32 protein-coding genes (1 of these 32 only partly in view) are annotated in these 42,449 nt (G+C 45.6%); 14 read left to right on the plus strand and 18 right to left on the minus strand.

Going from position 1 to position 42,449, the window contains the following annotated elements:
• The 3 genes in view from ACYQ2M_RS13755 to ACYQ2M_RS13765 are tightly spaced (at most 12 nt apart) and all read left to right on the plus strand, a layout consistent with a single transcriptional unit that may run on beyond the window.
• Positions 1-245, plus strand: the 3' end of a protein-coding gene (locus tag ACYQ2M_RS13755; protein WP_459916930.1) for a hypothetical protein. 289 nt of this gene lie to the left of the window's left edge; 245 of the gene's 534 nt are visible here — the last part of the coding sequence; its start codon lies beyond the left edge, outside the window; the stop codon is at positions 243-245.
• Complete coding sequence (locus tag ACYQ2M_RS13760; protein WP_459916931.1) at positions 242-418, plus strand: BON domain-containing protein; 177 nt, start codon at positions 242-244, stop codon at positions 416-418. Before ACYQ2M_RS13755 ends, ACYQ2M_RS13760 begins: the two co-directional genes overlap by 4 nt.
• A 12-nt stretch (positions 419-430) precedes the next feature.
• Positions 431-835, plus strand: a complete 405-nt coding sequence (locus tag ACYQ2M_RS13765; RefSeq protein ID WP_459916932.1) for a GFA family protein — start codon at positions 431-433, stop codon at positions 833-835.
• Between the two features lie 239 nt (positions 836-1,074).
• Here ACYQ2M_RS13765 and ACYQ2M_RS13770 read toward each other — a convergent pair whose 3' ends face one another.
• The 9 genes from ACYQ2M_RS13770 to ACYQ2M_RS13810 form a co-directional block, all read right to left on the minus strand.
• Positions 1,075-1,989 carry a DMT family transporter gene (locus tag ACYQ2M_RS13770; protein WP_459916933.1) on the minus strand — a complete coding sequence of 305 codons (915 nt, stop codon included), beginning with the start codon at positions 1,987-1,989 and terminating at the stop codon, positions 1,075-1,077.
• A 95-nt stretch (positions 1,990-2,084) separates the two neighbouring features.
• Complete coding sequence (locus tag ACYQ2M_RS13775; protein WP_459916934.1) at positions 2,085-2,906, minus strand: AraC family transcriptional regulator; 822 nt, start codon at positions 2,904-2,906, stop codon at positions 2,085-2,087.
• Between the two features lie 432 nt (positions 2,907-3,338).
• Positions 3,339-4,049 carry an ABC transporter ATP-binding protein gene (locus ACYQ2M_RS13780; protein ID WP_459916935.1) on the minus strand — a complete coding sequence of 237 codons (711 nt, stop codon included), beginning with the start codon at positions 4,047-4,049 and terminating at the stop codon, positions 3,339-3,341.
• Positions 4,036-4,761 (minus strand): ABC transporter ATP-binding protein, encoded by a 726-nt coding sequence (locus tag ACYQ2M_RS13785; protein ID WP_459916936.1) that lies wholly within the window; start codon positions 4,759-4,761, stop codon positions 4,036-4,038. The genes ACYQ2M_RS13780 and ACYQ2M_RS13785 overlap by 14 nt, the downstream gene beginning before the upstream one ends.
• Positions 4,758-5,870 (minus strand): branched-chain amino acid ABC transporter permease, encoded by a 1,113-nt coding sequence (locus ACYQ2M_RS13790; protein WP_459916937.1) that lies wholly within the window; start codon positions 5,868-5,870, stop codon positions 4,758-4,760. The genes ACYQ2M_RS13785 and ACYQ2M_RS13790 overlap by 4 nt, the downstream gene beginning before the upstream one ends.
• Positions 5,860-6,747 carry a branched-chain amino acid ABC transporter permease gene (locus tag ACYQ2M_RS13795; protein ID WP_459916938.1) on the minus strand — a complete coding sequence of 296 codons (888 nt, stop codon included), beginning with the start codon at positions 6,745-6,747 and terminating at the stop codon, positions 5,860-5,862. The genes ACYQ2M_RS13790 and ACYQ2M_RS13795 overlap by 11 nt, the downstream gene beginning before the upstream one ends.
• 279 nt (positions 6,748-7,026) lie before the next feature.
• Positions 7,027-8,277, minus strand: coding sequence for an ABC transporter substrate-binding protein (locus ACYQ2M_RS13800; RefSeq protein WP_459916939.1), 1,251 nt, complete (start codon positions 8,275-8,277; stop codon positions 7,027-7,029).
• An 813-nt stretch (positions 8,278-9,090) separates the two neighbouring features.
• On the minus strand, positions 9,091-10,530 hold the full coding sequence (locus ACYQ2M_RS13805) for a sigma-54-dependent transcriptional regulator (protein ID WP_459916940.1): 1,440 nt from the start codon (positions 10,528-10,530) through the stop codon (positions 9,091-9,093).
• 25 nt (positions 10,531-10,555) lie between these two features.
• Positions 10,556-12,697, minus strand: a complete 2,142-nt coding sequence (locus ACYQ2M_RS13810; protein WP_459916941.1) for a cache domain-containing protein — start codon at positions 12,695-12,697, stop codon at positions 10,556-10,558.
• Between the two features lie 299 nt (positions 12,698-12,996).
• On the opposite strand from ACYQ2M_RS13810, the gene ACYQ2M_RS13815 reads away from it, so the two are divergent.
• The 3 genes from ACYQ2M_RS13815 (at position 12,997) to ACYQ2M_RS13825 (ending at position 15,806) form a co-directional block, all read left to right on the plus strand.
• Positions 12,997-14,283: an Hsp70 family protein gene (locus ACYQ2M_RS13815; protein ID WP_459916942.1), complete on the plus strand. Its 1,287-nt coding sequence runs from the start codon at positions 12,997-12,999 to the stop codon at positions 14,281-14,283.
• Positions 14,284-14,801: 518 nt separating this feature from the next.
• Entirely contained in the window at positions 14,802-15,422 is a 621-nt protein-coding gene (locus tag ACYQ2M_RS13820) for a DUF134 domain-containing protein (protein ID WP_459916943.1), read from the plus strand.
• Positions 15,423-15,476: 54 nt separating this feature from the next.
• A complete protein-coding gene (locus ACYQ2M_RS13825) occupies positions 15,477-15,806 on the plus strand; it encodes a DUF5320 domain-containing protein (protein ID WP_459916944.1) in 330 nt (109 codons plus the stop codon).
• Positions 15,807-15,918: 112 nt separating this feature from the next.
• On the opposite strand, the gene ACYQ2M_RS13830 is transcribed toward ACYQ2M_RS13825, so the two are convergent.
• The 3 genes from ACYQ2M_RS13830 to ACYQ2M_RS13840 are packed head-to-tail and all read right to left on the minus strand — an operon-like array spanning position 15,919 to position 23,281.
• A complete protein-coding gene (locus tag ACYQ2M_RS13830) occupies positions 15,919-19,422 on the minus strand; it encodes an AAA family ATPase (RefSeq protein ID WP_459916945.1) in 3,504 nt (1,167 codons plus the stop codon).
• The gene (locus ACYQ2M_RS13835) at positions 19,419-20,690 is read right to left on the minus strand and encodes a metallophosphoesterase family protein (RefSeq protein WP_459916946.1); all 1,272 of its coding nucleotides are present in this window, start codon (positions 20,688-20,690) and stop codon (positions 19,419-19,421) included. Before ACYQ2M_RS13835 ends, ACYQ2M_RS13830 begins: the two co-directional genes overlap by 4 nt.
• Positions 20,687-23,281, minus strand: a complete 2,595-nt coding sequence (locus ACYQ2M_RS13840) for an ATP-binding protein (protein ID WP_459916947.1) — start codon at positions 23,279-23,281, stop codon at positions 20,687-20,689. The genes ACYQ2M_RS13835 and ACYQ2M_RS13840 overlap by 4 nt, the downstream gene beginning before the upstream one ends.
• 303 nt (positions 23,282-23,584) lie before the next feature.
• Here ACYQ2M_RS13840 and glgC point away from each other — a divergent pair, with 303 nt between their 5' ends.
• From glgC to ACYQ2M_RS13865, 5 genes are all read left to right on the plus strand, one after another.
• Positions 23,585-24,817: a glucose-1-phosphate adenylyltransferase gene (gene glgC, locus ACYQ2M_RS13845; RefSeq protein ID WP_459916948.1), complete on the plus strand. Its 1,233-nt coding sequence runs from the start codon at positions 23,585-23,587 to the stop codon at positions 24,815-24,817.
• Between the two features lie 46 nt (positions 24,818-24,863).
• On the plus strand, positions 24,864-26,537 hold the full coding sequence (locus tag ACYQ2M_RS13850) for a glycogen synthase (RefSeq protein WP_459916949.1): 1,674 nt from the start codon (positions 24,864-24,866) through the stop codon (positions 26,535-26,537).
• Between the two features lie 337 nt (positions 26,538-26,874).
• Positions 26,875-27,168: a nucleotidyltransferase family protein gene (locus ACYQ2M_RS13855; protein ID WP_459916950.1), complete on the plus strand. Its 294-nt coding sequence runs from the start codon at positions 26,875-26,877 to the stop codon at positions 27,166-27,168.
• Positions 27,161-27,547: a HepT-like ribonuclease domain-containing protein gene (locus ACYQ2M_RS13860; RefSeq protein WP_459916951.1), complete on the plus strand. Its 387-nt coding sequence runs from the start codon at positions 27,161-27,163 to the stop codon at positions 27,545-27,547. The genes ACYQ2M_RS13855 and ACYQ2M_RS13860 overlap by 8 nt, the downstream gene beginning before the upstream one ends.
• A gap of 512 nt (positions 27,548-28,059) precedes the next feature.
• Entirely contained in the window at positions 28,060-28,605 is a 546-nt protein-coding gene (locus ACYQ2M_RS13865) for a hypothetical protein (RefSeq protein ID WP_459916952.1), read from the plus strand.
• Between the two features lie 60 nt (positions 28,606-28,665).
• Here ACYQ2M_RS13865 and fliD read toward each other — a convergent pair whose 3' ends face one another.
• Entirely contained in the window at positions 28,666-30,096 is a 1,431-nt protein-coding gene (gene fliD, locus ACYQ2M_RS13870) for a flagellar filament capping protein FliD (RefSeq protein WP_459916953.1), read from the minus strand.
• Positions 30,097-30,847: 751 nt separating this feature from the next.
• Here fliD and ACYQ2M_RS13875 point away from each other — a divergent pair.
• Positions 30,848-33,721: a 6-hydroxymethylpterin diphosphokinase MptE-like protein gene (locus tag ACYQ2M_RS13875; protein WP_459916954.1), complete on the plus strand. Its 2,874-nt coding sequence runs from the start codon at positions 30,848-30,850 to the stop codon at positions 33,719-33,721.
• 210 nt (positions 33,722-33,931) lie between these two features.
• On the opposite strand, the gene ACYQ2M_RS13880 is transcribed toward ACYQ2M_RS13875, so the two are convergent.
• Together ACYQ2M_RS13880 and ACYQ2M_RS13885 are read right to left on the minus strand one after the other, a co-directional pair.
• Positions 33,932-35,407, minus strand: a complete 1,476-nt coding sequence (locus ACYQ2M_RS13880; RefSeq protein ID WP_459916955.1) for a flagellin — start codon at positions 35,405-35,407, stop codon at positions 33,932-33,934.
• Between the two features lie 183 nt (positions 35,408-35,590).
• The gene (locus tag ACYQ2M_RS13885; RefSeq protein WP_459916956.1) at positions 35,591-36,640 is read right to left on the minus strand and encodes a putative sugar O-methyltransferase; all 1,050 of its coding nucleotides are present in this window, start codon (positions 36,638-36,640) and stop codon (positions 35,591-35,593) included.
• Positions 36,641-36,956: 316 nt separating this feature from the next.
• Here ACYQ2M_RS13885 and pseB point away from each other — a divergent pair, with 316 nt between their 5' ends.
• Entirely contained in the window at positions 36,957-37,952 is a 996-nt protein-coding gene (gene pseB, locus ACYQ2M_RS13890; protein ID WP_459916957.1) for a UDP-N-acetylglucosamine 4,6-dehydratase (inverting), read from the plus strand.
• On the opposite strand, the gene ACYQ2M_RS13895 is transcribed toward pseB, so the two are convergent.
• On the minus strand, positions 37,949-39,841 hold the full coding sequence (locus ACYQ2M_RS13895; protein ID WP_459916958.1) for a hypothetical protein: 1,893 nt from the start codon (positions 39,839-39,841) through the stop codon (positions 37,949-37,951). The two genes, pseB and ACYQ2M_RS13895, sit on opposite strands and share 4 nt — an antisense overlap.
• Here ACYQ2M_RS13895 and ACYQ2M_RS13900 point away from each other — a divergent pair.
• Positions 39,821-40,072, plus strand: coding sequence for a hypothetical protein (locus ACYQ2M_RS13900; protein ID WP_459916959.1), 252 nt, complete (start codon positions 39,821-39,823; stop codon positions 40,070-40,072). The genes ACYQ2M_RS13895 and ACYQ2M_RS13900 overlap by 21 nt on opposite strands.
• A 387-nt stretch (positions 40,073-40,459) precedes the next feature.
• Here the strand turns inward: ACYQ2M_RS13900 and ACYQ2M_RS13905 are convergent, their stop codons facing one another.
• A complete protein-coding gene (locus tag ACYQ2M_RS13905) occupies positions 40,460-41,533 on the minus strand; it encodes an IS5 family transposase (protein ID WP_459916960.1) in 1,074 nt (357 codons plus the stop codon).
• A gap of 331 nt (positions 41,534-41,864) precedes the next feature.
• Positions 41,865-42,449: NAD-dependent epimerase/dehydratase family protein (locus ACYQ2M_RS13910; RefSeq protein WP_459916961.1), on the minus strand; the 585-nt coding region annotated here is incomplete at its 5' end.

Below are 42,449 nucleotides of genomic sequence, written 5' to 3' on the forward strand. Positions count from 1 at the left end.
CGCCGGGCCTTGTCAAGAAAGGCAACCGCTGCATCCCCTACGGTCATGCAAAAAAATGGAGCAAAGGCCGACCGCTTCCCAGGGAAGTCATTTTCTATACGCTTCCGCAAAGCATTCTTGTGGAATTGGGGCCGCCACCGCCAAGGCATCGTTTCGTGCGCGTGGCCCAGGATATCCTGTTAATTTCCATTGGAACCGGAATGGTCGTGGATGCCTTTGAAGATATTGGCAGGCAGCTTGATTGATAAGGACTGCCTGTGCCGGAAACCATCATAAAGAAAGCACCGGAGAATATCTTGATGATTCTGTCATCACCACCAAGGTGAAGGCACAAATATTTAATGACCCGATGCTCAAGGTGCTACAAATCAATGTTGAAACCTTCAAGGGAGAAGTGCAGTTAAAATCACAATCATGAGGAATTTAATCTATGAGTATAAAGCCAGGATCATGCCTTTGTGGTGAGGTCACTTTCGAAATAGAAGGTGATTTTGATAATTTTTACCTTTGCCATTGTAGTCGGTGTCGAAAAGATACAGGCTCAGCTCATGGAGCCAATCTTTTTTCTTCTACTGCCAAATTGAAATGGTTGTCAGGAGACGATAAAATCACACATTTTACATTAGCTTCAACTCAACACAACAAATCATTTTGCTCAATTTGTGGATCAGCACTTCCAAATATTCAAATGGGAGGTGAACTTCTGGTGGTCCCTGCTGGAAGCCTTGATTGTGATATCACCATCACTCCAACAGCTCACATTTTCATTTCCAGCAAAGCAAATTGGGACAAAGATCTCCATAAGTTCCCTATGATAGAGACTTTACCGTTATAGGCATAAACCACATAATCGGGTAGCCGGGGGGTTTTAATCCCCCAGCCCCCACAACACCCTGCATGCGGGTCCGCCCAGGGCGTTTAATCAAGGAATGTTTTTCCCATCATGCGCCTGTACACTACTTTGCCTGGGGAAAATACATCCGGATTCAAAGATAGCGTATTTACGTATTATTGAATCGTTGGCTGTTCAAGGCGCTGAGGCCTTAATTCTTTGATGTACTGAAGGCACTGTTTTCATCTTCGCTGGCTGATAAAAACGCCGAATCCCACTAGCAGGGCACCTGCGATTTGCCCCGGGGACAGGGTTTCTCCCAGCAGTGTCCATCCCAGCAACACCGCCACCGCAGGAACCAGATTGATGAATACCGAGGCCCGGGAAGCCGGAATCCGGCTCATGGACCAGTTGTACAGGCCGAATGCCCCGACAGAGGCAAATACGCCCAGAAGGAACAACGTGGCAATCAGGTCCATGCGGAGCAGGATGCCGGGTTCTGCAACAATGTACCGGATACCGGGGGAAAAGAAGATCAAGCCTGCCAGAAACTGCATCCCGGTGAGGCTCCAGGGGTTGTACCTGCGGCTAAGCACCTTGACCAGCAACATGTTACCCGAAGCACAGGCCATAGCTGCGAATTCAAAGCAGTTGCCGAGTATGGGATTGTCGCCGGTCTGTTCCGGCCTACCTGCAAGGGTCAGGATGACCACACCCACAACCGAGACAAGCAGGCCCAGGATAATCTTGGCATTCATCCTTTCACTTAAAAAAAGCCAGGCACCCAGGGCCACCAAAATGGGGACCGAGGCGGAGATAACACCGGCCTGGGAGGAAGTGGTCAGGGTCAAGGCGTTGGATTCAAGCAAAAAGTAGAGGCAGGGCTGGAGCAGAACCATGGGAATGATCAGCTTCAGATCCTTGCCCGTAAGAAGCAGGGGGGTGAGCTGTCTTGCAAAAGGGGCCATGATCAGGCAGGCAACCACCATGCGGCAGAACATCACCGCCTGGGGATGAAGCAGGCTGACCGCTACACGGGTGGCCGGAAAGGATGCCCCCCAGAAGATGACCGTGGCAGTCAGAGCTACATAGGGCAGCAAGGGTGAATCAATAAAAGACCCATATCCCAGAACTTTTTTTGCACTTGCGTTTTCCATTTGGTTCTCCTTGGATTTTAGATGCTTGATCATCGAAATACATATTCCAGGGGAGCCTATACCATTCAGAAAAAAGCGTATTGCAGAAAAATGCTCTATTTATTTATAAGGTATTGTTTCGGGGTGGCACCCACATAACGCCGGAAGGTATTAGAAAAATGGCTCTGGTCGGAAAAACCGGTCTCCAGGGCCACTTGGGATGGGGGCATCCCCCTTGCCAGAAGGGGTTTTGCAGCTTCCACTCGTTTAAGTGTTCGGTAAAGATGGGGAGAGAGGCCGGTCTCTTTTTTAAAGGTGCGCAGAAAATGGTACCGGCTCAGGCCCACGCTTTTGGCCACCTTTTCAAGACCAAGTTTCTGGTCCAGTGATTCGGACAGCATTTGTCTGGCCCTGATCACGGAATGGTGGTGCAGGAAGCGGCCATGCCCCCGTTTTTCTTTAAGGCTGTACCTTGAGAGGATAAAATGGACGGCAGAAACCATCAGTGCCTCTTTTTCAAGGCAGTCCTGGCTGGTCATCATGGTCTTGAACAGGTGAGCCAGCAATTTGGAGGCCAGGGGATCCTTGACAAGGGCTGCGGTGAATTCTACTTCGGAGTGGCCATCGGCTTCATGGGCCAGATCGGCCATGGCCTCCAGGGAAAAGTGGCAGACGGCATAATCCAGACGACTGTTGTCGGCCGGGGCGCCGGTGTGAATCTGGCCGGGATTGAGCAGCGTCACGGTCCCCGGGCCGGAGACCTGGTCCTGGCGGCCTTTTCCCAGGCAGTAGCAGTGCCCGGACAGAATAAGGCTGACAATGTACAGATCGTCGTGGAAATGTTCTGGGAAGTGGTGGCGGCTTTGAGCCACCCGGCAGATATCTATGCCGGGCAGGCCAGGGTCCCTGTAATATATGACATCTGTCTTGGCTTTCATCTTTCTTATTATAAAGGATTTTCAGCCAAAGTATTGTAAAAAATTGCGGCACCGTAGAAAAAATTCCAGAACGGGGTAGAAGCCAGGGATCAAGTTTGTTTGCATCTGTTGCCGCCTGCTTTCGAAAAAACGTTCTGCAGTCGATAATTTTCGATGACATTTTTGTTGTTTCTATTGTGAATCTTGAGCAAAAGCCCCGGGGAGGCAGTAAAGGTTGTTGTCAGTACGCCTGCACAAAGCGATCCGTACGCAGCTCCGGCTGCCTTTCAGGTTATCGCCGATGACAAGAAAATAAAAAACCGGGCCTTATGCAAAGCTGCGTAAAACCCGGCAGACGGGATGTAAACCAGGGGGGATGGTCATAGCATCGACGACTCTGGGGATACCCGCGCAGTGTAACGTGAGGGCTTGGTCACAACATGATGAATGGGTTCAAATGCCAAGGTAAGCCTCTTTGATATGAGGATCGCCCAGAAGTTCTTTGGCCGGGCCCTCCATGGCTATACGGCCATGCTCCAACACATATCCCCGATCACTCAGGCTTAATGAATGATTTACATCCTGTTCCACCATTAAAACCGTGGTGCCCTGATCGGCAATCTCCCGCACGGTTTCAAAAATTTCCTTAATCAATACCGGTGCCAGCCCCAGGGAGGGTTCATCGAGCATCAATATCCTGGGCATTCCCATTAACCCCCTGCCAATGGCCACCATCTGCTGCTCACCCCCGGACAAGGTCATGGCAATCTGGGAAGAACGCTCTTTCAGGCGGGGCAGAAGATCGTAAACATAGTCAAGGGTTTTGGCCTCATGCTGGCGGGCCCTGGGGTTATAAGCCCCCACAATAAGGTTATCCTTGATGTTCATCAATGAGAACAATCGCCTGCCCTCGGGCACGTGAATGATGCCGTGGTTGACAATTTCCTCCGGCGGCAGGGCATGCACCGGATGACCGTCAAAGGTGATGCTTCCCTTTGCTGGCTGGAGCAACCCGGAAATGGTTCTTAATAGCGTGGATTTACCGGCACCATTACCGCCGATGATGCTGACCACTTCGCCTTCGTTGATCTTGAGGGAAAGATCAAAAACAACCTGCACATCCCCATAGAACACATCAATATCATTGATTTCAAGCAGTGCCATACTCTTCTCCTAAGTACGCTTTGATAACATTTTCATTGGAAGCGATTTCGCCGGGGGTGCCTTCGGCTATTTTTTTACCAAACTGAATAACAACGATTCTGTCCGAAAGAGCCATGATAGCCCGCATGATATGCTCAATCACAAAAATGGTGACACCAGACTTTCGAAGACCCTGGATGATCTCTACCAGTTCATCCACCTCCCCCGGTCGAAGCCCGGCCATTACCTCGTCGAGCAAAAGCAGTTTGGGGTTTGTGGCCAGGGCCCGGGCAATCTCCAATCGTTTTCGATCGGCAATGGTCAGGGCACCGGATCTCAAATCCTTTTTATTTTCAAAATGAAGGGACTCCAGTACGGCAATGGCTTTTTCCTCTGCCTCGGCTCTTTTATCCGTGGTGGCAAAGGCTCCCACCGTGACATTGTAAAGCACACTTTTGGATGCAAAGGGTTTAACAATCTGAAAGGTCCTGGCAAGCCCTTTTTTGCAAAGATCCCAGGGCCTCTGGTTATTGGTGACTTCCCCGTTGAATTTAATGGTTCCTTCCGTGGGAGGGTGAACCCCGGCAATGCAGTTGAATGCCGTGGATTTTCCGGCACCATTGGGACCTATAAGACCCAGGATTTCGCCGTCTTCAATGCTTAAATCCAGGGAATCCACAGCGGTAAGTCCCCCGAAACGCATCACCATTTTTTCCACTTCCAGTATCTTCATGCCCCCTCCTTTGTCTGGTCTTTTTTCGTTAACCGATCAAGCATCCTGTAATAAAAACGGGTCAGCGGTTCCTGAATGCCTCTTGGTTGATAAATCATAACCAGAATCAGAATAACGCCAAAAATAACCAGATGAAGTCCGGGAAACACATCTCCAAAATAAATGCGTGAAAAATCACTCACCGGGCGAAGCAAAAGCGCTCCTAACAGTGGACCAGCAATGGAACCCCGGCCACCAATGAGGGCAATAAAGGCGATTTCAAAGGAAAGATCCAGGGATATGATACTCTTGGGATGGATAAAAAGGGAAAACTGGGCATAAAAGGTACCGGCAAGGGCCGTTAAAAAAGAACTCATGGCCATGGCAATCAGCTTGGCCCGGGCTACGTTCACCCCCAGAGCCATGGCGGCTTCGGGTTCTTCACCACCGGCATTGAGGTAATATCCCAGCTTGGATCGGGAAATAATCCAGGTAAGGCCAAGCACCCCGATGAGCATGATCAAAATAATATAATAGTACGGCTCCTTTCCCCTGAACATGAAATTAACAAAACCAAAATCCAAGGGGGGAATCTGAAGTCCCCGGGGACCATTGAGATTAAAGGGACCCAGGTAGTCAAGGTTTTCCACCATCACTCTCATGCCTTCGGCAAAGGCAATGGTGGCAAGGGCAAAATAGGCCCCCCGCATTTTAAAGGTGGGAAGACCAATGAGCACCCCGATACCCATGGAAAGTACACCGCCCACAAGCATCCCGATCCAGGGAGAAATCCCATACTGCAAAGATAAAATGGTGGAAGTATAAGCACCGGTACCGATGAAAACAGCATGTCCCAGGGGTAATACCCCTGCAAACCCGCCCACCATGTTCCAGGAACTGGTTAAATATGCATAAAAATAAATCAGAATCACAATGTGAAGGTAGGTGGGACTTGTCACGACCAGGGGCAGTCCAAAGGCAATGAGCAACACAGCCAGAAGGGACAGCCCTTCAATTTTTTTTTGTGGGGTAAACCCCTGGTCTGCCATTTTACTGCCCGGCAGGCTTGAAGGCCCGGCAGTACCGCCGGAGGGGTTATCCGAAGGGGCAAGGGTTTCATTACCAGTCATTTTTTTCTCCAAACAGTCCTGAGGGTTTAACAAACAGTACGAGCAGAAACAGTCCGTAAACAATGGCCTCTGTCCAGGTGGCCGTCATGAACTGCGGACCCACCGACTCAATCAGCCCCACAATTATGCCCCCGACAATGGCACCACCAATGCTGCCAAGCCCTCCCAGAACCACAATGATGAATCCTTTGATATCAAAGGAGACCCCCACCGTGGGAAAGGTGTTATAAAAGGGAATCAATGTAATGGCAGCAATACCGGAAACCGCCGTACCGATACCAAAGGCAATGTTATAGATTTTGTATTGATTGATGCCGGCAAGGCTTGCGGCATCCCTGTCCAGACTGGTGGCACGTATGGCCCGGCCCAGACGGGTATATTGAAAAAAATAATACACAGCGGCTGCAGTAGCAACGGCAATGACAAATCCCCAAAACTTGGGTGCGGAAATCAGCATTTCACCCAGTTCAAACATTTTACCCCGCAAGGGATTGTCCTGAATTGTGCGATACTGAGGACCAAAAACAAGAAGAGCAAGGTTGTCCAGGATATACCAGATTCCAGTGGTGACGATGATCACAGTCACCGGTTCCCGCACATCTTTCTCTGCTTTGAAAATGGGTTTGATAACGATATCTTGAAGCAGATACCCGAACAGAAACATGGCAGGAATGACAATCACCAGGGCCAGGTACGGATGCATTCCAGATAGTGTTACCGCCCAGTAAGCCACATACATCCCCACCATCAACAATGATCCATGGGCAAAATTGATCACTTTCAGTACACCAAAAATAATGGTCAGTCCCAGGGCCGTCAATCCATAGATGGACCCCATGAGAATGCCGTTGATGGTGTCTTCAATAAAATAGAGCATTTAAAAGCCTCCAGACATGCATTAAAGAGATGCATCAGGAATATGCTTCATGCACATATCCCTGATAAGAAATAATGGGCTTGGCCACAACCTGGGCCTATTTGGGGTGGGTAAGGCTTGCGTTATTGACATTATGGTTGGTGTTTTTCTCTAAATATAGAGTCTTGTCCAAAGTACAATAACACAAGCCTGATCCCGTTGGCCCGCCAACTGTGACGGGTGGCCCATGTTGTGAGCAAGCCCGAAATAATATCAGTCAACAATCATTGAAACAAAATATCAGGGCTTGGGGAATACAGGGGTATATCCGGCACGACGGGCGGATTTGGGCCATACGCTGATGCGCTCAAGGCCCTTACCCACATCGTTTATCTGAACCATGACAAGAGAGGCTTCTTTGTTCTGACCTTTTTCGTCAAAGGCCACCTTGTCGTAACCCACGATCATCCCGGGGCCATCGGTCAACTGAGTGGTTGCAAGAGCCTGTCTGATTTTTTCAGGGTCCAGGCTGGCGGCCCGTTCCAGGGCATCTTTAATGATGTACATGGCAAGATAGGCATCCACTGCCTCACCGGTGAGATTCTGTCCATATTGTTTTTTGTACTTTTCGTTGGCTTCTTTGGCACCTGGTTTATTCACATCTGTTTCCCACTCAACAATGTCAAATAAATACTGGGCGCTTTTGCCGGTGGCATTGATAAAAGAAGGATCTGCATGGCCACCGCCGGAGGAGATAATGGCTTTTAACTTCACCCGGTACTCTGCCAGGGTATTGGTGATCAAAATGGCATCGGCGGCATTGGAAACCAGCATAAGCACGTCTGGCCGTGCACGTTTTATTTTCTGAACAACCGGGCTTAAATCCGTTGTGGTGGATGGATAGGGTTCATTTAACACAACTTCGTATCCGGCTTCCTTGGCAAGCTTTACCCAGTTACCGGCAATGCCCTGCCCCCAGTCACCATTTTCATACACAAAGGCAAGTTTTTTAATTTCCGTATTAAACTCAGCGGACATGTCCTTGAGAAAGGAAAATTGATCTCTTGTCCACCATGAATCCTTAGCAGCAATGCGAAACACATTTTTAAAACCCTGCTCGGTGATTTTGTCGGCAACGGAAACCGGCACCAGAAAGGGAACGCCATACCGTTCCGCCACGGCGGAGGTGGGATAGGTAACCGAAGAATTCCAGCATCCGGTTAACACGTTTACTTTTTCTGTGTTGATCAGACGTTCTGCTTCTCCCACACCTTTTTCCGGTTTGGATTCTGAATCCGCATAAATTAATTCCAATTTTGCCCCGCCAAGGGAGGCAATTCCGCCTGCAGCATTGATTTCTGCCACCGCCATCTCCCTTGCATTTTTGCCTTGGGCACCCACCGTGGCAGACGGGCCGGACAAAGGAATGATATTACCTATTTTAACAACTTGATCAGCTGCAAAAGCCGACGGCCCGGAAGTTAAACATATCATGCCAACGGCCAGCGCCATCGTACCCACACATCTCTTCCAAAACATTTTTCTGTCCATGAATCTTTTCTCCATTTGAGTAAAAGTTTTTCTGGATCTGGTTGCAGCTTCATCTGCCCGGAAATTAACCAGACCCGTTTCCTGACACCGGATGTACCTGGGGAAATACAAGAAAACCATGGAATCCAAGCTTAACAATGAATTCCACAGGCACGGTGCCATACCAGAAAGTCCTTCGCTACGATCAATGTTCATTGAATGCCATGATTCAGGGAGAGTAAAAGCAAATTTCGTACCAAACGACCGACAGGGGAAAAGGGGGTGGGTTTTAACAGCACCTATTTTTTTAATTATTCGCTGTGGCTGGTGCTTAGAGCCAGAAGGGTTATGTGAAGATAGCGACAGCAGCGCCCCCAAGGGGCACCCCATCCGGCCCATTCGGACCCAAGGAAAAATGGACCGACGGTCCGGGGACGGATGGGATGCCCCTTGGGGGCGGTATATTGCCATTTTCAATCTTCGTTGTATCATGTCAATTATATAAAACTCCGCCCCAAAGTGCCGCATGCAAGAGTGGGTAATTTTATTATAAGGAAGTCCCGAATACTACAGCGACGTTTTTCTTGTTTCACGAACAATCGATTGTCGAAAGGTTAGAAAACACGCTTTAGAATCCCTTTCAGACAAGGGGGATCATGAAAATGTTGCGGTAGTGCTAAGATCTGTTTTTACAGGCAAAGTCAATGCATGGAGTCAACTTTAATTGACCATATCTCCTTTTATTGACCATGGACAGGCGAATTTTTCAGAAAATGGGGGAAATGAACAGAACATGGAATCTGGGGAGGGGACAGAACTTTGAGGTCGGTACAATTACTCCATTGATGCAGATACACGATTTTTTCGTTTTTGAAGACGTTTGCTCAACGCCTGTTTGGAAATCCCAAGTAAAACTGCAGCTTTACTCTGATTATAGTTGGCGCTTTCAAGGGCACTGTCAATGGCATATTCTGTTAATTCAGCCAGGGTGGGAAAATGGCCAAAAAACGAGGCCAGGGTAAATCCATCACTGCTGGCTGAAAAGGATGCTGCAATCTCCCCTCTTTCACTTGAAATCCGATCTTTCACCGTATCTTCGGACAATTGCCCGGTGTGACACTGGGCAACGGCATCGTATACGTAGGTTTTCAATTCCCTTACATTGCCGGGAAAGGGATGATTTTCAAGCAGGGTCAGCAATTCTTTTTCCACGGTTAGAATCTCTTTTCCCATACTTTCGGCTGCCTGGTTTTTCAAATGATCCGCCAGTAACGGAATATCTCCCTTGCGATCTCTTAATGGGGGAATGCGGATCAGATGCGTACTCAACCGATAATAAAGATCCATCCTGAATTCATCATTTTTAACAGCATACTGATTCAATTCTCTGTTGGCAGCGGTGATAATGCGTGCCTGGCATTTTACGGGGGTATCACATCCCAGGGGATAATAAATACCCTCCTGGAGCAATCGGAGCAGCTTTATCTGGGACACCCGGCTTAAATCGCCGATCTCATCCAGAAAAATAGTTCCCTGGGCCGCCCGTTCGATCAATCCCGAGCGATGGCTGTCAGCCCCGGTATAGGCACCCTTTTCATGGCCAAACAGGGTATCGGAAAACAGGGTATCATCAAGGCCTGCCACATCCACTGCCACAAATTCACCCGGCACCTTGCTGACGTCGTGTATGGCCTTTGCAATGAGCTCTTTACCCGAACCGGTTTCCCCGAGTACCAGCACCGGCTGTCCGCTTCCGGCAATGGATTCAATGTAGTGAAAAATGCCGTGCATCACCGCATCACGGGTGATAATGGAAGAAAAATGCTGGGGAGATTTCAGCTGGGCAGCATTGGGAATTCCCTTGAGCGTCATGATCTCATTTCTGAGAGATCCGATTTCCAAAGCATTTCGCAGGGCAGAGCCAAAGCTGTTCATGTTGATGGGTTTAACCAGGTAATCATGGGCTCCCAGTTTCAGACACTTCACCGCCATGGAAATATCAGAATTTGCTGTGCAGATAATCACCGGCACATGGGGATATTCCTGCCTTATTTCCGCCAAAACTTCTTCTCCGGATTTATGGGGCATGTTAAGATCCAGAAAAACAATGGGATGGGAGCTCACCGCCATGACATCCAGTAGAATCCTGCTGTCTTGCACTGTTTTGATGTGCTTTACACCCATGGCCTGCAGCAGAAAGCTGTATGCGTCCAGCTCTGATTGTTCGTCGTCCACGATAATAATGTCTGCTTGTGCGTGACTGAAATTAATCATTTATTGTCCTTTGTGTGCCGGATGCTTATGGAAGAAGGCCCTCAAAAAGCGGCAAAGTAATTGTAAATTGAGCCCCCGTTGAATGGTTGTCAACGGTGATACTGCCTCTCATCTCTTTTTCCACAATCATTTTTGCCATATAAAGTCCGATGCCGGTGCCGGTGGCGGTGCCTTTGGTGGTAAAATAAGGGGTAAAAACCTTTTCAAGCAGATGCCCCGGTACCCCGGTTCCAGAATCCTTTATGATCAGTGTTACACAGGCACCATCTTTTTTATCGACATTGTCTCTTTTTATGGTGATATCAATACGGCCTTCTTCTTCTTTACCAAGTGTTACCCGCTTCTCATCAATGGCATGCCTGGCATTGGCAAAAATATTCACCAGCACATGAAGAAATTCATTCTTATACCCAAGAACAAAAATATCTTCCTCGCCAGGGTCTTTGTGGATGGTAAGCGTAACTGAACTGTGATTCAGCTGAGATTTCATGAGTTTCACCGCGCTGTCCACCGTTGCAAACACCTCAAATGGCTTCTGGGTCCGGGAGGGTTTGAAATATTCCTGGAAATCATTGATGGTGGAGGACATGAACTGAATCTGGGCATCGGCCTCCCCCACCAGTTTTTCCACAAAGGACCGGGTGATCATATCATTATAAAATGCAGGTAAAATACTTGCTACATAGGTGGAAAGCGCATTCAAAGGCTGACGCCACTGGTGGGCAATGGAACTGATCATCTCCCCCATGGCCGCCAGTTTCTGGGCCTGGCGCAGCTGATGTTCTGCATTTTCCCGCTTGGAAATATCCCAGATACTGTAAAGTGTCATAACGTCATCACCCAACCGAAGCAATTTAACACTGACCTCCGCCGGGAACTGAGTACCATTTGCCCGGATGAAAAACCATTTAAAGCTCTGCTGACTGTCTGAAATAAGGTTGCGATTAATCACCTGCATTGAAAAACGGCTCTCTTTACCGTCCTGCTGTCTTTCCGGCGAAAAGTCAAGCATGGTTTTCCCCACAATTTTGCGACGTCCCATGCCAAGAAGCTCAGACGCTTTTTGATTGCATTCCATGAAAACATTTCCCCGGCTTAATAAAATACCGTTGGTGGCCATATTAAAAATGGTGTGGTACCGGGTTTCCATCTCTTTTCTAAGCGTGATTTCATCTTTTAAGTCTGCATCCTTACCGGATAAAAGGCGTTTGTGGTTATTGACAATGATATTAAACTGCCGTTTTGCAATAAGAAAAGCAATGGCACTGCCAAAGGTTGCCAGAATCGTTAACAAGGCCAGTACGCCCAGAATTTTAAACACCACCCCCATGGCAAAGAGCATGGCAGTGTTTTTTGCCAGGGTATAGGCCTCTTTTTTTTCCACCGTTGTGCAAAGATACCAATCGGAGCCTGCCAAACGTCTATGTGACAGAATCATCTGTGTTCCATCCATCACATAATGATAAGAACCAGTGGAGATTTTTTTAAAATGATCCAGAACATTATAAAGTGAAGGATTCAGCGCCTGAAACTTTGTTGTCATCTCCAGAGCGGCATCCGGATGAACCAGAATGGTTCCCTCACCACCAATTATAAATGAATAGCCAGATATGCCGATCTTTGCGTTCAGAACATTCTTTTTAAGGGTATCAAGGATGATGTCGGAACTGAGCACACCGGCAAATTTATTCTCAATCCAGAGAGGTCTGGCAATGGCAATGACCATTTTCATGGTGGTCAAATCCTGATAGGGGCTGGTGAATGCCGTGCGATTTTCGGTGACGGCCTTACGAAACCAGGGGCGTATCCGTGGATCATACCCTTTGGGGGGAATCCAGTCACCACCCAGAATAATGGCTCCGCTGGGCTGTCCGATGTAAACATCGGCAAAATTGCCGGCCCTTGTGGCCATCTGCAGAATCCGTCTGGTTTCGGGGGTTTCGCCAATGGAAATTTCCTGCAATGCAATGGACGTGGCATCAATGATGTTCATGTGCTGTTTCAACCACAGTTCAACGGTTTTGGCAAGTTCGGTGGCAATGCTTTGCTGGTGACTTTCAACGGTACGTTCGGTTATGACCCGACTGGTGTTGTATGTTATCCCAAACAAAATAAGGATAACGACCAGCACGGAGATCCCCAGCATGTATTTTTTTTTAACAGCCATTATCCGGTTCCTTTCAGGGGTTTATTTTAACTACAAGTCCAAAATTTTACTATACATGCCTATGATTCTCGTGTATGTTACCCGGCTTTAACTTAGGCTGACAGCCTTAAACTCAGGATCACGACCCAGAAAAGGGGATGGGATCAAGCTTTCATTATTGGCATTATTTGGTAAGTTTCGGGATTCATGCCAGCCGTGATGGATAACTTCAATAACAAAGCCTGTCCCCCCTTTCCCGGAAAAACGGCCAGAAAAAACCGGCTCATCACGAATAAAACATCTATCATAAAAGGTTACTCATGTCTGCAATATTTGGTATCGATTTTGGCACATCCAATTCGGCATTGTCCGTAAACAGAGAAGGCAATGTGGCGTTGCTGGACGTTGACAGAAACAATCCCATTTCCAACTCTTTGAAATCCATTCTCTATTTTCTAAAGGAAAATGGTCGAGCAAATGCCTATGTCGGGCATGAAGGGGTGAGAAAATACATTGAAAACGAGGCAGATGGTCGCTACATCCAGTCCATCAAAACTTTTCTTCCAGACACGGAATTTGATAAAACCGCCATTTACGGTACCCAATATACCCTGGAAGCCTTGATCGCCATCTTTCTCAGAATCATGAAAGAAAGGGGTCAGGAACTTATCAACCAGGAAGTGTCGGATCTGGTTTTAGGTCGACCGGTAATTTTTTCCGAAGATCCACAAAAAGACGCGCTTGCCCAACAAAGACTGGTTCAGGCAGCAGAGCTTGCCGGATTTAAAAACATCACATTTCAGCTGGAGCCCATTGCCGCAGCTCTTGCCTATGAAAACACCATTGAGGACGGCAAAGAACAGCTGGTGCTGGTGGGAGATTTCGGGGGCGGCAGTTCGGATTTTACCATCCATAAAGCCGGAAAAAAGGCAGGTAGCCACACCCAGAGAGAAAAGGATATTCTGTCTGTGGGAGGCGTTTACATTGGCGGGGATATATTTGACTCCCAGATCATGCGGGAAAAAATAGCCGCATATTACGGAAAGAATGTACGGGTAAAATCCATATGGAGCGACAATTTTTTCGGGCTTTCTCCCATTGTCATCAGCAAGCTGACCCAATGGCACCTCATTCCCCAGCTTCGATTACCCACCACCTTGAAAAACATTAAAGAACTCAAGGTCAATGCAGGGTATGAAGATCAGGCCCTTCTGGATAATCTGGAAAATCTTATCGAGTCAAACTATGGGTACCTGCTGTTTCAGTCCATTGAATCATCAAAATGTGAACTGTCCCAGGCCCCATCCTCCCGCATCTATTTTAATGATTACGGCATATGCATTGATGAGCTTTTATCCAGGAGTGAGTTCGAAGGATTCATCCGGGAAAAAGTAAAGGCCATTAACGCATGTGTGGATACAACATTAAAGCAGGCTCAGTTAACGGCTGAGGATATTGATGTGGTGTTTCTAACCGGCGGTTCTTCTTACATTCCCCTGATCCGGCAATTATTTGAACAACGTATGGGAAAAGATAAGATAAGAACCGCCGATGCCTTTACAAGCGTGGCCTATGGCCTTGGGCTTTACGGGTCTTTCCTGGATTGATATAACGGGCATGTCCCGTCGGACACAACGAATAATGGGTCGTAGACGCGGAGCCAAATGGCATTATGCCGCCGTCCCCCCGACGGGCAATGGGCCGGACCGGAACTGTAGACAGCTCAATTGTCCGGTTCCTATTGCCCATCGGGGGGGCGGCTCTGCTAAGGTTGCCTTGGAGGCTGCCTTTTCATATAACCCACATGTCCTGTCGGACACAACAAATATAGGGTCGTAGACGCGGAGCAAAATGGTATTATACCGCCCCCCCCAAAGCTGCAATGCTCCGGGCGATGCCGTATCCTGAATCTTAGCCTTGATTGCGCACTAAAAAGTGGTTTTCACTTTTTTTCACCCCCCTGTTAGATCTCTATTGTATTACAATCTTTTTTGGTCATATGACCATTATTTTCCTTGACACATCATTTCACCACCCCTATATTATAAACAAATGCTCATTTGGTTTTTACTTTTATTTCATGTTGAATTTTAAGGATGTTGAATTTCAATAATAAGGATACCCCATGCCGAGGCCTAAAAACCCCAGGACCATACATGCTCCACCCACCGTTGGTGGATTTAAACCAAGACAGGTCGGTGAAAAAGGAGAGGTTACCCTCTCTTTGGAGGAATTTGAAGCCATCCGACTTATTGACTTTGAAGGGCTTGATCAGATCCGGGCATCAAAATTGATGGGGGTTTCCAGACAAACCTTTGGACGTGTGCTCAGATCAGGTCGATTCACCCTTTCCAAAGCCCTTATAAAAGGACTTCATCTCAAGGTCAGTGGGGGGTGCTATGAAATCCGGGGCGACCACGGGAAACAAGACAATACCGGGGGCAGGCACAGACACCGACGGGGTGCCATGGCCGCCCCAGAGGATACACAAATCACATCAGGAGGTAATATCATGTCTGAAAACAATAACACAGACGGACAGAATCGCAAAACGCCCCCTTCGGGCAACGACACAGAACAGGGAAACGGTGGCGGCCAGGGCCAAGGCCGTGGTACCGGTCAAGGGCAGAGACAGGGGCGCGGTCTTGGCGGCGGCAAGGGCGATGGCAGTTGCCGTAAAAAAGATGGTGGCCGGGGCCGTGGAATGGGCGGTGGAAAAGGCAATGGAAGCTGTGGTGCCAGATGATCGGGAAAACAGTGAAACCATAAGTCACAACAATATCAGACAAGGAGGTATATTATGCCTGGATTTAATCAAAGAGGACCAATGAATGAAGGCCCCATGACCGGACGAGGCATGGGACAATGCACCGGCACCTATGCTCAGGATACGGGCGGTGCCACCAACATGGGATGGAATGCTCCGGGTTATGGTCAGGGACGGGGCATGGGAAGACAGGGATGCCAGCGCCCCCGACGGGGCATGGGAATGGGAATGGGACGAGGAGCTGCCTGGATGCAGACACCGCCCCCCCAGGCCACCAAGGCATCACTGTCAGCCAGGGCCCAGCAACTGGAAGCAGAGCTGAAAGCCATTCAGGATGAACTGAAACAAATGGCCGATGAATAAAGCAAGTGTGCCGGGACAGCATCACAACACTGTCCCGGCACATCAAACATCATCAGGTCCTGCTTTTTGTCTTACTTTTCTTCAAAATTTCCCACTGTCAAACAACCTTCATTCACAACTCATGGATCTGAACACCGCCTCCGGCGCTCATCTGCCGGGCTTCTTCCACAATCCGCTGGTGATGGGTAAAAACAATCACCTGATTGTTCAATGCCAGTTCACTTAGAACAGACAAGGTGGCTTTGGACCTGTCATCATCAAAATTGATCAAAATATCATCCACGATAAAGGGCATGGGCTCAGCGGTTTCAAGGCGACACACAAGGGTGGCAAGGCGAAGCGCAAGGAAAAGTTGATCCCGGGTGCCGGCACTCATCTTATCAACTGTCAAACGAAAATCATCGGGTCGCACCCCCACAAGCACCGGGCCGCCCTTGTCATCCACATCAGTGCGCAGACCGGCAAAAGAGCCAAGGGTAAGGGTGTTAAAATAGGTGGAAGCCATTTTAAGTACCGGGTCTTGGTGGGTTTCTCTGTACCTTTCAATTTCCTGCTGTAAAATTCGGGCGGCCATGCGAAGGGTGGCATATCTTTCTGACAGACGTTTAATCCTGGACAGTTCCTGTTCCATCTTCCCGGCAATTTCAGCCGCACTATCACTTCCGTCCATGGCGGCAAGCAATACCGTTTCCTCACCGATTATCTGGGAAATACGATTTATTTCAGGGTTAATGCGCTCATCAATATCCCGCAAAAGAGAACTGATGCGCCCCGGCAGTTCATCGGCATTAACCGCTGCTGCCTGGGTCATAAATTCATCCACAGGCACACCAGCTCCGATCTTTGCCAGCAAGGCCTGGGTATCGGATATCTTTTCCCGCAATCTCTGGGATTCCAGATATTTTTCCATGACGGTGGCAAGTTCATCGGGGGCATCACACCGGGCAATTTCAAGAAGGGTTTTCATCTGCTGCTCTGCCGTTTGTAAAAGAGAATTGGCCGTGGCAACATCCGCCTTCAAGGCCGTGAGTTCTTCGGAGAGTTTTTCATGTACCACGGCATCTTTTTGTGCCTGGTGCAGCAAATCGCGCAAGTGTAAAATGGCCTTTTCCAGGGGCATTCCCAGCAAATCCGGACAAAGGCAGGTGACGAGTTCCGTGAATTCATTTTGGAGCGCCAGGGCATCCCGGTCAATGCCGTTAATGCGTTTTTTCAGATCATCTGCCTCTTTTAACCGATCAAAGCAATTCTTAAGTGTTTCAATAAGATCAATGGCTTCCGCGGTGGAAACCGACTCCTTCAGCCCCAGCGCCAGCAATGCCTTTTCCCACTGTGCCTGCCATGCATCAAGGTCCAGATGGGCCGATTGAAGGTCAGCATCGGCCTGTAAAAAAGCCTTTTCGGCATTTTCCAGGCGTTCTTTCAAGGTTTCATGGCTATTTTTCAGAGTGGTCATTTTTTCCAGAACCGTTTCAGCCTGCATCACCACCGGAGACAATTGTTCACCCATGGCCGTGTCATCACACCCCAGCAGGCCAAGTTCCTTTTCAATGGCCAGCTTTAAGGTCTTTCTGTGCCGCAATTCCCTTGCCAGATCATGTTCTTTTTTAACAAGGTCTCCGACTTTAAAACGCAGCTGATCCATCTTTGAAAGCCATGCCCCCATCTCCCGGGGAGATAAAGGCGTAATGCCACACAAATGCCACACCGCCATCCAGGCATCATGTAAATCTTTTGCCCGAAGATCAAGCACAGCAAATTCCTTTGCGTTGTCAGCCAGAGCCTCTTCAAGGCTCTCCTGCCGGGCACAAAGCGCAGCCACCCCTGCCACCCGCTCCGCCTCCCGACGCAGGCGATCCGCCATGTGATCGGCTTTGTAAACATATGTTTCATAGGCTTCGGGAAGGGCTCGATTCTCATCATAATCAAGGCTTTCTCTGGTAATATCTTCCTTTTCAATCCATTGTCGACGTAAAAGCTGCCACCCCTGCTCCCTTTTTTCCCGGGTTCGGGTCAACAGCCTTTCCGAGGGAACATCTCCAGCATAGGCAGCCTTTTTTATCTGGGAAAGCACTTTTTTGAGCTCTTTTTCTGCTTTTTTACGATCATTTTCAATCCCCCGTCTGTCATCTGCAATGAGGGCATATTCTTTTTCAAAACCCTGTACGGTTTCAGCAAGGGGTAAAGAAAGATCCATCAGCTCTGAAAGTTCGCCGGTCCAAAGCCCCATCTGCTTAAGAGAGGATACACACCCCGTTTTATTAAGGACCACCTCCCCTGCCATTTTTTCCAGCTGTGCATCAAGATCCCCTGCCCTGTGGGCCGGCTTGAGGGCCTGAACAAGGGCTGAAACATCCTTTATTTCCGGAAGTCCTGCAAGTTTTGTGGCCGCTACCCCTCTCTCCTGATCCGCACGCTTACGCGATTTTTCTGCCTGGTTCAAACGCTGGATGATGGCCTGATGGGTTGTGGTTAATGTCTGCACCGTTCTTTTTCTTGCAATCACCGGACGCAAGGTTTCCACATCGTCCAGGCTTAGGTCTGGCCGCACCTGCTGCAAAAGAAAGGCAGCTTCCCTTTTAAGACTGATGCGCATGCCGTTTCGTTCCGGCCTGTCCTTCTGGCCCTTTCGATATTCCCCAAGGCGCTGATGAAAATCATCAACCAGCCCTGCCTGGTTCAACAAAGACATATTCAGGGATATGGCTTTGTATCTTGTTTCCAGCTCATGGAGTCGCCGGGTATCCTGATCCAGCTGTTTGCTGGCTTCGCGCATGTCTTGACTTACCTGCTGGTGTCTTTGGACAAAATCAGGGGGCAGGGTCACCACGGGTCCCAGGGCTTGAAGCTGTTCCTGACGGGAGTTAAGGGTGGCAAGCTCGGGGATTGCCTGAGTTAAGCGTTCCAGTGCCTGCAATTCTTTATTATTTTCATCTCGCTCTTTTTCCAGATCACTGCGTTTTGCCATGGCAGTCTTGAGATTTTTTTGATGCACTGTCCATTCCCGGGAGGACAGGGTGGCACTCCGGAGTTCTTTTTTTAAATCTTTGAATCGTCTGACGGCCTGGTTGATCTCGGGCTTTGTTCCAGCTGGCTTAAAAAGAGCCATGGATTCTTTTTCCAGATCCTCAATCACCGCCCCAAGGGAAGATATACCGGCACCAGCGGCAAACAAGGCCTGCCCCACATCCCCCTTACGAGCAAGAATCTCTTCCCCCCCCTGCACCAGGGTATCATGATCAATGCCGTAAAGAGATTCAAACAGAGCCGGTTCCAGCCCCGGTAAAAAAGAGGATAATGCACCGTCATCAAGGACATTGCCCGCTTCATCAATGAGGTCACCCTTTCGTTTTTTACGACGTTGAAAACAAATTTGTTCTCCCGAACTGTTTTCAAGGCATCCCCCCACCCGCAATTGATCATAGCTGTGAATAAAATTATCCGGGGTTTGCTGAGGAAAACCGAACAGCAACGCCTTTAATGCCCTGAGTGAACTGCTCTTTCCCGCCTCGTTGGCACCAAAAACAATGTGAAGGCCAAGGGCGGAAGTACCAAAGTCAAGCACCCGGTCGGAAAAAGGACCAATGGCCTTCAGGTGTAATTGTTTAATCTTCATCTGCCATCTCCGTGGGCAAGCAGGCGGGCAATCAATATTTCCTGCACCTCCCGGCACAGTGCGGAAACATTGTGTGTGGATGAATCCAGAAAGTCCTCCGCATCGGCGTAGATCTCGGCGGGAAGCTTAGTTTTTAACACAGCCACCTCGGGCACCAGATCAGACAGGCTGTCTTTATCCAGTTCCTGATCAAGTTTTAATTGTTCTATGGCATGTACCAGGCCCAAAATAGGTGCTGTGGCTCCCTTGCTTGAATTGGAATTAAGTTTACGACAGGTCCGAAATTTCACTTTTTCCAGCCACACATCGCCAAAAGTGGCGGCAATACCCCGGAATTCTTCGGTCCATGGGATGATACCTTCCAACAGCAGTCCATGGACGGGGCAGGCACCGGTCAATTCCAGACGCAGGGCAAGGGGCCTGCCATCGGCCAAATCCCGTTCCTGTTCAAAGGCCTGGCGAACGGTATCATGAACAATTTCCGGGGTGTCGCATTCAGACAGGTCCACCAGGCAGTGCCCCCAGCGCAGCACGTCAAGTTCATGGAACAGCACCTCGGTTACGCGCCCATCTTCCACGGTCACCACATTTACCCCTTTGGGTCCGGTTTCTCTGATATGACGTCCCTGGGGATTTCCCGAAAAAACCATCCAGGGATCTGTGGAAACGGTCTCCCGTCGGTGAATATGTCCAAGTGCCCAGTAATCATAGCCCTTTGATTTGAGGTCATCCAGGGAACAGGGGGCGTAGGATTCATGGCCCTCACGGCCGGTTAAAGAGGTATGAAGCATCCCAATATTAAAATAATGGGCATCACAGAAAGGATATTGAGCGGCAAGGTTGTCGGTGACAGCCCGAAATCCATAGCTTTGCCCATGGATAATAACGCCAAGGTCATCCAGTGTCACGGAGTGAGGTTTTCCATGGCCAAAAACCGTTACATTATCCGGCAGGGGCATGGCCTTTGTGATCTGACTTGCGGCATCGTGATTGCCGGACACAATAAACACCCGGATACCGGCCCGGGACAATCGCCCCATGCGTGAAACAAAGAAAAGACCGGTGTTGTAATCCTTCCAGTCACCATCATACAGATCTCCTGCAATGAGGATAAAATCCACATCCTCTTCCACAGCCAGTTCAACCAGATTATCAAAGGCCCTGCGGGTGGCCCCCCGAATATCGTCAACCGGGGCATCGTCGTGGATTTCAAGCCCTTTCAATGGACTATCCAGATGTATGTCCGCCGTGTGAATAAATTTAATCATGGGCGTAAGGGAATCCTTTTTGAGGGTGGCGGGGTATCAAGCACATTACGAACGGTTTCTGCCAGCAGACTTAAATCCATGGGCTTCATAATGTAGTCACAAGCACCCATGGCAAAGGCTGATTTTTTATCAAGTTTTTTACTGTATCCAGTGCAGATAATGGTTTTGATATCCGGCTCAATCTCCATTAATGCCAGGATCAGCTGTTCCCCTGTCATGCATGGCATTGACATATCCGTGATGACAAGGTCAAACTTATGGGAATGGGCTTTAAACAGTTGTAATGCTTCCTCGGAATCAGTGGAACCCTCCACCTCGTATCCAAGTTTCTGCAGTCGCAGACAATTCATTTGAACCATAGCCGATTCATCATCCACCAGCAGGATAGTTTCACTGCCAGTGGGCAAAACCGTATCTATTTTTTCAACCGCATGGGGCAAAACTTCGGTGATGGGAAAATAAATAAAAAAAGTGCTGCCCTGGCCGGGCTCACTCTTTACTTTGATAAACCCGTCATGCCCGTTGACGATGCCGTGAACCACAGCAAGCCCCATACCGGTGCCTTTATCCACGACCTTTGTGGTGAAAAAAGGATCAAAAACATACTCTATGATATCATCGGACATCCCGTGCCCGGTATCGGATACAGTCAATTGAAGATATTCCCCCGGTTGCTGGATTTGCCCCAGAAAGGACTCCGGTTGGGTAATGGTCTTGTTGTGCAGGCCAATTTCCAGAACCCCGCCATTGTTTTCCATGGCATGGGCAGCGTTATTGCACAAATTAATGAGCATCTGCTGTATCTGGGTCTGATCTGCCATGATGGTATGACGGTGTGAGGTGATATTTTCGGTGAACTGAATCTGGGTGGGGATGGATGCCCGTAATAATTTAATCGTCTCCTGCACACAGAAGCGTATATCCACGGGATTTTTCTTATGGGAGGTTTTACGACTGAAACTGAGCAGCTGCCGGACCACATCCCTTCCCCGCAGGCTTGCCTTACGAACTTCGGACAAAAAGGTATGTGAGGAACTCCATTCCGGGATATCCGCCATGGCAAGTTCAACATTGCCAAGGATAATGCCAAGGATATTGTTAAACTCATGGGCCATTCCGCCGGAAAGAGTGCCCACCGCCTCCATCTTATGAGACTGACGCAATTGATGTTCCAATTGGATTTTTTCAGTGATATCATGCATGATGGCCAGCACAAACACCCTGTCCTCCATGGCCTTTAAAATGGAGGTGGAAATACTAATTTGTTTTTTGATGCCATTTTTGGTAACAATCTCCCATGATTCCGTGCTGAGATTATCCCCTTGCCGCATACCAACCATCCGGGCAATGGCCTTTTTTCTGAGTTCTTCATCGGGATACAGGGTTTGGTACCAGCCCAGTTCATTGATCTCGGCCATGGTATAGCCGGTCAAGACCTCCATTTTGCAGTTCCAGTGGGAAAAAAAGACAAAGGGAAATTCGTCAATATTAAGGCAGACACAGATCCCTTCGGCGGCGGTTTCAAAAATCGAAGAGAGCATTTCGGTGCGCTGTGTTAATTCATATTGACTTTCCAGGAGCGCCTTTTGGGCGCGCTGCCGTTCTTTCACCTCCCTGCACAGACGTCGGTTACACAGCAAAATAATGGAAAAAATCAAAGTAACAACAAGCAGTAACCCCATGAACCATTTCATCACCGTTGTTCTGGAAAAAACAATATCATTATTTACGTTCAACCACCTGTTGCGGATGTCCATGATCCGCTGTTGCGGCATATTGTCCAGAATTTTATTAATAATTAAGATCAGTGGATGCCAGTCCTTGCGAACAGCCATGTACAAATGATAATTTTCCGAAGCAGCAGGGGCTGCAACTTTCAAATTATTCATTCCCTGTGTTTGTATAAGGTAAGTTGCTGCCGCCAGGTTATCGATGTGGGCCTCGGCCTGACCAAAGGAAACGGCCTCCAGCGCTTCCAGGGGCGTTTTTACAAAATAGGGGGTAACTGATATATTCTCAGTAGAGACCCGTTCAAAGGCAGCCGCTCCTTTCACAAAGGCGACTTTTTTCCCATGAAGGTCCTGAAGTCCCCCCATGAACGGGGCTTTGATTCTGGCAATGATCACCAGGGGAAACGAAAGATAGGGCTTTGTAAATTCCAGATAGGCCTGCCGATCAACGGTTTTTGCAGAACAGGCGATCAAATCAATGGTTTTATTTTGTGCGCCATGGAGCACCTGGGGCCAGGAAAGGTTGGGTTGAAGGGTCAACTGAATCCCAAGTTTATCAAAAACAAAAGATATATAATCAGCTGCCATACCCTGCAAGGTGCCATCTGCATTATAATAATGAAATGGGGGAAAGGCCCTGGGTCCTGCCATACGGATGACGGGATGCTGAGAAAGCCAGTCCTTTTCCTGGGAGGTCAGCAATTGCTGGATGTCGATTCCTGCATTTTCAACACCTTTGGTTTTAGCCTCACAAACCGGAGCACCCCACAAAAAGAAGCATAGATAAATGAGCACTGCCATCATTGAAAGGTATAACTTTGTTGCTGAATTCTGGGGTGTAACCATATCTGCAGCCACCATCAGTTATTTTTCTTCAAAATTTTGTTTTATCCCTGAAACATTAGAGGATAACAAACAATTTTATCCAGGTCCAGTGTTATAACGGTCATGTCGGCCTGCTCATACAAGGAACAATGAAAATGGCATAAATATTCAAAACTAAAAGCATTCCCGGAAATTTCAAACTCGATTCTAATGCCGAAAATTGCTCAATGTCTTGACTTTGTTGAGTTGAACACCTTAGAATATTCGATTTAATTTAATGAAGAATGGGTGTTGATAATAACATCGGCCAATCTGATCACAAACATAAGGAGGTTCATTTTGTCAGGCATTCTTTCCATGATTCTGGCAGGCGGGGAAGGGACTCGTCTGTATCCCTTCACAAGTCTCAGGGCTAAACCCGCTGTTCCCTTTGGCGGTGGTTATCGGATTGTTGACTTTGTTTTAAACAATTTTGTTAATTCTGACATTCTCCAGATTTATGTACTCACCCAGTTTAAATCACACTCCCTGATGAAACATTTAAGCCAGGCATGGCAGATAACCGGACTTACCGGAAGATTTATTGATCCCATCCCGGCCCAGATGCGAACGGGTAAACACTGGTACAAGGGCACGGCGGACGCCATTTACCAAAACCTGAATCTCATTGAATCCCAGGACCCTGAAGTGGTGTGCGTATTTGGCGGGGATCATATCTATAAAATGGATGTGCGTCAGATGGTTGATTATCATCGGAGCAAGTCAGCAGAGCTTACCGTGGCTGCCATACCGGTACCGGTGGAGCAGGCAGGACAATTTGGAATTATTGAGGTGGATGAAAACGGTAAAATGATCGGGTTTCAGGAAAAACCCAAACACAGCCCCAAGACCATGCCCCATCGTCCCACCCATGTGCTGGCCTCAATGGGAAACTATGTGTTTGATGCCGATACCCTGGTCAACTATCTTCAGCTTGATGCCGAAGATGAAACTTCCATACACGATTTCGGCCATAATATCATCCCCATGCTGGTACCCGGGGGCAATGTTTACGTGTATGACTTTTCCACCAACAACATCCGGGGAGAACCCGAAACTTCCAGGGGATACTGGCGGGATGTGGGCACCCTGGACGCCTATTACGAAGCCAACATGGATCTGATCTCCATCACCCCCCCATTTGATCTTTACAACCGGTACTGGCCCCTGAGAAGTTATCATCCCCCGGTACCCCCGGCCAAATTTGTCCATGATTATGAAAACAGAACAGGCCATGCCGTCAATTCTGCCGTGTCTGCCGGTTGCATTCTCAGTGGTGCCCTTGTAAAACAGAGTATTCTGGGACCCAGGGTCCACATCCACAGCCATTCTGTCATTGAACAATCTGTGTTAATGGGCAATACCGACATTGGCAAAGGGTGCCGCATTAAAAAAGCCATCCTGGATCAGGAGGTAACCGTGGCTGACGGAACGGTGATCGGAGAAAATCCCGAGCTTGACAGACAGCGATTCCAGGTCTCCGATGGCGGTATTGTGGTGATTCCCAAAGGGGCCATGGTGGGGTTTAACTGATGGAAGATGCTGGCGCTTAAACGATGAGAATTCTGGAGTTTTATTGATGAAAATATTGATGATCACAGCGGAGATGGACGGCATTATAAAAACCGGTGGGCTGGCTGATTTCGCCCTTGCACTGCCCAAAGCCCTTATTGCTGCAGGGCATGACGTCAGGGTCATTCTGCCAAAATATAAACAGGTTGTACTGCCTCTCCCCATGTCTGAGACCTGCCCTGCCCATCTCCCCTCCTCAGACGGTTCACACGCTATTAAAATGCCAGATGCAAACCAGCAAACCCCTGGCCGGACTGTGGAGATAAAAAACAACTCTCTCTATTTTAACCTCAACCACCGGGACCGGTATGGATGCCTTGTACACTCTATTTCTGTTCAAGGCATTGGGGTGCGGCTGCTTGAGCACCACGATTTTTTCAGCCGGGACGGCATCTATGATGACGGTTCCTATGCCTACCCGGACAACCCCCTCCGGTTTGCCTTTCTGTGCAAGGCGGCACTGGAGCAATGCCTTTATGAAAAATGGATACCAGATGTGGTGCACTGTAATGACTGGCAGACCGCCCTTGCCCCCTATTATCTAAAAGAACACTATGCCTACCATCCCGGCATGGCAAAGGTAAAATCCATATTAACCTTGCATAACGGGGCCTATCAGGGGAAATCTGATCCCGTATGGGTTGATGCCCTTGGCATTCTCCCCCAGCGGTTTACCAGTGAACTCATGGAAGAGCACGGGCTTTTAAATCTGCTGAAGTGCGGCATTATGTACGCCGATGCCGTCAATGCTGTCAGTCCGGGCTATTGCCAGGAACTGCTTGCGCCTGAAACCTCCCATGGCCTGTGGCACTATCTAAACCAGAGAAAAGACCATTTTACGGGGATTCTCAACGGTTGTGATTACAGCCAGTGGAACCCCGACACCGATCCCCTTCTTCCCCATGGGTTTTCCGCAGACGATATGGCGGGTAAGGCCCTTTGCAAAAAAGCCCTCCAGGCTGAAATGAACCTTCCGGAAAACAGCGATGTGCCTTTGCTTGGACTCATCGCCCGGCTGGTGGAACAAAAGGGATTTGATTATCTCATCCCGGCACTGGAACGCTTATTGTACGAAGATGTGCCAGTGCAACTGGTCCTGCTTGGCTCCGGTGATTTTAATTATGGTTCCCGCCTTCATCACCTGCAAAACCGTTATCCCCATAAGATGAGTTTTGTGAATGGGTATGACAACGCTTTGTCCCATTTGATTGAAGCCGGGTCTGATTTTTTCATGATGCCCTCATTGTTTGAGCCCTGCGGGTTAAATCAGCTGTACAGCCTGGCCTATGGCACACTTCCCATTATCCGTGCAACCGGGGGATTGAAGGATACGGTTGTGGGGCTTGATGGGGATCATGGAAATGCTCCCCGGGGGGCAGCAATAAATTATATAGCTACGGACAATTCGCCTCAAAGCGCCGCAAATCAACCGATATCCGGCATTAGCACAGCTGAAAACAAAGCCCAAAACACAGCTGAAAATACTGCCACAGGCATAAGCTTCATCCACCCGGACGCTGAAAGCTGTTATGGAGCGCTTAAACAGGCTGTAAGCCTTTATCTGGATCATCGGACCTTGTATGACCGGATGCAGCAGCGGGCCATGGGTCAGATGTTTACTTGGGATGACAGTGCAAGGGCGTATGAGGCATTGTATAAGGCAATTTTGATACCTGAATAGCGTTTGGCAAAAAAACTTGATGTGATTAGACGTTCGGACTCCCGGGTTAGGAAAGTTATTTAGGACTCACTCCTTATTTAGGGTTTGCCCCGGGTGCATTCCCTAATTACAAAAACTTATCGGGTTCAGACCCCGGATCCCTCCACTGCATTACTGCAATTGCCGCATGAATCGAGGCTGGTGTGATTTGCTAAACCTTCACCATAAGACGCTTTCATTCTCTATCCTTTACCGGTTTTAATCGGCGCTTTCGGTCAGACCCCATATGACAACCATTGACATGGAATTAAACAATAGATATTATATATATAATTTAAGACGTTATACGAGGGAAATCATGACTAAAAAAGATGAAATACTTTTCCATCTGCACCAATTTAAAGGGGAAAAAAAAGAACGATACACCATCCTTAAAATGGGTATTTTTGGTTCAGCTGCACGGGACGAGATGACAGCAGAAAGTGATATAGATATTGTTGTTGAACTCGGAAAAACTGATTTATTTTATCTTATTGGCATAAAACAAGAATTAGAAGAAAAGTTTAACAGAAAGGTGGACATTATAAGATACCGGGATGACATGAATGCCTTTTTGAAAAATAGAATCGACAAGGAAGCTGTTTATGTATGACAAGGAACTTGCCCTGGAAATAATGAAGCAGATTTATCAAGCTGCACAAACCATTTTACAGAGGTTTGAGCCTGTAAAAGAAGTGGTTGATTTTACAGGCTCTCCAGCTGGCATGGAAAAACTTGATAGTATACGCATGTTACTCATTGCAATTGGAGAAGCCTTAAAAAACCTTGACAAAACTACAGACAAAAAGCTGTTATCCCGGTATTCTCAGGTTGATTGGAAAAGTGCCAAAGGCATGCGTGACATCATTAGTCATCATTATTTTCAAATGGATGCAGACGTAATATTTGATGTTTGCAAACAACATATTCCTTCCCTTGCTGAAACCATTAATAAAATGATCAAAGAACTACAGAGTACCTTATCGGGATAGCTCTGCACTCTGCCAAGCCTGATCCCCCAGCCCAAGATTCCCAATCAGGAGTTTAAGAGACTTAAGACAGCGCTTCGGGTGATTTTTTCATCGTTACCTATAATGACTATGGAGAAACAAGGTACCAATTTGGCCGATCTTGTGATCAAGTCCCTATTATTTTATCGACTCGTGTCATCTGTCTCTTAACCGGAATTCCATAGTCATAAAACGCTTCAAGAATTATCTATATCAGCCAGATCCCATTTCTCTAAAGAATTTCCACCAACATGCCGATGTTATAAACATTATATTTTTTATGCTTTTATGCTGCCAGGTTCCCAAGAGGATCGGAGGTGAAGACTATTTGTGATGACTGGATCATCAAGTCGATATGAGACGTCAAGGTACTCCTGCCAAGCTACCCCGGGTACCCCGTCTGACCCCATGGCATCTTGAATTAATCAAAAGGGACGAAATTAAATCCACCCCAGGAAAATCTCCCGAAATAAATGTGGGCAAAGGAGACAAACATGATCAACGATGTAACCACCTTGAACCAACACAAGGTTTACCAGAACCAGGAATCATACCCCCCAAAGACAAAAACGGTGGACAACCCGGAACAAAAACCATCGTTCTCCGGGGATACCCTTTCTTTGAATAACCAGCCTGCTGAAACCGGCACCTATAGTGTTAACAAAACATCCGGGCGTGTGTCATCAAATTTTTCTGATGTGCGTCAAATGATTGTTAATACGTTCAAGGAACAGGGGTTGTCTACCCAGATTGCGGCGGGAGACACATCCATTGATCTGAATAATATGACCCAGGCTGAGGCACAGGATTTAATTGCTGAGGATGGGTATTGGGGTGTGGAAAAAACGTCTGATCGCATTGTTGCAATGGCCATTTCCTTGGGGGGAAATGACCCTGAAAAACTGGCGGAGATTAAATCCGGCATTGAAAAAGGATTTCAGATGGCATCGGATGCACTGGGGGGTAGTTTGCCGAATATTTCCATGGACACCTTTGATGCAGTTATGGAAAAGCTTGATTCCTGGGCCCAAAAAGTTTGATCTGGTTAATAAAACATCCCCCCCAGAGTTTTCTTCAGCTCAAGGGGGGGGACAAATTCATCATCTCTTGGCGATATAGCTGTTCAAGTTCTGCATGCTTGCAATCTGCTGGCTGAGATAATCCCCGGTAGATTGATACTGGGCAAGCAGCAATTCCAGGGAATTGAACTGAGCCCTGGTACGAATTTCCCAAGTAGTCAAGCGTGTTTCGCTTCGTTCAATCTGTTCCTGAATATTGTCAATGCTATCCTGAATACCATCCTGCCTCGCAGTCAAGACACCACTTGTACCATCAAGGATTCCGTTCAGTTTTTCCACCATACGCACGGCAAAACCTTCGGAGCCTTCCGTTGTCTGGGTAAAAAACTGAATAACATCATCAAAGTTATCTTCCAATGCGCTGTTCAGGGTGTCGGAATCAACTTCGAGCTGACCATCACTATTCATGGCAATGCCCAAATCTTCCAACCGGCTAAAGGAAGTAATTCCTGAAACCGTATCAGAAATCATGTCTTCCAAACTATGGCGGATGCTGTTGGTGGTGGCATCGCCCATCAAAACACCGGCAACCCCCGTATCTGAATTATAAGCCTGAGCAGTTTCTATTAATCCAGTCATTTGGTTATAGGCGCTAACAAAAGCATTAATTTTAGAGGTAATAGTGCTTGCACTGCTGGTCACAGTCAGGGTTGATTGATTGTCCGGAGCATCAGGAGCTGTATTCAGGGTCAGTGTTAAGCCCGGGAGCACATCATCAATGGTGTTCGAATCCCTATGGATATCCGACACCCCGTCAACGGTCAGGATCGCATCGACAGGTGAATTAGTATTACTAAGATTTGTGGTCACTCCTTCTTCATAGACCAGTCTTGAGAGACCAGTGGTATCGCTATTCTCAGGGTCCCCCTGAATCGTTCCAGCCTCAGTGGCAGTAAGGGTAATGACGTTGTCAGCACCGGTTTCTTCAGAGGTTAACGTCAAAAAATAGTCGGTACCGTCAAACATGACAACAGCCTGTACTCCGACGTCAGCATCATTTATGCTTTGGGCCACATCCTCAATGGTATCGGTCGCGGACACCTCAATATCGGTGACACTGTCAGATCCCACATTGATATGCAGTGTCCCTTCGCCCACAGCTTCCTCATCGGCAAAAGCTATGCTGGTGAGTTTATGAGCTTCAGCAAGCTGCTGCACCGTCACATTATATGAACCAAAACTGGCATCTTCATCGGCTGTAACCGTGAACAGGTCCGTATCCCCGGAAGTAGCGGTATAAGAGACCAGCTCATCCTCGGTATCAAATGCCTCCGCAGCCGTCAAAAGTGAATCAAGGTATCCTTGGATGGTCCCATAAGTGGTTAGTTCAAGCTGGTAATCAGCCTCCTGGGATTGAAGTCGCGTAATGGGTTGTTGTTGAATGGTTAAAAGTTGAGAAACTATATTTTCAGTATCCAAACCCGATGCAAGTCCTCCGACTGAAAGGCTCATGATTTCTCCTCGCTCCGGCAATTTTTAATTGCTTGGGCTAATAATGCTTTATCTATATTTAAGGGTTAAGAACTCTCAACAGGTCTATGCAAATAACGCCAATGTATTCTTATTTAATCGTTCGTCATAAGTTTTCTGATTTGCCACTATATAATGTGGTCCTGAAACTTTTTTAACTGCACATCAAATATGAAGAGTGAGAACTTACGACTCATGAGTTATTTTTCTAATATAACATATTCTATATCGGAATATTAAACAAAAACTTTAACTTCAAGTCAATGCTCAATTTTTTATATTGATTTCTGGGAAATCGATGTCAGGGTTGCTTTATTGGGGGTAACACGTTAGGATTTCATTATTAATACATTTTTTTGGCATAAGCATTATATTTGCTTAAAAATTCGGGGTCTAACAATTCAAGCCTGCTCCGTTGATTATCAAATTATAACGAATGGTTAATGCTGAAATGCTAAAATTCTCTAATCATTGATTGTTTTAATCAATTTTATATTTATTGTGGCTCCATTTTTGCTTTATTGTCCAAGACAAAGGTAAACCATACCGAAAATTTACGAATGACGGTAAATATCCGGATAGCACTCCATTTTTCACCTGTTTTGGCATGCTCACATAGATTTTGAATACTTTTTCCGTCCAAACAGGGAAATATAAGGCACTTTGCAAACACTTACATTACCAATCCGAATATTTATGAATGAAGATCAATATACATAAGGATTACATTAATATGCCAACTGAACTCCCCGATTATTATCAATCCAACTTGAATCTGCTAAAAAAATACCACCCCCATATTTGGTCATTTATAATTAATCATGGCTGCGAGCCCAAGGGAGAATTGTTTTTGGCGCCCAATGGACAGCCTAATTTGCGTGTCCTTAGTGCTGAAGGCGTTGAAGTAAACCTGCATAATCTGGATAAACCTGACACTGAAGTTTCAGAAGCTCTCAATTTAGTTCCGGAAGACTCCACCGGTGTTGTAGTTCTCATTGGGATGGGATTGGGTTATATGCTCACCGCTCTATTGGAACAACGTCCGCAAATTCGACATGTGGCTGTTTTTGATCTTGGACCGAAAAATTTCAATCAGGCACTGAAGGTAATGGATTTTTCGAAAACCCTTTCAGATAGAAGACTTATTTTATCCTTTGATCCCGATCCCAATATCAAACAAATTCTGGAGCCCACAGATAAAGCCCTGCAACTTGAAGTTATCCACAGACTTCGCCACCTATCATCATTTCAGCAGAATGAATCGGGTTATGAGAATTTGGATCATAAAGTTTTTGAATACATTAACAGAAGAAGCATTGCTGGAGCAACTGATCAAAGGTTTGGTGAACGGTTTATTAAAAATCGTCTATCCGTTCTCAAATCCATCCACCACCAGGATCTTCTTGAAACACTGAAGGGGTGTTTTCATGGAATACCTGCAATTCTTGTTGCAGGCGGACCGTCCTTGGATAAAAACATTCATCTTTTACCACCACTTAAAGATAAGGCCATTATTATTGCAGTTGACTCTATCTTTCCCGTTCTATTAAGCCATAAGGTTACACCACATTTTTTAACAGCCATAGATCCACAGCAAATTAACTACGAAAAAATTGCGGATTATGCACCCCAGACCAATGAGGTCTCTTTAATAGCAGCCCCTTACGTCACACCTGAGGTCCATCAATTTTTTCCTGCTACCAACATATTCTGGACATTTTCAAGCAAACCCATTGAAAAATGGATCAACACCATGATGGGCGGAACAATTTTAACATCAGGTTCAGGTACAGCAGCACATTTAAACCTTACTGCAGCTATCATTATGGGTTGTTCTCCCATTATCTTTGTTGGCCAGGATCTGGCATATTCAGGTTACAAAGACCATGCTGCCGGAGTCGTGCTAAGCAACCCAGAAAGTGCAGAAAAAGATTTTTTTGATAAAAACCCTGATGCCATCTGGATAGATGGCATTGACAATAAAAAAGTCCCATCAACCCGTTCATTTCTTTCCATGATAAACCACTTTGAAAGTATCATGGCCGCCCATCCCGACATCCACTATATCAACGCCACAGAAGGTGGGGCACACATAGCCGGTACAGAAATACGTTCATTAAAACCAGCCATAGAACAATATTGCGTGAAAAATATTGATTTTACATCTCATTTTAACGCAGCTCTGAAAAAAAACAAAACAAATCATTCTCAAACAATAATCAATGAAATTGCAAGCACATTAAAAATCACCAAAAATTTATCCAAAAGCGTTTTAAAATACGATGAAACCATCCGCACAATACGAAGGAGTTTTAAAACAAATATAAAAATCCGATCCTGCCGTTCTCTCAAAGATCTTCCCTTAAATATTCAGAAAAAAATTGAGCATGCTGAATTGCTTGAAAAAAAAATGGACTACGGCGAGAAGATGCAAATATGGGAGATCCTGGAAGAAATATCCATGGCGGACGTAAAGGAGAGTGAAAGGAAACTACATGAGGTAAAATCCTCTCTTGGGAAGGGAGCAGGAAATTTTATTTCAAATTTTATCCGAAATCTGGACAGACTTATTAATTTGAATTCAGCACGCAATGAAATACTATCGCTTTTCAAAAAGGAGTTGAAATATATTATTGATTTTAGACTTAAAGAAACATCTCTTCAAGAGTCTATCCAACAACAAGTAAATACAGAAAACAATCTGCTTAAATTAGCAAAACATTATTTTGAAAATAACAAGTACGTTCTTGCACAACACATACTTAAACGTCTGGAGGTTATTTCTCCTGATCATTCTGAACTTTTTTTCTATAAAGGTGCCATTGCATCCACACAATCCAGATTTAAAGAAAGTGAATTTTATTTTTCAAGGCTTGGAGATTCTTTATCAATAAATCTTATGGATAACTTTCGTCAAAAAATGGGAACTCAATACCTTAATATATCCAATCAATATAAAATTGAATCCCATACCCATCTAACAAGAAAAATGCTTTTCAAAGGTATTCGCCATTGCGGGAATCACACCCAACTGGCACTGGAAGTCAAAAAATTGGCTGCAAGTGATTTAAATATGATAGAAATCGCTAAAGAAACAAATACGCTCTACAAGATTGAAGATCTCTTATTGGTATGGCTCACAGAATTCGATAACAATAAAAACCTTATCACGACTCTTGAAGATAAAATAATTGCTAATTTTTATCATATGTACAGTATCCTTCTTTTTACACAAAAAGATTTGGATGGAGCTGTATACAATTTAGAGATTGCTTTTAAATACTCCCCCGAAAACCCCAATCAATTTGCAACTGCAGCTGAAGTTTTTTTTAGTGTTAACGATTTTACCAGTGGAATTGAGTACCTGAACAAAGCCGTGGAGTTAGATTCATCCCATGTAGTTATATGGGAACAATTGGGTGATAGGCTGCAAACGGAAGGAGAATTCACTGATGCCATCATGGCCTATGAGCAGGCGGCTACGGTTTTACCGGATAACATTAACCTTTTGAAAAAAATTGGGGATTGCTATCGGGAAAATGGCCAGTTGAAGGCAGCTCTGGAAGTTTATAAAATAATAAAAAAAAAGCAAAACAATTTCTCATGACTCTGACTCAAGAGGCATGTGCCGATTTTAATTTTTACAAAATGAATAGAACAAGATAACGGTAAAGCACAAAATTCAAAACTGATCCTATAAATCTATCTATCAAAGACAAAAAGGCCCCGTAAATGAATCCGGGGCCTTTTTATTGCTTAGCACACAACTATCTTTTTAAATATTATCTGCCATTAAAAATTTTAGTAGATAACGCAGTTACTGGAGCAGGCTGAGTGCTGACTGCGGCAGCTGATTGGCCTGGGCCAGCATGGCGGTACCGGCTTGCTGCATTACCTGAGCCTTGGTCATGGCTGCTGTTTCTGCCGCAAAATCGGCATCCATAATTCGTGATCGAGCAGCTGATACATTTTCAGATACATTTTGCAGGTTGGATATGGTAGATTCAAATCGATTCTGGATGGCTCCCAAATCACCTCGGGCGCTATCAATATTTGCCAAGGCTGCATCCACTATGTCTATAGCATCATTTGCACCAGACGCGGTGGTCAGATCAAGGGAAGAAACACCTGCCCCCGCTGTGGCTGTGGCTTCTGTGAAACCAGTTGAGTCGTCTAAACCAGCATTATCTTCATTATTTCCACCAATAGTGATACCCGCTGATGAGCTTGATGATAAATTTACAGAAGAATAAGTGACTGATGTCCCACTAGTAGTACCTGTTATGCCTGTTGTTCCACCCGAAACACCATTTGCAGAATCAAAAGTTACAGTAATATTACGACCGTCTATCGAAGCCAAATCGACTGCACCCGTTTCAGTATCAAATGTTGCAGTCACCCCTGTTTGATCTGAAATAGCATTAATGGCTGCGGCAACATCTGCTCCACGATCAATGGCTGCACCTGATCCCGCTGCTGAAATAGCTCCAATGTCAACTCCATTAATCAGCACATCTCCAGCTACAATGGCATCATCAGCCGCAGTCAATGTAGTTCCTTCAACAGTAGCTATTTCTATTGAAGCAGTTACACCAGTATCACCAGTTCGCGCATTAATTGCATTTGCTACAGCGATTGCACTTGCTGCACCGGATGTGTATGACACACCATCGGAAGTGGTAGCACCGATCTCATAGCCATTAATTGTTAAATCTCCAGCAGCCAATTCATCGGTTACTGCTGCACCAGAAACCGAAGTTGTGTAACTTGAATTCGACCCCACACCAAGTGAGTCAGCTTTTACACTGACCATTGAAATACTAATGGTTTCGCCATTGTTAGCACCCACCTGGATATTTTTACTTCCAAAAGAACCATCCAGCAAACTTGTACCATTAAAGGTGGTTGTTTCAGCAACTCGGTTAATCTCTGCCACCAACTGTGTAACCTCATCATTGAGTGCCGCTCTATCAGTTGCGGAGTTGGAATCACTTGCTGCCTGTACGGCCAGCTCACGAATTCGCTGAAGGTTGCTACTTACCTCCTGCATGGCTCCTTCTGCGGTCTGTGCCATAGAAATGCCGTCATTGGCGTTTCGAGCTGCCTGGTCCAGTCCTCGTACCTGGGAAGTCATCCGATTGGCAATGGAGAGCCCTGCTGCGTCGTCTTTTGCGCTGTTGATGCGAAGACCAGATGAAAGTCTTTCCATTGATTTGGTAAGGGAATTAGTGGTATTGTTTAAATTTCTTTGTGCGTTCAAAGAAGTAATATTACTGTTAATTGTAAGTGCCATGTTTAATTCCTCCGTGAATTTTGATTTCGTTTTTACCGGCTTCCCTGCCAGTAGATAAATATTTTATGGAAATTTCTATGGGCGATGTTTCAGGTCACCTCCCTTTGCCCGATTTCTCTTTTTCCATTAAACAACATTTCGGCACTTGTCAGTTAAAACTTAAATTATTTTTTTAAGAGTTGTCTATTTTTTCTGGTAAACCCTCAGTTCGGAATGAAAACCATCCTCTGTCTTATAAGCATAAGGAATTGTGTTTGTCCCAACCAATCGATAATTTGGTAAAAGGCTATCATAATCATCCCCCAAAATCGGCATTTTTACACCCAGCCCACCCTCTCTTTCAGCCGTTGGCTTCCCTTCCCTTAGGTTGCGCAGAAGTATATATTTGGAGCATAGACGATCCACATGAATAAAATAATTTTCTACCACCTCGGGCTCCATCTCCTGAAAAGAAATAAAATTAACAAACAAATCAACAGAACCTCTAATCTTAGGAAATTGCCAAGGACAAATTACAATTCCTTTGTACCTGCCTGCCAAATCTCCAATATCCAACCCTTTTTCATCTCTAAGTCTTGAATAATCCCCAATATTGTTTTCACCAAATAGTTTTTTTAAATAAAATGTGGACACAAAACTGGTTGGTGGAATGTCAACATTTATATAAAAACAATGATTACGCGCATCCCCCAGCAAAATTTCACCGAGGGTTCCATAACCACCTCCAATTTCAAGAACGGTGTTTATTTTTTCAAGATCAAAGCAACTTTTTAAATAATTAATTCCCAGCAGGTAGTTAAGTAAAGAGCGGCTGAAATATCTTCCCTCAAAAACGAATTGCTCCACTGGTGCCCCAACCTCACTTTCACTTATTTTATCTAAATAAGGATGATTATCCTTTGATGTCGCCAAATATACTCTATAATCACTAAGAGCCTGTAGTTGGCCTGAAAAAAACTGTTCTGCAGCAACTCCCCAACGATACCCTAATCGATCTTCAACGAATTGTTTGTTTTGCTGAAGATATGCTTCAGTGTTTTGATAATAATCCGGAAACGCGTATTTAGGAGCAAAAAAATTTAGCACACTGTTCAAAGATCGGAAATTTTCAACCCCATGGCAACGTAAATCATCCAGTATGCTCTGTACGCCATGTTTCCAAAATTGCGTTGGTTGATACAAGGTTGGGGCTTTTTCCATATCACTGAGCATCATTTCAAGAAGAGGGTACATTTCATTTTCCTATACTTAGCAGTAAGAATCAATTTGAACCGAAAGAAGTTGCAAACAAACCAGTTATTTATTACATGTTGTTTTTCAAAAAATTAAAAAAACATTTGCACAATTTTTGTTTTGTGACATGATTAAGCATCATTATTGCATTAGCAGGATTTGGCATCCTTATATTTTGAACCTCAAAGTATTTTACACTGTGATTAAAGAAAATTTTCAAAAGTGGGGAATGGTCTTAAAGACTATAAAATACGTTTAAAGGATACCAAAAATTCATATAATAATTTTAGTTGCTTTTCATAATATGAGGCCCCCAATGAGTTCACATGCAACGGATATTTTTTCACTGAACAATAAGACCATACTTCTCACAGGTGGAACCGGATCATTTGGCAAAGCATTTATAAAAACGGCTCTGGCAAATCACAACCCTCATGCCATCAGAATTTACAGCAGGGATGAATTAAAACAATTTCACCTTCAGGAAGAAATACCAGACAACAGGTTACGTTTTTTTATCGGGGACGTCAGGGACAAAGATCGGCTAAAGGAAGCCTGTCGGGAAGCTGATGTAATTATCCATGCGGCGGCCATGAAGCAGGTGCCAGCCTGCGAATACAATCCCTTTGAGGCGGTCAAAACAAACATTCTCGGGGCAACAAACATCATTGAAGCAGCCCTTGATAACAAAGTCCCCCATGTCATGGCCTTGAGTACAGATAAGGCTGTGAACCCAGTTAATCTTTACGGGGCAACCAAACTCTGCTCGGACAAACTGTTCATTCATGCCAATGCCTATTCAGGTAATCGCCCCACTCGTTTTAGTCTTGTAAGGTATGGAAATGTGCTGGGTTCCCGGGGAAGTGTGATCCCTCTCTTTCGGAGACAAAAAAGCCAAGGCTATATTACCATAACCGACAAACGCATGACACGATTCTGGATCTCCCTTGAACAGGCAGTGGAACTTGTCTTAAATGGACTGAAAGCCATGCAAGGCGGTGAAATTTTCATTCCACAAATTCCCAGTATGCGCATCACTGACCTTGCCAACGCGATTGCCCCGGGGTGTGAACAACGTGAAATAGGCATCAGGGCGGGAGAGAAAATACATGAAGTGCTTATCAATGAGGAAGAAGGACGACGTACTGTAAAGACAAAAAATTTTTATATCGTTTTACCCAATCACCCAGAATGCAAAAGCAGTACAATGACCGATTGTATACCCATGGCTGAGAATTTTATCTATTCCAGTGATATTAATTCGTCCTGGCTTTCGGCAAAAGATTTAATAGAAATGGTGTCAAACAACTAATCACAGGAACCTTTCCTGGCTGTTATTGTAAATTCAAAGTCGACATTAGCGCTATCTTCACGATCCAAATAGTACCTGTCACTTGTCTCGTCCATTTCCATCAGAGAAAACATATGACGGAAAAAATAATTGGGGGATACTGGGCGATGTGTAATCATGCCGATGGCAGCACTATTGGTTTTATCAATTTCAATATGAATTTGTTTGCTCTGATCTCCGAGAATGACCAGCCCCCCTGTTACCCCCAAGGCGGCATTAGCCGAAACCAGAAAAGATGCCGGTACACCATGGTTTACAGTCGTACCACTCAGAGCAAATTTTTCCAGATCAAATCCGCCATTATGTGTGGCATAGTATAATGTCTCTGGATCAAACGCTTCCGGATTCAACGTGATGACTCCCAGTCGTAATGACCCCATTGGCCTGTTTTTCCATTGAATTTGATAGGAAATTATAACGCATGTCTCCCCTTCCTGATTATTGTCAACCACAATACGTTTGATTATGTTTCCCACAGGGGTCTTTATTATACCTGAAACAGTGACGACTCCATTTTCATTCTTTTCAATCACCGGTTCGAGCGGTTCCAGGTCGGTAATTTTGGGTTTACCGGGGGTTTCCAGAATGAGATTACCGCTGTAAAAGTCAGCCCCCATACTTATATCGTCATAATATCCGTGGGGCAGAGTCACGCATAACGGCTTTGAGCATATTTGCTTAAAGAGAAGGGCTTGAACAGCCAGCCCCCGACGACAATTGAGTTCAAGCTTGATATGATGATTTTCCAGAGTAATAATCCGGCCATTGGTTGCGGTGGTGACGCAAACCTCAGATAATGTTTTTTTGAAAGGAATCCCCTGGGAGGAAACACTGTTACTGATCACGACGCTTGCCTTAAACTTCTCCAGTCTTTCATGGAAAGCGTTTAAGCGTTTGGGCGTGATATGTGTGCGAAAATCACTACTCCACAAGTAGCAAAGCTCTTTCCATTTATCTTCGTCTGCCGCTGTCCCCATCAGCTTATTAAAAATTTTCCAGCAGTCCGTATTGATCTTCAGGTCATGGGTGCCTGTCACAGCCCAGCGGGTGATGTTGTATTTTTCCTGCTTTTTTACAGGAATAGGATGCTGAGAGGATTCAAGGGACAGACGGTTGCCAGCATGGGGCTGATTCATCAATTTAAGTACAGCACTAACCGGCACACACTGAAAACGCTCATCACTGGACAGCCGTGCAAACAGTTTATCAATACGTTTCCACTCGCCGTCCTGATGCATTCCAGCCTCGGTAAAAAAACGACCTGGGCGGAAATCGAAAATTTCGACATCATTACCATAAAAGGGAAAGGCCCGGTGCTCCTGGCAGAGATGTTGCTCCAGGTACCCAATATACTCATCCAACTCCATTTCACCATGAGCATAACGCTGAAATTTCTGAAATGAAATGGACTTATTCCAAACAAGTGCTATTTCTTCGTTGTATTGACCAACAGCCACTTGAGGTAAATACCGCCATCGTGGATCCCATTCCGGATGAAACCGGGCCGGGTTATTCCATTCCATGATTATTGCCTGGTATCCGGCATTCAGATAATGGGATATAAGCCCGGCTGAAAAAGCCTGCTCATTTACCAGCACAATTCTGGGTCGAAACCCGAGGAGATGTTCATATACCCTATTACCAATGCGCAGATTGGCCACATTGACCCGTCCAGGAACCAGTGTGCCAATAATCTGAGCATAGCCGCTGCCGATGAACTCGACCAGACCCTGATCACAGAGCTTGCGTAAAACAGCTATCCATTGTGGATCAAGACCATTGATCACTTCCAGGGTGTAGGCTGACGCTTCAATGCCAATGGGGAATTTATGCCTGTCTATCAGATCCAAAAGTGGCCAGTAACAGCGCCGGATGACTTCGAGGCGTTGTTCTTCCTCAATGGAGGAGAAAGCGATGTTGAGGTGGAAGAAGGCGTAAAGGTTTATTTGAGGCTCCGTATTATCTATGATTATACTGATGCAGTGTTGATTTCAAGCACAACACAGTTGCATGTGCATCTTATTCTGGTATGCAAGAAGAAATATCAATTATGCTATCGGTACCGTTTCAATCTTGATTGATTTCACAACCTGCTCTGCCCGGTCAATGGGCTTGACCATCGTTTTTTTATTACAATAACAACCCCGACACGAACAAAATAAAGTTGCATTTTGAAATTTTAGCTACTTGAATATGACATTTATATGACAAGAGGAATGCACTACAAGATACATATTCAGGCGTGAGTTTAGTGCCTAATTATAAACAACGTGAGAGCTTTGAATATTTAGGGTTTCGGCCAAATCTACAACAAAAATGAATTCGCCGATCTGAATGGATGATTTTCATCCAGAATTTATTCGGAAAAATTCGCTTTATTTCGTGGGAAAATTAGTAAATAGATGCATTCGAAATGAGAATAAACATAATCTGGAAATCCAGGCACAGGAGTGCCTGGATTTTCTTACTTAAACGGCAGTCTGTTTCTGATTTAAGATTTTGAAACCTCGTTTTATATTCAATGCAGCTTGTTTGAACCATAGATCAATATTGTTCTTGGCTATGGTTGTAAATCTTGCCCTGGCAGCCCCATCATGGATGTCACTTAAACCAAAATATTGTTCAACAATGTAACGAAGCTTTGAGATATCTTTATTTCGTTCGATTTCAACAGGAGTCAATTTTGCCCGGCGAGTGTCTTTCCTCATGATTTTATCACCAAACCCATTCAAACTTAAAAAACTTCGGTTCAGCTTACTTTGATAGCCTTTGTCGGCATACACATTTTTCAGTATCTGGGAGGTATGTCTGCTAAAAATTGTGCAGTATTGAAACAGGTTGGTATCATGCACTGAAGCCGGAATCAAAGTCGTTGCCAGAACAAATCCGTTTTTGACGTCTACGGATGCGTGTTCTTTTAAACCATAGTGCGGCTTATCATTTTTAACTATCCAATTTAATTCCAGATCTCTTGAAAATTTCCTGGGATTCCCATTTTTGTCCAGCTGGCCTTCCGGATTGGATCGTTCTTCCTCTAATTCTTTGAGTCGACTTGTTTTTAATGGTTTGCTCGCTGATTTTACCAGCCTGGCATCTATGGCTATTCCCTCGTTGATGGATAAACCCAGCTTTACAAACTGACCCAAAATTTCGCTGTGAATTTTATCAAAAGTTGTTTTGGAAATCCTGTCTCGAAATCTTGAAAAAGTTGAATGGTCAGGGGAGGGAACGCCCAGAGGGAGACTCAGGAAATCTTTAAATGAAATGCGGTCATTAATTTGGCTTTCGAGTTCCGGGTCCGATTTGATACGAAACCATTTCTGCAGCAAAAGACATTTGAACAGCATCAAAGGTGGATAGGCTGCATTGCCTTGTCTGCTCTTGCCCACACAATAATTTTTCATCAAGATAACCGATATTTTTTCCCAGTTGATCGCATGGGTTAACTTCCTCAAAGTGTCCAAACTTCTGTTTTTGGATTCCGCGTCCATCAGCTCAAGATCTGCAAAACCGAAATACTTGTTTTTTGACTTAAAACCCATGCTGCGCCTCCTGAATGTGTGATTTTATAATTCAGAATAGCAAAAATTAATATTTTTGTCAACAAATTCAAATGTTTATTTTAAAATTTAACTTGTCGCAAGGTTTTTTATTTCATTCTTGCAATTTCTCACGCGATTCGCAGTTAGGTTGTGCAAAGGTCTCAACGTATAAAAAATTCCTTGATGCTATTATCTAGAAAAAAACATCACCTTTTTAACACCAGCTGTTTTCCATTCATATGCCAAAGGGCTGCTTGTTAAGTTTAGTTGTTTTTTAATCCTAATTCTTTATACGACATAGGCTTCCCGCTATACAAAGAGTGCAAATAAATCATTTATATTCGAGATAATTCTCAAAACCACGCTCAAAAGTGGTTTGCGGATTAAAACCGAAATCCTGAATAGCTCTTTGACAATTCATTGCATATTTGTATCCGGCACATGAAACTTGAGAACCAATTATTTTAATATGTTTAAGGTTTTTCTTTGCAATACTTATAAAATCTTGCATGTCATTCATTTCCTTTGAACCTAAATTATATACTTCATGATTTAGTTGTTTAGCCGTCAGCATTTGTTTAATTGCCTCAGCAGCGTCCTGAACAAACAAGTATTGATTCTTAGGTATCTGCGGTTCATAAAGGTTGATCACCCCTTCTTCAATAGCCCTGTCAAAAACCTGCTGCCAAACTAATTTCAGATTTGGATTGATATGTCGGTTTGGTCCATAAAGATTTGAAAATCTAACAGACACAAAATTTAAGTGGTGTCTCATAGCAAAATAACCCCCTAATGCTTTGGTAGCTCCATAAATACATCTGCTTTGAGGTTCGATGGAAAAGGTCTCTACAACTTCTTTAGATGGTCGTTTCCGGAAATTATAAACAGAAACTGAACTCGTAAATATAAATTTCTT

The organism is Desulfocicer niacini, assembly GCF_054657595.1.

Excerpts from the sequence above, each read along its gene's own strand:
- ACYQ2M_RS13765 (WP_459916932.1), top strand. The coding sequence starts at position 431 with ATGAGTATAAAGCCAGGATCATGCCTTTGTGGTGAGGTCACTTTCGAA.
- ACYQ2M_RS13795 (WP_459916938.1), bottom strand. The coding sequence starts at position 6,747 with ATGCTCTATTTTATTGAAGACACCATCAACGGCATTCTCATGGGGTCC.
- ACYQ2M_RS13800 (WP_459916939.1), bottom strand. The coding sequence starts at position 8,277 with ATGGACAGAAAAATGTTTTGGAAGAGATGTGTGGGTACGATGGCGCTG.
- ACYQ2M_RS13830 (WP_459916945.1), bottom strand. The coding sequence starts at position 19,422 with ATGAAGATTAAACAATTACACCTGAAGGCCATTGGTCCTTTTTCCGAC.
- ACYQ2M_RS13770 (WP_459916933.1), bottom strand. The coding sequence starts at position 1,989 with ATGGAAAACGCAAGTGCAAAAAAAGTTCTGGGATATGGGTCTTTTATT.
- ACYQ2M_RS13785 (WP_459916936.1), bottom strand. The coding sequence starts at position 4,761 with ATGAAGATACTGGAAGTGGAAAAAATGGTGATGCGTTTCGGGGGACTT.
- ACYQ2M_RS13840 (WP_459916947.1), bottom strand. The coding sequence starts at position 23,281 with ATGGTGGCTGCAGATATGGTTACACCCCAGAATTCAGCAACAAAGTTA.
- ACYQ2M_RS13775 (WP_459916934.1), bottom strand. The coding sequence starts at position 2,906 with ATGAAAGCCAAGACAGATGTCATATATTACAGGGACCCTGGCCTGCCC.
- fliD (WP_459916953.1), bottom strand. The coding sequence starts at position 30,096 with ATGAGCCTTTCAGTCGGAGGACTTGCATCGGGTTTGGATACTGAAAAT.
- ACYQ2M_RS13860 (WP_459916951.1), top strand. The coding sequence starts at position 27,161 with ATGTATGACAAGGAACTTGCCCTGGAAATAATGAAGCAGATTTATCAA.
- ACYQ2M_RS13865 (WP_459916952.1), top strand. The coding sequence starts at position 28,060 with ATGATCAACGATGTAACCACCTTGAACCAACACAAGGTTTACCAGAAC.
- ACYQ2M_RS13900 (WP_459916959.1), top strand. The coding sequence starts at position 39,821 with ATGCCTGTCTATCAGATCCAAAAGTGGCCAGTAACAGCGCCGGATGAC.
- ACYQ2M_RS13835 (WP_459916946.1), bottom strand. The coding sequence starts at position 20,690 with ATGATTAAATTTATTCACACGGCGGACATACATCTGGATAGTCCATTG.
- ACYQ2M_RS13780 (WP_459916935.1), bottom strand. The coding sequence starts at position 4,049 with ATGGCACTGCTTGAAATCAATGATATTGATGTGTTCTATGGGGATGTG.
- ACYQ2M_RS13820 (WP_459916943.1), top strand. The coding sequence starts at position 14,802 with ATGCCGAGGCCTAAAAACCCCAGGACCATACATGCTCCACCCACCGTT.
- pseB (WP_459916957.1), top strand. The coding sequence starts at position 36,957 with ATGAGTTCACATGCAACGGATATTTTTTCACTGAACAATAAGACCATA.
- ACYQ2M_RS13790 (WP_459916937.1), bottom strand. The coding sequence starts at position 5,870 with ATGACTGGTAATGAAACCCTTGCCCCTTCGGATAACCCCTCCGGCGGT.
- ACYQ2M_RS13855 (WP_459916950.1), top strand. The coding sequence starts at position 26,875 with ATGACTAAAAAAGATGAAATACTTTTCCATCTGCACCAATTTAAAGGG.
- ACYQ2M_RS13905 (WP_459916960.1), bottom strand. The coding sequence starts at position 41,533 with ATGGGTTTTAAGTCAAAAAACAAGTATTTCGGTTTTGCAGATCTTGAG.
- ACYQ2M_RS13810 (WP_459916941.1), bottom strand. The coding sequence starts at position 12,697 with ATGGCTGTTAAAAAAAAATACATGCTGGGGATCTCCGTGCTGGTCGTT.
- ACYQ2M_RS13850 (WP_459916949.1), top strand. The coding sequence starts at position 24,864 with ATGAAAATATTGATGATCACAGCGGAGATGGACGGCATTATAAAAACC.
- ACYQ2M_RS13825 (WP_459916944.1), top strand. The coding sequence starts at position 15,477 with ATGCCTGGATTTAATCAAAGAGGACCAATGAATGAAGGCCCCATGACC.
- ACYQ2M_RS13805 (WP_459916940.1), bottom strand. The coding sequence starts at position 10,530 with ATGATTAATTTCAGTCACGCACAAGCAGACATTATTATCGTGGACGAC.
- ACYQ2M_RS13815 (WP_459916942.1), top strand. The coding sequence starts at position 12,997 with ATGTCTGCAATATTTGGTATCGATTTTGGCACATCCAATTCGGCATTG.
- ACYQ2M_RS13880 (WP_459916955.1), bottom strand. The coding sequence starts at position 35,407 with ATGGCACTTACAATTAACAGTAATATTACTTCTTTGAACGCACAAAGA.
- ACYQ2M_RS13875 (WP_459916954.1), top strand. The coding sequence starts at position 30,848 with ATGCCAACTGAACTCCCCGATTATTATCAATCCAACTTGAATCTGCTA.
- ACYQ2M_RS13885 (WP_459916956.1), bottom strand. The coding sequence starts at position 36,640 with ATGTACCCTCTTCTTGAAATGATGCTCAGTGATATGGAAAAAGCCCCA.